Source organism: Pseudomonas sp. 10S5 (assembly GCF_035019745.1).
In the GTDB taxonomy this organism is placed as follows: domain Bacteria; phylum Pseudomonadota; class Gammaproteobacteria; order Pseudomonadales; family Pseudomonadaceae; genus Aquipseudomonas.
In genome coordinates, this window is record NZ_JASJVL010000010.1 from 1 (window position 1) to 57,046 (window position 57,046).

The 57,046-nt window shown below is 55.8% G+C and carries 54 protein-coding genes, 1 tRNA gene, 1 pseudogene and 1 riboswitch (1 of these 57 cut by a window edge); of the genes and pseudogenes, 18 read left to right on the plus strand and 38 right to left on the minus strand.

Annotated elements, in window-relative coordinates:
- Window positions 1–224: 224 nt before the first annotated feature.
- From mksF to mksB, 3 genes are read right to left on the minus strand one after another with little or no spacing between them, the layout of a single operon-like run.
- Window positions 225–3,053, minus strand: a complete 2,829-nt coding sequence (gene mksF, locus QN378_RS12485; protein ID WP_323550928.1) for an Mks condensin complex protein MksF — start codon at window positions 3,051–3,053, stop codon at window positions 225–227.
- On the minus strand, window positions 3,050–3,760 hold the full coding sequence (gene mksE, locus QN378_RS12490) for an Mks condensin complex protein MksE (RefSeq protein WP_322200967.1): 711 nt from the start codon (window positions 3,758–3,760) through the stop codon (window positions 3,050–3,052). The genes mksF and mksE overlap by 4 nt, the downstream gene beginning before the upstream one ends.
- Window positions 3,750–5,030 carry an Mks condensin complex protein MksB gene (gene mksB / locus QN378_RS12495; protein WP_322200969.1) on the minus strand — a complete coding sequence of 427 codons (1,281 nt, stop codon included), beginning with the start codon at window positions 5,028–5,030 and terminating at the stop codon, window positions 3,750–3,752. The genes mksE and mksB overlap by 11 nt, the downstream gene beginning before the upstream one ends.
- 144 nt (window positions 5,031–5,174) lie before the next feature.
- On the opposite strand from mksB, the gene QN378_RS12500 reads away from it, so the two are divergent.
- Both QN378_RS12500 and rimI read left to right on the plus strand, forming a co-directional pair.
- Entirely contained in the window at window positions 5,175–5,975 is an 801-nt protein-coding gene (locus QN378_RS12500) for an energy transducer TonB (protein WP_322200971.1), read from the plus strand.
- On the plus strand, window positions 5,972–6,454 hold the full coding sequence (rimI, locus tag QN378_RS12505; RefSeq protein ID WP_323550927.1) for a ribosomal protein S18-alanine N-acetyltransferase: 483 nt from the start codon (window positions 5,972–5,974) through the stop codon (window positions 6,452–6,454). The genes QN378_RS12500 and rimI overlap by 4 nt, the downstream gene beginning before the upstream one ends.
- Window positions 6,455–6,457: 3 nt before the next feature.
- On the opposite strand, the gene QN378_RS12510 is transcribed toward rimI, so the two are convergent.
- Window positions 6,458–6,880, minus strand: a complete 423-nt coding sequence (locus tag QN378_RS12510) for a serine kinase/phosphatase (RefSeq protein WP_322200975.1) — start codon at window positions 6,878–6,880, stop codon at window positions 6,458–6,460.
- Window positions 6,881–7,031: 151 nt separating this feature from the next.
- On the opposite strand from QN378_RS12510, the gene can reads away from it, so the two are divergent.
- Complete coding sequence (can, locus tag QN378_RS12515; RefSeq protein WP_322200977.1) at window positions 7,032–7,673, plus strand: carbonate dehydratase; 642 nt, start codon at window positions 7,032–7,034, stop codon at window positions 7,671–7,673.
- A 48-nt stretch (window positions 7,674–7,721) separates the two neighbouring features.
- Here can and QN378_RS12520 read toward each other — a convergent pair whose 3' ends face one another.
- Window positions 7,722–8,891 (minus strand): hypothetical protein, encoded by a 1,170-nt coding sequence (locus tag QN378_RS12520; protein ID WP_323550926.1) that lies wholly within the window; start codon window positions 8,889–8,891, stop codon window positions 7,722–7,724.
- A 309-nt stretch (window positions 8,892–9,200) separates the two neighbouring features.
- Complete coding sequence (locus tag QN378_RS12525) at window positions 9,201–10,076, minus strand: Kdo hydroxylase family protein (protein WP_322200981.1); 876 nt, start codon at window positions 10,074–10,076, stop codon at window positions 9,201–9,203.
- A gap of 408 nt (window positions 10,077–10,484) precedes the next feature.
- Here QN378_RS12525 and QN378_RS12530 point away from each other — a divergent pair, with 408 nt between their 5' ends.
- From QN378_RS12530 to QN378_RS12550, 5 genes are all read left to right on the plus strand, one after another.
- The gene (locus QN378_RS12530) at window positions 10,485–10,793 is read left to right on the plus strand and encodes a hypothetical protein (protein WP_323550925.1); all 309 of its coding nucleotides are present in this window, start codon (window positions 10,485–10,487) and stop codon (window positions 10,791–10,793) included.
- 83 nt (window positions 10,794–10,876) lie between these two features.
- Window positions 10,877–11,353: a WbuC family cupin fold metalloprotein gene (locus QN378_RS12535; protein WP_323550924.1), complete on the plus strand. Its 477-nt coding sequence runs from the start codon at window positions 10,877–10,879 to the stop codon at window positions 11,351–11,353.
- Window positions 11,354–11,530: 177 nt separating this feature from the next.
- Complete coding sequence (gene hflK, locus QN378_RS12540; RefSeq protein WP_322200987.1) at window positions 11,531–12,565, plus strand: FtsH protease activity modulator HflK; 1,035 nt, start codon at window positions 11,531–11,533, stop codon at window positions 12,563–12,565.
- On the plus strand, window positions 12,562–13,446 hold the full coding sequence (locus tag QN378_RS12545; RefSeq protein WP_322200989.1) for a protease modulator HflC: 885 nt from the start codon (window positions 12,562–12,564) through the stop codon (window positions 13,444–13,446). The genes hflK and QN378_RS12545 overlap by 4 nt, the downstream gene beginning before the upstream one ends.
- An 18-nt stretch (window positions 13,447–13,464) precedes the next feature.
- On the plus strand, window positions 13,465–14,739 hold the full coding sequence (locus QN378_RS12550; RefSeq protein ID WP_322200991.1) for a TerC family protein: 1,275 nt from the start codon (window positions 13,465–13,467) through the stop codon (window positions 14,737–14,739).
- A gap of 19 nt (window positions 14,740–14,758) precedes the next feature.
- On the opposite strand, the gene QN378_RS12555 is transcribed toward QN378_RS12550, so the two are convergent.
- Entirely contained in the window at window positions 14,759–16,426 is a 1,668-nt protein-coding gene (locus QN378_RS12555) for a SulP family inorganic anion transporter (protein ID WP_322200993.1), read from the minus strand.
- A gap of 247 nt (window positions 16,427–16,673) precedes the next feature.
- Between QN378_RS12555 and QN378_RS12560 the strand changes: the two genes are divergently transcribed.
- The 3 genes from QN378_RS12560 (at window position 16,674) to ampC (ending at window position 19,397) form a co-directional block, all read left to right on the plus strand.
- Window positions 16,674–16,982: a DUF1272 domain-containing protein gene (locus tag QN378_RS12560; RefSeq protein ID WP_322200995.1), complete on the plus strand. Its 309-nt coding sequence runs from the start codon at window positions 16,674–16,676 to the stop codon at window positions 16,980–16,982.
- A 122-nt stretch (window positions 16,983–17,104) separates the two neighbouring features.
- A complete protein-coding gene (locus tag QN378_RS12565; protein ID WP_323550923.1) occupies window positions 17,105–18,211 on the plus strand; it encodes a DUF2817 domain-containing protein in 1,107 nt (368 codons plus the stop codon).
- 22 nt (window positions 18,212–18,233) lie between these two features.
- Window positions 18,234–19,397, plus strand: a complete 1,164-nt coding sequence (gene ampC, locus QN378_RS12570) for a class C beta-lactamase (protein ID WP_323550922.1) — start codon at window positions 18,234–18,236, stop codon at window positions 19,395–19,397.
- 33 nt (window positions 19,398–19,430) lie between these two features.
- Here ampC and QN378_RS12575 read toward each other — a convergent pair.
- The 4 genes and pseudogenes from QN378_RS12575 to QN378_RS12590 form a co-directional block, all read right to left on the minus strand.
- Window positions 19,431–19,754 (minus strand): annotated as a pseudogene (locus QN378_RS12575) (DUF190 domain-containing protein).
- Window positions 19,755–19,765: 11 nt separating this feature from the next.
- The gene (gene crcB, locus QN378_RS12580; RefSeq protein ID WP_322201002.1) at window positions 19,766–20,149 is read right to left on the minus strand and encodes a fluoride efflux transporter CrcB; all 384 of its coding nucleotides are present in this window, start codon (window positions 20,147–20,149) and stop codon (window positions 19,766–19,768) included.
- Window positions 20,150–20,285: 136 nt separating this feature from the next.
- Window positions 20,286–20,346, minus strand: a riboswitch (Fluoride riboswitch).
- Between the two features lie 84 nt (window positions 20,347–20,430).
- A complete protein-coding gene (locus QN378_RS12585) occupies window positions 20,431–20,739 on the minus strand; it encodes a hypothetical protein (RefSeq protein ID WP_322201004.1) in 309 nt (102 codons plus the stop codon).
- 12 nt (window positions 20,740–20,751) lie between these two features.
- Entirely contained in the window at window positions 20,752–21,306 is a 555-nt protein-coding gene (locus tag QN378_RS12590; protein ID WP_323550921.1) for a sigma-70 family RNA polymerase sigma factor, read from the minus strand.
- Window positions 21,307–22,154: 848 nt separating this feature from the next.
- On the opposite strand from QN378_RS12590, the gene QN378_RS12595 reads away from it, so the two are divergent.
- On the plus strand, window positions 22,155–22,448 hold the full coding sequence (locus QN378_RS12595; RefSeq protein WP_323550920.1) for a DUF1652 domain-containing protein: 294 nt from the start codon (window positions 22,155–22,157) through the stop codon (window positions 22,446–22,448).
- Between the two features lie 92 nt (window positions 22,449–22,540).
- Here QN378_RS12595 and QN378_RS12600 read toward each other — a convergent pair whose 3' ends face one another.
- The gene (locus QN378_RS12600) at window positions 22,541–22,771 is read right to left on the minus strand and encodes a transcriptional regulator (RefSeq protein WP_323550919.1); all 231 of its coding nucleotides are present in this window, start codon (window positions 22,769–22,771) and stop codon (window positions 22,541–22,543) included.
- A gap of 240 nt (window positions 22,772–23,011) precedes the next feature.
- On the minus strand, window positions 23,012–23,257 hold the full coding sequence (locus QN378_RS12605) for a DNA-binding protein (RefSeq protein ID WP_323550918.1): 246 nt from the start codon (window positions 23,255–23,257) through the stop codon (window positions 23,012–23,014).
- 378 nt (window positions 23,258–23,635) lie between these two features.
- Between QN378_RS12605 and QN378_RS12610 the strand changes: the two genes are divergently transcribed.
- Window positions 23,636–23,833, plus strand: a complete 198-nt coding sequence (locus tag QN378_RS12610; RefSeq protein WP_323550917.1) for a hypothetical protein — start codon at window positions 23,636–23,638, stop codon at window positions 23,831–23,833.
- Window positions 23,834–24,364: 531 nt separating this feature from the next.
- Here the strand turns inward: QN378_RS12610 and QN378_RS12615 are convergent.
- Window positions 24,365–24,526 carry a hypothetical protein gene (locus QN378_RS12615; protein ID WP_323550916.1) on the minus strand — a complete coding sequence of 54 codons (162 nt, stop codon included), beginning with the start codon at window positions 24,524–24,526 and terminating at the stop codon, window positions 24,365–24,367.
- A gap of 1,305 nt (window positions 24,527–25,831) precedes the next feature.
- On the opposite strand from QN378_RS12615, the gene QN378_RS12620 reads away from it, so the two are divergent.
- Both QN378_RS12620 and QN378_RS12625 read left to right on the plus strand, forming a co-directional pair.
- A complete protein-coding gene (locus QN378_RS12620) occupies window positions 25,832–26,095 on the plus strand; it encodes a hypothetical protein (RefSeq protein ID WP_322184384.1) in 264 nt (87 codons plus the stop codon).
- Between the two features lie 1,706 nt (window positions 26,096–27,801).
- The gene (locus tag QN378_RS12625; RefSeq protein WP_323550915.1) at window positions 27,802–28,197 is read left to right on the plus strand and encodes a hypothetical protein; all 396 of its coding nucleotides are present in this window, start codon (window positions 27,802–27,804) and stop codon (window positions 28,195–28,197) included.
- Between the two features lie 3 nt (window positions 28,198–28,200).
- On the opposite strand, the gene QN378_RS12630 is transcribed toward QN378_RS12625, so the two are convergent.
- The 20 genes from QN378_RS12630 to QN378_RS12725 all read right to left on the minus strand — a co-directional run bounded on the left by QN378_RS12630 (window position 28,201) and on the right by QN378_RS12725 (window position 49,475).
- On the minus strand, window positions 28,201–28,428 hold the full coding sequence (locus tag QN378_RS12630) for a hypothetical protein (protein WP_323550914.1): 228 nt from the start codon (window positions 28,426–28,428) through the stop codon (window positions 28,201–28,203).
- Between the two features lie 57 nt (window positions 28,429–28,485).
- Window positions 28,486–31,803 (minus strand): hypothetical protein, encoded by a 3,318-nt coding sequence (locus QN378_RS12635; RefSeq protein WP_323550913.1) that lies wholly within the window; start codon window positions 31,801–31,803, stop codon window positions 28,486–28,488.
- Window positions 31,803–34,064: a hypothetical protein gene (locus tag QN378_RS12640; protein WP_323570704.1), complete on the minus strand. Its 2,262-nt coding sequence runs from the start codon at window positions 34,062–34,064 to the stop codon at window positions 31,803–31,805. The genes QN378_RS12635 and QN378_RS12640 overlap by 1 nt, the downstream gene beginning before the upstream one ends.
- Before the next feature lie 748 nt (window positions 34,065–34,812).
- Window positions 34,813–35,838 carry a hypothetical protein gene (locus QN378_RS12645; RefSeq protein ID WP_323550876.1) on the minus strand — a complete coding sequence of 342 codons (1,026 nt, stop codon included), beginning with the start codon at window positions 35,836–35,838 and terminating at the stop codon, window positions 34,813–34,815.
- A 216-nt stretch (window positions 35,839–36,054) separates the two neighbouring features.
- Window positions 36,055–36,660, minus strand: a complete 606-nt coding sequence (locus QN378_RS12650; RefSeq protein WP_323550875.1) for a hypothetical protein — start codon at window positions 36,658–36,660, stop codon at window positions 36,055–36,057.
- A gap of 127 nt (window positions 36,661–36,787) precedes the next feature.
- Window positions 36,788–37,093, minus strand: a complete 306-nt coding sequence (locus QN378_RS12655) for a hypothetical protein (protein ID WP_323550874.1) — start codon at window positions 37,091–37,093, stop codon at window positions 36,788–36,790.
- Between the two features lie 336 nt (window positions 37,094–37,429).
- On the minus strand, window positions 37,430–39,229 hold the full coding sequence (locus QN378_RS12660; RefSeq protein ID WP_323550873.1) for a DUF927 domain-containing protein: 1,800 nt from the start codon (window positions 39,227–39,229) through the stop codon (window positions 37,430–37,432).
- Complete coding sequence (locus tag QN378_RS12665) at window positions 39,216–40,097, minus strand: toprim domain-containing protein (RefSeq protein ID WP_323550872.1); 882 nt, start codon at window positions 40,095–40,097, stop codon at window positions 39,216–39,218. The genes QN378_RS12660 and QN378_RS12665 overlap by 14 nt, the downstream gene beginning before the upstream one ends.
- Window positions 40,090–40,371 carry a hypothetical protein gene (locus QN378_RS12670; protein WP_322167123.1) on the minus strand — a complete coding sequence of 94 codons (282 nt, stop codon included), beginning with the start codon at window positions 40,369–40,371 and terminating at the stop codon, window positions 40,090–40,092. The genes QN378_RS12665 and QN378_RS12670 overlap by 8 nt, the downstream gene beginning before the upstream one ends.
- 138 nt (window positions 40,372–40,509) lie before the next feature.
- Window positions 40,510–40,971: a hypothetical protein gene (locus QN378_RS12675; RefSeq protein ID WP_323550871.1), complete on the minus strand. Its 462-nt coding sequence runs from the start codon at window positions 40,969–40,971 to the stop codon at window positions 40,510–40,512.
- Window positions 40,968–41,417, minus strand: a complete 450-nt coding sequence (locus tag QN378_RS12680) for a hypothetical protein (protein ID WP_323550870.1) — start codon at window positions 41,415–41,417, stop codon at window positions 40,968–40,970. The genes QN378_RS12675 and QN378_RS12680 overlap by 4 nt, the downstream gene beginning before the upstream one ends.
- Window positions 41,414–41,713, minus strand: coding sequence for a hypothetical protein (locus QN378_RS12685; RefSeq protein WP_323550869.1), 300 nt, complete (start codon window positions 41,711–41,713; stop codon window positions 41,414–41,416). The genes QN378_RS12680 and QN378_RS12685 overlap by 4 nt, the downstream gene beginning before the upstream one ends.
- A gap of 454 nt (window positions 41,714–42,167) precedes the next feature.
- On the minus strand, window positions 42,168–42,830 hold the full coding sequence (locus QN378_RS12690) for a KilA-N domain-containing protein (protein WP_323550868.1): 663 nt from the start codon (window positions 42,828–42,830) through the stop codon (window positions 42,168–42,170).
- A complete protein-coding gene (locus tag QN378_RS12695) occupies window positions 42,827–43,129 on the minus strand; it encodes a helix-turn-helix domain-containing protein (protein WP_323550867.1) in 303 nt (100 codons plus the stop codon). The genes QN378_RS12690 and QN378_RS12695 overlap by 4 nt, the downstream gene beginning before the upstream one ends.
- A 1-nt stretch (window position 43,130) precedes the next feature.
- On the minus strand, window positions 43,131–43,388 hold the full coding sequence (locus QN378_RS12700) for a helix-turn-helix transcriptional regulator (protein WP_323550866.1): 258 nt from the start codon (window positions 43,386–43,388) through the stop codon (window positions 43,131–43,133).
- 98 nt (window positions 43,389–43,486) lie between these two features.
- Window positions 43,487–43,984, minus strand: coding sequence for a protein kinase (locus QN378_RS12705; RefSeq protein WP_323550865.1), 498 nt, complete (start codon window positions 43,982–43,984; stop codon window positions 43,487–43,489).
- Between the two features lie 433 nt (window positions 43,985–44,417).
- Window positions 44,418–45,656, minus strand: coding sequence for a tyrosine-type recombinase/integrase (locus QN378_RS12710; RefSeq protein ID WP_323550878.1), 1,239 nt, complete (start codon window positions 45,654–45,656; stop codon window positions 44,418–44,420).
- Between the two features lie 168 nt (window positions 45,657–45,824).
- Window positions 45,825–45,901: transfer RNA gene (locus QN378_RS12715), tRNA-Met, on the minus strand.
- 156 nt (window positions 45,902–46,057) lie between these two features.
- The gene (locus QN378_RS12720; RefSeq protein ID WP_322201056.1) at window positions 46,058–47,830 is read right to left on the minus strand and encodes an acyl-CoA dehydrogenase C-terminal domain-containing protein; all 1,773 of its coding nucleotides are present in this window, start codon (window positions 47,828–47,830) and stop codon (window positions 46,058–46,060) included.
- A gap of 22 nt (window positions 47,831–47,852) precedes the next feature.
- The gene (locus tag QN378_RS12725; RefSeq protein WP_322201058.1) at window positions 47,853–49,475 is read right to left on the minus strand and encodes an acyl-CoA synthetase; all 1,623 of its coding nucleotides are present in this window, start codon (window positions 49,473–49,475) and stop codon (window positions 47,853–47,855) included.
- 228 nt (window positions 49,476–49,703) lie between these two features.
- Between QN378_RS12725 and QN378_RS12730 the strand changes: the two genes are divergently transcribed.
- From QN378_RS12730 to QN378_RS12740, 3 genes are all read left to right on the plus strand, one after another.
- Window positions 49,704–51,182: a sensor histidine kinase gene (locus QN378_RS12730; RefSeq protein ID WP_322201060.1), complete on the plus strand. Its 1,479-nt coding sequence runs from the start codon at window positions 49,704–49,706 to the stop codon at window positions 51,180–51,182.
- Window positions 51,179–51,826, plus strand: a complete 648-nt coding sequence (locus QN378_RS12735) for a response regulator transcription factor (RefSeq protein WP_322201062.1) — start codon at window positions 51,179–51,181, stop codon at window positions 51,824–51,826. Before QN378_RS12730 ends, QN378_RS12735 begins: the two co-directional genes overlap by 4 nt.
- A gap of 131 nt (window positions 51,827–51,957) precedes the next feature.
- On the plus strand, window positions 51,958–54,015 hold the full coding sequence (locus QN378_RS12740) for a methyl-accepting chemotaxis protein (RefSeq protein ID WP_323550864.1): 2,058 nt from the start codon (window positions 51,958–51,960) through the stop codon (window positions 54,013–54,015).
- Between the two features lie 99 nt (window positions 54,016–54,114).
- Here the strand turns inward: QN378_RS12740 and nhaA are convergent, their stop codons facing one another.
- From nhaA to QN378_RS12760, 4 genes are all read right to left on the minus strand, one after another.
- Complete coding sequence (gene nhaA, locus QN378_RS12745) at window positions 54,115–55,350, minus strand: Na+/H+ antiporter NhaA (protein ID WP_323550863.1); 1,236 nt, start codon at window positions 55,348–55,350, stop codon at window positions 54,115–54,117.
- A 127-nt stretch (window positions 55,351–55,477) separates the two neighbouring features.
- Window positions 55,478–55,951 carry a DoxX family protein gene (locus QN378_RS12750; protein WP_322201068.1) on the minus strand — a complete coding sequence of 158 codons (474 nt, stop codon included), beginning with the start codon at window positions 55,949–55,951 and terminating at the stop codon, window positions 55,478–55,480.
- A 43-nt stretch (window positions 55,952–55,994) separates the two neighbouring features.
- On the minus strand, window positions 55,995–56,750 hold the full coding sequence (locus QN378_RS12755) for a DNA-binding domain-containing protein (RefSeq protein WP_322201070.1): 756 nt from the start codon (window positions 56,748–56,750) through the stop codon (window positions 55,995–55,997).
- Window positions 56,747–57,046, minus strand: the final stretch of a protein-coding gene (locus QN378_RS12760) for a DUF692 domain-containing protein (protein ID WP_323550877.1). It continues 537 nt past the right edge of the window; 300 of the gene's 837 nt are visible here — the last part of the coding sequence; its start codon lies beyond the right edge, outside the window; its stop codon occupies window positions 56,747–56,749. The genes QN378_RS12755 and QN378_RS12760 overlap by 4 nt, the downstream gene beginning before the upstream one ends.

Below are 57,046 nucleotides of genomic sequence, written 5' to 3' on the forward strand. Positions count from 1 at the left end.
TTTCCCCATGTGAGAGTAGGTCATCGTCAAGATTAAATTCCAGAACCCCTGATCGCTTACGCGTTCAGGGGTTTTGTCTGTGCGCAGGAAAAACCTGCCAAGCTAATTCGCAGGCATTGATCACATACCGTATATACGCTGTAGGAGCGAAGGTGTTCGCGAGGCGGCATACCTGACACCCCGCGCTTGGTTATTCGCCAACAAGTTGGCCATCTACAGAGAAATCAAGCCAGCTCCGGTTCTGAATCAACGACTGCGTTAACAACGTCATCATGCCGACGTATGTACTTCCAATCTGCTTCATCAATGTAGATCCCGTTAGGTCCGCTACCGCCTTCAAGGTCGATGGCGATATGCGCCGAGACCTGTGGTTTTACGCTGGCCAGGATCGGTACAAAGCCAAGTTGCAAACTGGTTTCCAGCAAGGCGGCCTGATTCTTCTCATCGATGTCTGCCGCTTCGTCCAGGTAGTACGGAAGACTAATGCGTCCGGCCTGATCGCGGTCCATCAAATGCAGCAACAGGTACATATTGGTCAGTGCCTTGATCGTCATCGTCGTGCCGTTAGACGCTGCTCCGTCGATGTCGGTATGGATCACCGGGGGGCCGTTGACCTTGGTGATCTCGAACGCCAGCTCGAACAAATCCTTCAAACCCAACTGGTTGTGGTTCGCTGCCACCAACCGCGCCAGATACTCCTTGGCTTCTTCATTCTTATTGTCCTGATCGGCACTTTGGCTCAGGTCGAACACTGACAACGTCTCGCCTTCTTCATATTGCCCAGCGCTGTGGATGATCTGATCTATGTGTTTCAGCGCCTCTTTGTTTGGTGCAAGAACGATACGGAAGCTCGCGAGGTTGGATACCTGCCGTTTGTTTATCTCGCGGTTAAACAGTGCCAACTGGTGTTCCAGGCTGTCGTAGTCGCTACGGATATTACGTAACGTCCGGGCGATGTCGGTCACGGCGGCTCGGCGGGCTTTGCCGAGGGTGAGCGCTTCGTCCTGGCGATGTGCATAGGCGTTAACAAGCAAGTGCAGCCGCCGCTCCATGTCGTCTTCACTGTCGAACTTAGCAACGCCCTTCAACCGAATCTGAGCGTACAGCGCTTCAATCTGATTATCGGTGCGCTGCAGACTTTGCCAGCTGTCCTGATAGTCGTTGAGCAGGGGCAGCAAGTTTTCCAGCGAGTCATCTACCGCTTCCATAAACGGCGTACCAAAAGGCATGTCCGCAGGCAGCAACTGACGGCGACGTAGCGCGTCGTCCAGGGTTCGCTGTTTGGTTTCCATGTCGCCGATCTGTCGACCCACCAATTGCAGCTTGGCGGACAGTTGCTGGACGCGTTCGGTGAAGGCGTCGCTTGAGCGTTTCAATTCATCCTGGGCAGCTTCCATTTGCGCCAGTTGCTCAAGCTTCTCCGATTCTTCGGCGCTCAGGGTTTGGCTGCGGCGGAAATCTTCCAGCGCTTTCTGTGCATCAAGTACCTGTTGATACAACGCCTCGGCCTGTGTCTTGCTCGCAGCACGGTCAGAAGCGACCGCCTGCTGAGCCTTCAGCTGCTTGAGTTCTTTTTCAAGACGCTGTTTTTGATCACGTAACGCCGCACGATCAGCCAGGGCCTGTAACGCAGGAGGCTCAATGTGTGACAGATTGATCGTAAGGCCCGGCACTTCGAAGCGCTCGCCTTTGAAGCTGTCGAGTATCCGTTCCAGTGACTTGACCCACACGTCGCCATCATCCAGCGCAATGCCTTGTTCGCCCAGCGGCAGGCTGAACAACGTACTGTTGAACAGGCGCATTAAGCGCTCGACGTCCGGTTGCGAGAACTCTTCGCGCAGGCGTGCATAGCTATTGTTATCCGCGTGATCGAGCTGTTGCTTCACCGCCTTCAGGCGTTTTTCCAGATCGCGTAAACGCTCTTCCAGATCCTCGGTGCTGAACTGTCGAGACTGGGCCAGCGCGCCAGCCAATTCATCGTGGGCGTCTTTAGCCGCCAGCAGTTGTTGTTCCAGTATCTTGACGTCGTTAACCAATGCAAAGCGGTTCTTGAGCACGGACAGCTCGCCCACCCAGCGTTGTATAGCGCTGATCTCACGTTCAAGGCGCATCAGCTCTTGGGTGCCGCCGCGCTGATCGTTCTGCAGTGAATCTTGCTCATTGCGGTAATGCTCGGCGTGAATTACGAGCTCGTCTTTGCGCGCGCTGGAATATTCTTGCCATGTGCCTAGCAGCGAGTCGAGAAGCGGCGAAATGCGGTGCAATTTTCCGCGCAACGCTTCCCTCTGTTTAACCCCCGCAGACAAGGTTTCAACCAACGATCCGGCAAGCACTAGCGCGTTGTAATCCTGTTCCATCCGGCGGACATCGCGAAAGGCTTCTTCGCATGCGGCAATGTAATCGACGCTGCCTGAGCGCAAGCTATGTTCGAAGGCGTCCAAAAACAGCTGCTTGAGTTTCGCTGCCGTAATTTCGCGCATGTGCAGCAGGTTGATAAACAGTGCCCGGAAAGTTTTCAAGCTCTGCTCGCTGGTGGAGCGTAAGGGGATCAGGGTCAAGTCCAGCGGGATCGAGGTATGGCCGCCCACCAGCAAACGGCGCAGCTCATCGGGCTTCAATTCGTAGGCTTTCAGGCCCAGGCTTTCCAGATTACTGAACAGCTCCTTGTGCCGCAGGCAGGTGTCATTCTTTTGGTAATGGGCCAGATCCAGCTTGCCGGCGTAAGCGAAGAACTGATGGCCGAAGCCTCCGCCCGGGCCGCGACCGACCACGCCAATCACGTGTGGGCCATGGGGAAGCGCGATTTCAGCCAGAATGTAACTGGTGTCGGTAGCGAAGTAAAAACGTCGAGATTGTTCGAGGCTGTACTTGCCGAAGCTCATGTCCGACATGCGTGCCAGAATCGGGAATTGCAGGGCGTTGATTGAGGCACTTTTCCCTAAATTATTCGCGCCATACACCGACAGAGGGTGTTCCAGCGGGAACAAGCCGAGGCTGTAACCGGCCGTGTTCAGCAGGGCAAAGCGGCGTATGCCGTAGCGTTCCTGGCTCATGCGTCCAACTCCTGCTGCTCGGCGGCAATGGCTCGCGCCAAGGCTTGAGATTCGGTTTCTTCCGGCTTGTCGAATTCGGTGAGGTCCAGCGGATCTTCTGGTTCGAGGAGGGCTTCGTCGCTTTCGTCGTCGATCAAGACTGGAGTCGGCAGTGGCAAGACGCTGTGCAGGCTGGCCGCCAGATCGCGGTCTTGTTGGACTGACAAACAGACATCAAGAAAGCGATGCATCGGCGGCAGGAAACGGTAGATGCCGTTTTCTTCACTCGCGAACCCGAGCTGGGTCATGCGGCGCATGATCTTTTCTTCCAACTCTTCTTGGGTCTGTACTTCGGCCTGGACAAACAGATCGCGGTACTTCTCTAGCAGCGAGGGCAACTCATCCCGGCCCAGGCTGCCACCGTCCAGCACGGCCACCGGGTCACGACCCTGATCAGCCAAGTGCTCGACGATGATGAACGTGAACAATGCCAAGCGCTGCGCCGTCTTGTTGACCTGCGCCGCTGCGAGGTCGGGAACGAAGTAATAAAAGCCGCGCGTGTCGCAGACAAGTTCGTAGCCCAGGGCTTTAAACAGCGTGCGGTATTGGTCCTGACTATTAGACAGTTGTGCATACAGTTCAGGGTCGCGACGACTGACGTGATAGCCCTTCAACAGCTCACGGAAGATCGGCGCCAACTGGGACATTTCAGACAGATCAAGATGCATGAGGGGGGCTCGCAGAATTCTCTAGGTGCTCATCTCGGCTAGAGAGCAGGGCGAAAGAGCGCAGGCTGACCTGGTGCTCCTGGGTGTGATAGTCGCGCCGCTCCAGGCGTTCGCGGCTGAAGCGTTTGTCCCGCGACAGGCGCGAGAACCAGTACAGCAATTCGTCAGTTGGGCCGTTCGGCTCCTGCTCCAGCAACCAGACCATCAGGTCTGGCATTGGCAAGGCGTCTTCACAGCGCTCCAGCATTTCTTTGACCGTGCGCGGCGCCCGTGGCGGCTCACCCTTGCGGCTGCTGACATTGGCCTTGGGAAACTTCGCGGGTTTGGGTTCAAAGCGGGCCAAGGCATAGACATAGGCTTCAACCTGGCTGGCACTGCCGAGAAATGTGCTCTGCGGCCGCGTGAACATCGGCATGACCGCGTGAGGCAATGCATCAATGCCGCGCTTACGGATCGCCGACAACGCCAGCGCCGCGCCACGGGTCACTGCGTTATGCCGACGGGCTTCTTCGCGCAGCGGCAGTAGCAGCTCTCGAGCATGGCGCAAGGTCAACTGAGCGCTGGTCTGCATTTCAAGAATGCGTGCATGAGTGCGCAGCAGCCTGTCGTCATCAACCAGATGGCCAAGCCGTTGCTGCTCAGTGAGCAAGCGCAGCAAGACATTTTCCACCTTGCGTACGCCTTGTTCGAACGCGCCATCGGCATTCACCAACTGGATCATGGGCTCGATGTATTCATCCCACGTCGCCAATACCTCGGCGTAGCGCTGACGCAAGGGAATCTGTCGGTCGCTTGTCTTGGCCCGCTCGGCCACCGCGATCAACGCCTGTTCATCATTCGCGAGCTTTTTCAAAACATCACGAACGCGCATGTCGAGTAGGCGAAGTTGGCGTGCGAGATCACTGGCGTCACGAATATCGAAAGCATCCTGGATATAACCCGCCAGGCGCTCCAGGTGGCGCAGATAGGCTTCGATTTCCAGGCACAGACCCAAGCGATGCTCGCGCCGCAGGTAAGACAGGAAGTCGTGAATTTGAGCATTGAGTTCAAAACGATTCGGACTTTTGGCCACCGGAACCAAAATGTCCAGACGTATCCACACGTCCAGGAGGTAGGTGATGTCCTGCGGTGTGCTGTCCAGTTGCTGAGTCGCCAATTGCAGGCGCAGCTCGCTCAGACTCAATGTGCCCTGGTCGAAGTGTTCGCACAGTGGCTCTAATAAAGCCCAGTGCTCGGCAAGGGCGCGCAAGACGCGCTTAGGTTCGATCATTGGAAGGCCGACTGTTGGCAAATAAAAGCAGCAATTGTACTGCATCGACCGGGCAACATTTCACCCCCCAAGCGATCAACTGCGGCGGGAATTGGCGAAGAGCGGTAGAATCCTGGTCTTTACTTATCCATAGATGGCCGACCTTTGCTTAATGAGTCCCGTCGCCGCGCTTATCTGACTGCAATGCAGGTGGTCAATTGGCTGCCGCGCACAGCGCTTCCGTTTGCTGCACCTTCGCGCCCGGAGTTACTGGCGCCTTTGCCGCTGCCTGTCGAACCGAGCATCAATGTCCCGGCGCCCACTGCAGCCGTAATAGTTACTCCTGAAGCCGTTGTGCCGACAGTCCAAGCAGTCATCGAACGGCCAAGGCGAGACATATCACGCCCATCCTTGGCCAGCACGCGAAGTCATGCCGTGGTCGACGTTGCAGATCAAGCGTCCGCGCCGACCAAGGCAGCGGTTGTTGCACCGCCACGTTTTGCTTTGCAGTTACTCCGCGCTGGACGCTGCTTGCTACTGGTCGAACTACCCACAGGCGATCCGTTTCAAAGTCGCGACCCGGCGTACCTGTTGCTCAAGGACATGCTGCGTGCGGCGGGTCTACCGGATAGCCCACAGATCATTGGCGAACCGGTGCGTTGGCCGCTGTTGGTACGGGGCCATTTGGACCAAGGGCCTGAGTCAGCGCGTGATTTTGTCCAAGGCTTCGTTAGCGCTCGTTTGGAAGATGAGCCCTGCGCTTGCCTATGGCTCATTGGTTTGCCGTCGATCAGGTTTGCCGGCGAAGCCAACGCCGAATCTTACAACCGTGAACTGCAGGTCGAAGGGCTTGGCAGCGCCTGGGCCCTGCCAGGCCTGGAACTATTAATGGACGAGCCGCACCGCAAAGCTGATGTCTGGCTAACCATGCGTCGGCTGATGACACGCTGGAACACGACTGAATGACAGACGTTTCGAAAAAAACCGTCACAACCGCCGATTCGGTTACGTTTCGGCGAATGACTGAGGCTGATCTGGATGCAGTATTAAAAATCGAATACGCAGCGTTCACTCACCCGTGGACTCGGGGTATTTTCCTCGACGCGCTCAAGTCTTATGAAATATGGCTGATGTTCGAAGGTGCTCAGCAAGTCGGCCATGGCGTGATTAACGTCATCATCGACGAAGCACACCTGCTGAACATCACTGTCAAGCCCGAAAGCCAAGGCCGGGGTCTGGGACTGCGCTTGCTGGAGAGATTGATGTCCCGCGCCTACGAACTTAATGGGCGCGAATGCTTCCTTGAACTTAGAGCCAGCAACCTGTCGGCCTATCGTTTGTATGAGAGTTTCGGTTTCAATGAAATAGGCCGTCGCCGCGACTACTACCCGGCAGCGGGTGGCCACGAAGATGCGTTGGTGATGGCCTGTACCTTATTCGAGTAACCGTTACTCAGGCTTACGATGTTCTGGTTTCCCGTCCAGCGGATCGAGATCCGCCAGCTCGGCCTCGTCCAAACCATCGCCGCCGCCAATGTCATTTGCGCCGACGATACTCAGCTCCCAATCCGCCGGAGTGTCCTCGCCTAGCTCGTACGGCGAGCGCGCTCCATCCTCGTCGATCAGGGTTTCTGGACTCATGTCGTCATCGGTTGAATGGTGATCCGAAGTCGAGGCACCCGTCATTCCCGCTTCGCGGACACGTTCGTCGGAAATCTCGTGGGCTAATTCTTCTTCCGGTATCAGATCGCCGATGCGGGCGGCGGGCTTGTCTTCGTCGAAGTGTAGCTCGTCCATGGAACCCATCCTGTCTTCGTTATCGTCAATCGGTTCCGGCTGTGGTGAGCCATAGGGGCGACGTGATTCAGTCATGGCATTTCCTCATGTTTTGGGGCCTTATTAACGTTGACCGATCACAACCATGAAGATTCCTTTTGTTCTTTGAACCAGCTTTGGCACATCAGCGTGACCTGAGCCGCCGGGCGCCAGTCAAAGCTGGGCATCATCTTCGAGGCATAAACTGATGAAAGAACTACAAGACCTGATTGACAACAATGAACGCTGGGCCGATGCAATCAAGGATAAAGACCCGGAGTTTTTCGCCAAACTGGCTCGCCAGCAAACGCCGGAATACCTGTGGATTGGTTGCTCGGATGCACGCGTGCCAGCCAACGAAATTGTCGGCATGTTGCCGGGCGATCTGTTCGTACACCGCAACGTCGCTAACGTCGTGCTGCACACTGACCTCAATTGCCTGTCGGTGATTCAATACGCAGTGGACGTGCTCAAGGTTAAACACATCCTGGTGACCGGCCACTATGGTTGCGGCGGCGTGCGCGCGTCGATGCAAGACCGCCAGCTGGGCCTGATTGATGGTTGGCTGCGCTCGATTCGCGACCTGTATTACGAAAATCGTGCACCCTTGGCCGCGCTGCCGACCGAAGAAGAGCGTGTCGACCGGCTGTGTGAGTTGAACGTGATTCAGCAGGTGACCAACGTTGGTCACACCAGCATTGTGCAAAACGCTTGGCACCGTGGGCAGAAGTTGTCTATCCATGGCTGTATCTACGGGATCAAGGACGGGCGCTTCAAAAGCTTGAACGCTACGATCACTGGTTTTGAGCAGTTGCCGGCGCAGTACCGATTGCGTCCGTTAGGCGAGTAGTGGCCAAGGCGACTCGGTCCGCGAGTCGCCTCGGTTAACCCTTGGGATTTATAAATACGGCGGAGCAAACTGCGGGCTAATTGGCTGCTGCAACTGCTCAAGCGCGGTTGATACGTCGCTGGCAGTGCATTTAGTCTTGGCCTGATCGGCTGTCAGGAGGCGGATTGAGGTGTAGAAAAGTTCGCAGGTCTGCGCTCTGTTGGTGACCTGCCATTGCTGAGTGCATTGACCGAGCATCGCTTGAGCGTCAGTGCCAGGTGTTTTGCCCATTCCGGCTTGCCAGCACGCCGCGCTGAGGTCTTGGCCCATGACCTTCAGGCCTGCCACATCGGCTCTGTGTTGATCGCCGCCGTTACTCGCCAACCCAGCGGCGTACCAGATATAACTAGGGTGGTTGGAACCCAGCACGGCGACGCTCTTTCCCGTACCCATATCGAGACTGGCCAGGCCCAACACCGGCACCGTAACGCCGTATTGTTGCTGGAGCCAGTTTCGAACCGGAGTGCCGAATGCGACCATCGGCAGCGATTTGCCATCGGGAGCTAGGGTGAGTTGTTTGATCATCGTGGTTTGATAATCGGTGAAATAGCTGTAGGTTCCCACCAGATCGTTGCCAGCAGACGCGGGCGCGGCAATCGGTGCAATGTCGATGATGGTCTGATAACTGGGTGTCTGATCGGGTGCAATGCCGTTATCAATCAACAGATCAGACCAGCGATTGGTGGTGGCGGAGTTTAAGTAGTCCTGATATTGCGTCAACGCGGTATCCGGTGGGAAATGCAGCAGCTCTACACTCTTGCGGTTTTCCAGCGCCATCCCCAGCGGAAGGAACAAGTACCAGTTGAATTTCCATTGGCCATCGGCGTTAAGTTTTTTAGCGTCTTTGTAGGCCAAGTCACCGGCATTCAACAGCGCGCTCAGCGACTCACCGTAGCCGTCAGGCACACCGCTAATTGTCGCGACAATTTCATGATGTTTTTGGTTAACCTCTACTTTGGCCGCACTGTAACCATCGCGAACCACGCTTTGCGCCACGTAATTTTCGACCGTTTCCTCCAGCGTCCATTTTTTGAAACAGATGACGCCGCAGTTATTGGGGTAAGCGAAGAGATGCGTGACGCGTTCCTTGCTGCCGAGCCTGACCTGAACATCCGCGTAAGCAGTGAAGCTAAGCGTCAGTGCGGCAAGCGCGGTGGCGATAGTTACTCGTTTTAACATTGTCGTTCCTTGTCTGCGTTGTTAGCCCGACGGGCTTGCGGTAGCACAGACACTGAAACAGGACTCGGAGGATTAAGAAAGTTAAAACTAAGGCTTTTTGATATCGCCGTATTCAAAGCCTCACCAAGGGAGATTCGCTGTCGCGCGGGGGTGTGGCAGGGTGTGGCAAGCCCCGATAAGCGTCCTTGTTATGCGGCGCATATTTTCTTCGGTGGAGTGAAGCTAATTCGGTGGAGTGAAGCTGATAAGCGCATCACGAGAACACCCGCACCGTAATCGGTTGCGGGTACTGACGATGGTGCCAAAGGATTAAGACAGCCCGCGGCCCGTCAAACGTTCAAGCACACGAAGCGGCGCTTGGGCGGGATGCTGCATGTACTCAACCGGCAGTAAAAATGTTTGCTCTAGAACAAATTGACCGCTCATTGCTGCATGGGGCACCTGATCCGTGAAGACCATCCAAGTCGTGCCTGCGGCAAACCGATGTTCTTGATGCGACGGTCGGTTTTGGTATTCCTGATCGGCTTTCATATGGTCATGCAGACGCAGCATGTAGTGGTCGTAGGCACTGCGCGGGGTTTTAGTGATACCCAGCGCGTTCATTACTGTGCTGGCGCCCCATAGCGGTTTTGGCAGCGACGCCAAATAATGCTGTGCAACCGCCTCGAACTGATTGCCCAGCCGCCATACTCGAGGTTGATTCTGCGGATTGATGTTGCTAAAGACGCGCAAAATGCGTTTGCCAGATGTAGGTGACGACGGGAAATTATCGACGTGCAACCGGGTATCGTCTTTACGCCAAGAGCTAGGGCGCCCGGAGATTTCAACTGGTCGAAAGCTGGCGCGCGCTTGTTGTAAGCCGTCTTGGTAATGACTAAGCAGGTTGTTGGCTAAGGTTTTGGTCGAGCTCGCGAAGCGCGTCATCATCGCTTGTAGCTGGCGCTGTTCGGCTTCTGTGCCCTTGCTACCTTTAAACATACCGTTGGCGGGTGTAAGGCTTACGTTCTTAATGCCGCGAATCACAGTGGATTCGAGCAGCGGACGTTCATCTTCCCGAACAATAAATGGCAACTGAGGCAAAAGAACGACATTGCCTGACTCCAGCGCCTCGAGGGCCACTGTCTGGTCGACACCGCTGATGACTTGGTCCCACGACGTGATTGGTAGACTGACAATTGCAGTCATATTACTTGCCTCCGGAGTGACGCTTGTGATCGCGCAGTCCAGGGAAAGGCTTTCGCGGGAGTGCGTCAAAAAGTTGCCATGGCCGCTTGGCGGGAATGTAACAAGCCGTGTATCAATGGGTATAGCCTACAAATTAGTAATGAAAAGGGCAATTGATTTGGCGCAAACCTTCGTACGACTCCTCAAAGGTCTTAGGCGAACAGGCCATGCAGGCGTGGCATTCGTTCGCCAAAATAGCGATTGGTAGCTCCCTCTAAAACCCGAAAAAAATGTGCTAAAGACGCTCTAAGTAAGGCGTATTACGCCAGAAGTTCTATCCTGTATCCTGTACGGTAATGTAAGTAGTGTCTGATAGTTGTATCAGACGGATTACTGGCAATTAGAGTGATTAGTCGGGGAGTGTGGTGAATGATTGGAAGTGGACTGATCAGAGACCTGCTTCATCTAAGCTTGTATTTGATAACCATCGTTATCTGGATGCACCTTTGGCTTATTTGCGTGTTCAACGCCAAAGGTCCGTTAAAACGTTTTTTTGGTGCCCATGCGTTGATAATCTGCGCTTTGGGCGTTCCCGCACTGGCCGCGCTGCTATTCGGTTGCGCATACAGCCTCTTTGGTCGTGAGGGCATGATTGCTAGCTTGATCATTGGTGGCTTGGGTTTCCCGGCAGCTACCCTCATATTATTGCGCAGACAGGCTCAACGCGGCCGTTCGTGAATGCATGTTTATGGTGTGCAGTTCTTTGTATGCGCAGGCGGGCTGAGCCATAATTGCGCCTTTCATCCGTATCGGTAGTCCTAATGAAGCAGATCACCCCCGCCGACCTAAAGGCGCTTGCCGCTCAGGCCCAGCAATCAACTCGCCTGCGAGCTAACCGCAACCTTCACGTTGAGCTGACCGATCCAATCCAGCGTTTGGCAATTGCCATGGAACCTGGCACGTATGTGCGTGCGCAACGCCACCCACATACGTGGGAATTGCTCTACCCACTCAGCGGTCGTTTTGTTGTCTTGAATTTCGACGAGGCTGGTACTGTGATCCAGCGCACCGTGCTGGGCGAAGACTGCGCAGTCCTTGAGATTGCAGCTGGTTGTTGGCACGCCGTACTTTCGTTGGATGTCGGTGGGGTGATTTTCGAAGTAAAACACGGCCCTTATATGCCTGTTGCCGAGGAAGACTTTGCTGCTTGGTCCGGTGCTGAAGGTAGCCCCTTGGCAAGTACGCTTCTGGACTGGTACACGACGGCGCAGATCGGCCAGTCTTTTCCGAGCGTTTAGCCCTCGGAGTCACTGATGCATAGAATCGACTCTGCTATTTTTCACTCGTATAGAGTCCAGTTTTTAACATGATCCATATCAGTGACGACCGTCAGCGGTTGAGTTATTCTGCGCGGCTTCGGCGACCCCACCACTTGCGGTAAGGGTCCCACGTCCTTAATGGACAGGAGCAACTGCATGACCCGTAGCCCAGCGCCCGTTCCGGTCCAAGCCACCCATTCGGCGGCGAGCCTGCGCGAGCGAATCAATTACAGCATCGCGGTTCTGGACCTTAAAGGCCGCGGCTTGTTGTTGATCGGGGGGCTCATCCTGTTGGCGTGGATTGCTTCAGGTATCTACAAAGTCCAGCCTGACGAGCAAGGCGTTGTCCTGCGCTTTGGGCGGTGGGCGGACACCACCGACTCTGGCCTGCATTACCACCTCCCTTTTCCCGTAGAAACGGTGCTCTTGCCAAAGGTGACTCAGGTCAACCAATTGCAACTGGGCACTGTCAGTACTGCGTTGACCACAGGCAACAGCGGTTCGCGAGACAAGCAGATGCTTACGGGTGATGAAAACATCGTCGAAGCCGATTGCACGGTGTTCTGGCGGATAAAAGACGCTGGGCTGTATCTTTTTAAAATCAGCGAACCTGAACGCTCGGTAAAAGTTGCTGCCGAAAGCGCCCTGCGTGAAGTCATCGGTCGTACCCCGATTCAAGCCGCTATGTCTGACAAGCGTGCGCAAATCGCCGATGAAACCCGGAATTTGCTGCAACAGTTGCTGGATAGCGAGCAGGCCGGGATTTTGATCACTCAGGTTCAGTTACAACGGGTTGACCCGCCACCGCAGGTTATCGATGCTTTCAACGATGTGCAGCGTGCACGTGCCGACCAAGAGCGCGCACGTAACGAAGCAGAAGCCTACGCCAACGATGTCATTCCCCGGGCGCGTGGCGACGCGGCGCGAATTACCCAAGACGCCGAAGCCTACAAATCACAAGTTGGCAATCTGGCTGAAGGCGAGGCGAAGCGCTTCCTGTCGGTCTACTACAGCTATGTGCAATCGAAGGACGTCACGGCCTGGCGTTTGTACATGGAAAGCATGGACGAAGTGCTGAAGAAAGCCTCCAAAGTCATTATCGATTCCTCAGGCAAAGGGATGTCTGGCGTAGTGCCGTACATGCCGCTTTCTGACCCAGGCAAGACCGTGCAAAAGGACGCCAAATCGTGAATTCGACGCTGAAGTGGCTTCTAGCGGGCTTGGGAATCGTCTTCGTTTGGACGTTAGGTTCGTCGGTGTACGTGGTCGATGAAACCCAGCAAGCACTGGTCATTCGATTTGGCGCACCCATGGGCGTGGCCGGCGCGCCAGGGCTGAAGTTCAAGATTCCTTTCAGCGACTCATTGGTGTTCTACGACAGCCGTTTGCAAATGCTCACCTCGCCTGCCGAACAGGTCATTCTTGGTGACCAAAAACGTGTTGAAGTGGTCACCTACACGCGCTTTCGGATCAGCGACCCGCTGCGTTTCTACCAAGCGGTGGGCACGTTGGACCAGGCTAATGCCCAACTGACGCAAATGGTCAGCTCATCGTTGCGCCGGGAACTGGGTCAGGTGTCGCTGCGGTCATTGCTATCGGACGAACGTCGGCCGGAAGTAGCAATTATTCAGAAGGACGTAGCCGAAAAGGCGCGCGGGCTCGGCGTCGACGTCACTGAAGTGCGATTGCACCGTGCCGATCTACCCTTCGAGGCCAGCCAGGCGATCTACGACCGGATGAAGTCCGAACGTAACCGTGAAGCGAAAGAGCTGCGAGCCCAAGGCTTCGAGTGGGCGCAGCAGATTCAGGGCAAGGCCGACCGGGACCGGACTGTGTTGTTGTCAGAGGTGCAGCGTAAATCGGCAATCACCCACGGCGAAGCCGACGCCGAAGCTAACCAGGTGTTGTCGGCGGCGTTCAGCAAAGACCCCGATTTCTACAAGTTGTACCGCTCGTTGCAGACGTACCGGCAAGCGTTGGCTGATAGCCAACCCATGTTGGTGTTAACCCCGGACGCCGAGTTCCTCAAGCAGTTCCGTTCCGGACCTGCAACGACGCCCCACAAGCAATGACGCGAGTGATCAAGCTCCATGATGTTTGAAGGTTTACTGCACGCGCTTGGCATGATCTTCCAGATTGGTTTGTTGGACCTGATTTTATCTGGAGACAACGCGCTGGTGATTGCGCTGGCTTGCCGTGGGCTACCGGCCGAACAGGTCAAAAAAGCAGTAGTAATCGGCACCAGTGGTGCGATTGTGCTGCGCGTCTTACTGACCACCCTGGCCGGGTGGTTGCTGTTGGTTCCCTATTTGAAAATAGTCGGCGCTGGGTTGCTGATTTTCATCGCTATCAAGCTGTTGATTGAAGAGCGCATGGACAACGAAGGCGGCCCCGTTGAAACCGTGACGACCACCTTATCCGGTGCTGTCGCGACCGTGCTGATCGCCGACTTGGTCATGAGCATGGACAACGTTGTAGGCCTTGCCGCTGTCGCGCAAGGCAGCGTCTTTTATCTGGTGTTGGGGCTGATTTTAAGTGTGCCGCTGCTTATGTTTGGCAGTATTCAAATTGTTCGAGTGCTTCAGCTCAACCCAATGTTGGTTTTGGTTGGCGGCGCGTTGCTGGGGTATATCGCGGGGGATATTGCCGTCTCCGATCCGGCAATAGTGGGCTGGGTCAACAGCCAGTCTCCAGCATTGAACGTCATTGTGCCGCTGCTGTGCGCGGTATTTGTAGTCCTGCAAGCGCGCATTATCCGCGTACGGCGCACTCAGATTCCGAGGCCAGCGCCACGGCTCCGAGCCATGACACTGGTACTTGAGCCAGCGGCGCCAAGGGTGATATCTGAATCGCCAGTCGACACCGTAATGACTGTCGCTGTGGTGTCTGCAGTCGAAGTCGAAGCCATTGAACCGCTGCAGATCGAGGCGCCCGAGGAGCCGATCATCCTATTGGCGGATGCTTCAACTCTGGCAACCGAATCTCCACGTCGAACCCTCAGCGGCCCGGTCCGCATTCTATTGAGCCTCTGCGCAATCTTTATGGTGAGCTGGTTGGTGTACAGCTTTATCGGCAGTGTCGCAAACGGCTTACTGCCCAAGCCCATGGTGGATAGCGCCTACATCTGCCCCGGTTCGATTGCCACTATTTACTACCGCCCGGGTGGCAGCTCAATTCGCATCGTGACTGGCAATGGCGAAGCGTCCGGCTACGTAAGCCTGCAAAAAATACTGTGGGAAAATCCAACGGCGGCGGTCAGGGATCTTCATCTCTCACCGCCCACCGAGTTAGAGAAAACCAATAACAACGTGGTGACGGTCAGCGGCGGAAGCTTCTCGCAGATCCAGTGTATTCGCGCTCACTAACCGCAAAGCGGCAGCCGGGTCAGGGATAAAGGCGTTGCGCGACGTTAACGGCGTCATCGACGCTCAGGGCGCATAACGTCTCTACCGGCAATCCAGGAATGGCTGCTCGAAGTAGCACTTGTTGTACGGGTGGTTTCAAACGTGCAAACAGCAAGTGCTTATCCTCACTGATGAGCGCTGTGCAGAACTCCGTTAACGCTTCCACGCTGGAGCTGTCCAGGTCCGGCGACTCCTCCAGGCTGATAATCAACGTATGCACCGTGTCCCCGGCGGCGGCGACGTAGTTGCGTATCTGGGCTAAAACGCGTTCGGCATTGGCAAAAAACAGTGCCGTGTCGGGGCGTAAAATTAAAATGTGATTGACCGCCTGCGCGTCCGGATGCAGGGCCCGGCTGACGAAGTCATGACCATGATTGAGCTGGCCCAGGATCGTGACCGATGATTCCGACATCCTCCGCAACATCATCACTAAACTGACCGCAATGGCCGCAAGCAAGCCGTCCATGACCCCCAAGATCAATACCGCTAGCACCGCAGCGATGACCACCAGTCGATCACGGTGCAGGATAAAGTTGGGTCGGAACACCGCAGGCCGCAGCGTGTGGCTGACGGCTTGCACGACAATCGCTGCCAATACCGGCTCCGGCAGCAGCGCGATACGTGGCAACAACGTCAATACCACAATCAGCAAAATTAACGCGGCACACCAGCCTGCTAGGCGAGACGACGCGCCCGCTGCCTCGTTCGCCGATGTTGCCGAATAGCCCGCGCCAACCGGCATGCCATGGAACAGACCTGACAGCAGATTGGCGGCGCCCAATGCCAGCAAATCACGGTTGGGCGAAACATTGTCGCCATGCTTCATTGCAAAGCTACGGATTGAGCCATAAGACTCCGCGTACAGAATCAGTACCATGGCGACGCTCAGCTCACCGATGCGCAGCCATTGCGCGTATGACAGTGACGGCAGCGTCGGCGCGGTCAGTTGTAAGTCGATAGTGCCCACCAAGCCGACACCATATTGCGCCAGATTCAACCATTGACCGGCGGCAATGCCGATGACGATCACCAACAGGCCGCCGGGTAAACGCGGTATCCGAGCGAACAGCAACAGAAGCCCCCACGCCATCAGCGCCACCGCCCCAGCAGCCCAATTCCAATGGGCTATTTCGCTAAATAATTCCGTCAGGAAACGCACCAGGTCACTGTGTTGCGGGTGAACACCCACCACGCTGGCTACTTGTTTGAAAATGATCACAATGGCCAGGCCGAAGGCAAAACCGCGCAGCACCGGCTTAGCGATAAACGCCGACATGCTGCCTGCTCGTGCAAGGCCGGCAAAGGTAAAAAACAATCCCGTCACAAGAACCAGCGCAACCGCTATCACCAGCCTCAGGCCGTTGTCCGGACCAGCCATTGTCGCTGAAGCGGCCGCCAGCACCGCTGCTGAAGACGAGGTGGCCGACACGATAGCAAAGCGACTAGTGCCCATTAAGCCGTAGCACACTAAACCGGCGAACAGCGCAATGACCCCGGCCTGCGGCGACAAGTTGGCGATACTTGAATACGCCACCGCTTCTGGCAGTAACAAGCCCGCCAGCGACAGCCCTGCAATGATATCGGGCCATGACACACGGTCGAACAGGCTGGTTTTACCGGGATTTGAAAGGGGGGCGGGTGTTGACATCAGTGTCGCCTCGATCGCGCCATGCCGGTCGGCAAAATAGGGTGCTCATTATGAGCCACGCTGGGCCAGCATGAACGGCTAAGTTACGCAATAAGTGGCCTGTTTTGAAGCCTATGCGGGGATGCCCCTAAAGTCTCCGAAAACCCAGTCGGTTTCGGCTCGAACATACCTGTAAGGTAGCGACAATCGACGCCATTGCCGAGCCAGCCCGAAGGTGGCAGTTACTTTCTAACGTTTGGAGAGCGTCATGCTTGAACTAAGACCGAGCTGCGAACACTGCAATATTGCGTTACCGGCCGACAGTATTCACGCGATGATTTGCTCGTATGAGTGCACTTTTTGCGCAGACTGCGTAGATAAGGTGTTGGGCAATGTGTGCCCCAATTGTGGTGGCGGCTTCGCTCCGCGCCCGGTTCGTCCGTCCCATGTCGATGTCGGCGGCAGTACGCTGGCCCAGAACCCCATGAGTGCCGTGGTTCGGCATCGTCCGGTCGATTCGCCCAGGCAAGCCCAGTTGATCGCAACCATTGGCGCCATCGCTGCAGAACATCGATGACTCAGAACGGCCAGCCGCTTATCGACGTGTTATTCGTCCTACATACCTTTGTTGGGTGTTCTGGACATGTAGTATCCGACGACCGATCAAATAGACCCGCTCGCAGACCATAAGGGGCCGACATGCGCACCGACTTTCCGACACGCGTCAGTTACCGCGCTCAACGTGAGCAATTTTTAGTTGCGGCGACGGCTGCGGGCGCAAGTCTTACCCAATATTCGCACCCGCTTCCAGGCCCCTTCGGCGAGCCTTTAAGCACTGACGTAGCCGTACTCGGCGACCCTAGTGCTTCTCGCTTGTTAGTCGCAATCAGTGGGACGCACGGTGTCGAAGGTTTCTACGGGTCCAATTGCCAGGCTCAATGGCTGCAACTGCTGAGCGGGCGCCTGCTGCCCGCTGACACCGCCATCGTGATGATCCACTTGATCAATCCATGGGGCACCGCTTGGTTGCGCCGCGTCAACGAAGACAATATCGACCTGAACCGAAACCACCTCGACTTCAATCGTCCACTACCAGACAACCAGGCGTACGCCGCACTTCATTACATCTACGCGTGCACTGAATTGCGCGGGCCGCTGCGAGAGCGCGCGGATGCGCTGCTCGATGAACAAGTCCAGAACCACGGCTGGCCGAGGGTGATGTCGATTGTCGAGGGCGGCCAGCACAGTCATCCAGATGGACTGTTTTACGGCGGCCTGTCGCCCAGTTGGTCCAATACAACCCTGCACGCCATTATCCAAAATCATCTTTCAAACGCTAAAACAGTCATGTGTTTTGACCTGCATACCGGCGCGGGTGCTTACGGTCATCCGATGTTATTAACCATCGCCGAGCGGGCCTACTCCGCATTAGCCGACGCCCAGGCGGCCTACGATCCTTGGCTCTACACCCTGCTCACCGGTGCCGAACACTTGAGTGAAACCGGAATCGCCGCCACGGCAACCGGTTACACCTCGCAAGCCTTGATCGATGCGTTACCACAGGTTCGTTTGATGCCCTTCGTCATCGAATGTGGCACCTATCCGGGCAACGCTGTTCATCGCCATCTGCGCGACGATCAATGGTTGCATCTGCACGGCAATCCGCTTGATAGCGTGGGGCGGGAAATCAAGCTCGGTCTGTTGGAACAGTTTTACCCGTCGGATAAGGACTGGCATGAACTTGTTTGGGTCAGGACTCGGCAGATATGGGAGCGTGGGTTGCTGAAATTGAGCGTGATTAAATAACCACGAAGCAAGGATCATTGGAATGCGCTTTATTGGAAAGCTTCTTACTCTTTGTCTGTTATCAAGCAGCTGCCTCTTTTTCGGTAACGTTGCTGTGGCGAATGCCGAACCGCGCAACATCGATGCCGTTGTGCAAGATGCCGCTCACTCCGTCATGAGTCATTACAACGTCGCGGGCTTAGCCATCGCGATCACCGTGGATGGCAAGCCGCGTTTCTACAGCTACGGAGTGGCCTCCAGAGAAACGCAGCAGCCGGTCAACAACGGCACGCTGTTCGAGATAGGCTCGGTCAGCAAGACCTTCACGGCGACCCTGGCGACCTACGCCCAAGCCAGCGGCAAGCTACTGCTCACTGATCGCCCAAGCGCCTATGTGCCTGAACTCAAGGGCAGCCCGTTCGACAACGTGACACTGATCAATCTGGCGACCCACACGGCTGGCGGCTTCCCATTGCAGTTTCCTGATGACATACGGAACGCCACGCAGATGATGGCGTACTTCAAGGCATGGCAACCGACGTTTGCCCCCGGCACCTACAGAACCTATGCCAACCCAAGCGTCGGAATGCTCGGAATGACTGCCGCCAAGAGCATGGGAATGCCTTTCGACCAAGCCTTGGAGCATCGGCTGTTTCCCGAACTCGGCATGCCCAACAGCTTCATCACCCTTCCGGCGAACAAGTTGGCCGCCTACGCTCAAGGCTACGACAAGAACGACAAGCCCGTCAGACTCAGTCTTGGCGTGCTCGGCGCCGAAGCCTACGGGGTGAAAACGACTTCCAAAGACTTGATTCGGTTCGTCGAAGCCAACATGGGCCTCACAGACACGAGTCCATTGCTCAAGCGCGCGATGGCCGACACCCACACCGGTTACTTTCAGTTGAGGGCCATGACGCAGGACCTGATCTGGGAGCAATACCGCTATCCAGTCTCACTGGACGCATTATTGGAAGGCAACTCGAACAAGATGGCGTACGAGAGCAACGCCGTCACAGCCTTAAATCCGCCTCTGCCACCGCAGCAATCTGTCTGGATAAACAAGACCGGATCAACCAACGGATTTGGTGCGTATGTGGCGTTTGTGCCAGCGAAAAAGCTCGGCATCGTGATGCTCGCGAACAAGAACTTTCCCAATGAAGCCCGGGTTCGTCTGGCTTACCGCATCCTGACTGAACTTCAACCCTGACGGTAATTAGATGGACTCGCCCACGCCGAGGCGTCAATGCGCCACGGCTTTACCGATAAAGCCCAGTTCAATGGGCATCTTGATATAAACAAGGCGACGTCTTCGATGGCCAAACGCTCAAATAGCCGCTGGTCTTCCTCGTCAGTCATTGCCAGCCGTATTTCCATCGGTTGATCGGCCAGCCCGAAAAAGTGAGCTGAATGGCTCTTGCCTGTGTGCCCAAATCCCTCGATGCCAGACACCCTTGTTGCGCCGCACAGACCCAGTTCTTTTGTCAGGTTGACAATCCATTCCCTGAGCATTTCCCCTCATGGCGATGGTTTGCGGGGTGTAGAAAATCACTTGAAAGCCATTCATGAGGCCTTCCTTCAGCGTCCGCTGATGAATTGAAAGGTCAGCAATCCTAGTGCGGTCATCGCAAGGGAGCCGAGTACATGCACTGCGATCGAACTGAGCGCCCAGAGCAGGCGCCCTTGTTGAATCAAAATCATGGTCTCGGCCGAAAAAGTAGAAAACGTGGTCAGACCACCGCAGAAACCGGTGATGACCAGCAGTCTCCACTCGGCGCTAAGGGTCGGTGTTGCCGCAAAGAATGCCACCGCCAGACCGATGATGTAGCCACCGACCATGTTGGCGACCACCGTACCGGGGGGAAGCGTCGGAAACACCGAGTTGAGCTTCATGCCTAATTGCCAGCGCATCAACGCGCCTACGGACGCTCCGAAAGCGATGGCGAAAATTGACTTCAGCATAGGCGTAACGCTCCCGACCATCGGAGAGCAGGCTGATGCCAAGGGGGCGAGGTTTTATCGAAGGGGTGCTGATAGGTCGTATTCAAGGGCCTGTTCTCATAAGGAACAAGGCGCACACCTACGCGCCTTGTTCAGGATTCACGTAGGCATCATCAGCACAAGGCGGTTAGAGGAGGAATGCCATCTCCTGCGTGCATCCTATAGCACGGCGGGGAAATGTATCAAGGTATTAGCCGGAAGCCCTCCCGGCTTTGTTGCTGGCACTCGATGATCCGTCGCGATTAACCCTCGGAACGCTTGTGTCGCCCGGAGAACATGGTCTGTTTGAACTGCTCGCGTTCTTCGGCCGTCATCGCTTCCCATTTGCGCCAGTCCCGACGACCGTGCCAGCCACCGCGCCCACGGAATCCGCCAAACAGGATCCGGCTAAGCAACAGCAACCCTAACGCATGCCCATAGTCGATCACTCGCCCGCCTGTGAATAACTCTGGAATCACCCAGTTCCACAGCGCCATGACCACCCAGCCCAGCACGGCCACCGCCACGATCCCCAACAGCACCCGTGCCGCAATTCTCAGTCGATATTTCATGTGTGCTCTCCGTTACGTATCAAGTTCGTCATAAACCGTTTGTAGCCGACTGCGCAAATGCAAGACTGCATAGCGCTTTCGTGCCAATAAAGTGTTCACCGCAACGCCGCTTTGCGCCGCTATTTCCTTGAAGCTGTTACCCGCGATTTCATGGGCAATAAACACCTCGCGCTGATTCTCCGGCAGTTCGTCCAACGCATCCTGCAGCGCGTTAAGTACGGCTGAGCGGGCGAAAATAGCGTCCGGCCCGGCGTCCATCGACGGCAGCGCGAGGTCTAGCCGATACACCTCATCGTCATCGTCGGTGCTTTCGTTCATCCCGCTGATGGGTTGTTCTTTCTTCTTGCGAAACCGGTCAATGATCCGATTTCGCGCTACCCGGAAAAGCCATGCACTGGCCTGCTCAATCGTTGCCGGAAGGCGATAGGCTTGAACGAATTCATAAAACACGTCCTGCAAAATGTCTTCGGCCTCAGTCGAGTCACGTACCCTGCGCCGAATGAAATTCCCCAGCTTGGTGCGTTCGCGCAAGACAGTCGCGGTGATGTCGCTGTTTCGGTCTGTCATCAAGTTCCGGCTGTGCGAGGGGTCCATGGAGATGAAGACGTTTTAACGGCAGAAATATTGTGTGGGGTGATGTTTTTATTTTGTGTGGATGCTGGCCATTAGGTGGCTCACGAAGCTTAGCGCCCGCGTCGGTATGCCAGCCTCAAAAGGACGCGTCGCGGCTGGCTGCGCACGTTATCAACGTGAATCCGATGTGCGACGACTTGATGGAATGAGGCAAGTCGCTATGCTTTATCAGGTTCGCATCCCTAAGATTTTCCGTCCCCTCTCCCATGCGGGTGGGGATGCTGGGGGCTATAAGGCTATAAAAGGAGAGATGCCCAGACACAAGAAAGCCCGCACTAGGCGGGCTTCTTGAGGTGGTTTATAGACTGCTGTAGACATCTGTAAACCGGTACTTGGTGGTACACAGTCATTTGAGCTGGGTCGTTAAGTTACTGTATTTAAAGAGTTTTGTTCTGTGTGTGTTTTATAGGGATACACCAGGGGATACACGGCGCTCGCTGCTGGTGGCTGTTTCGTCATCACAATGCTCTCAACGCCGTCCTGGTAATCCCCACCACCTTCCAGATGAGCGGTACTCCGCTGGCGTCTCGATTGTGGCGGTTTCACCACAATAGCTCGCTGGTACCGATGACTTCCTCTGAATAGTGGAAGGCGTAGTGGACGAACTCATATGGATTGCGACCTAAATTAATCCAATGCTTTTGGATGATTAGCCTACACTGGCTTGTGAGCGCCGGGCCAGATTTACCTCAGGCAAGCTCATCAAGTCGTAAATAATTACGGCTTCCTTATCACCTGAGGCGAGAGTCATTTGGGCTGACTTTTGTTAGGGTTATTTTAAAATGATTTCGACACTGGAACTACGACATATTGTGGAGCAAAGCTTCCTGCCAAACCGCTGTGAATGCACTCTCTCGGCCGATTCGTCTTTGACCGTGCGCGTTTTTCAAGAAGGTGGGGACAGGGAGAGTCTGGTTGTCACCGGAATCACCACTGCGTCGCTCAATACCAGTCGTACTATTTCAAGTTTCATTGCGGAACTTCAGCAAGACCTTGAGAACGCTAGCTCCTCTCATAACCATCTTGAGCCAATAGGCACAGACTATTCGGTTGCAGCACCCTACCTGGTGAAGTGACAATCCTTCGACGGATACTCCCTGTCATCCCTCTCACTGCCATGCCTTATCTATATCAACCTCACTGACGAAGGAATAAGTGAGGTTGCGGCCTATTCCTGTGTATCTTGTTCGAAAAGGGTCGAAATCAATTTTTTGATGTCGTCTTGTACGTCCTTCGGCAGGCCGTCCAGTTCATGCAATACCTTAGTGTCCATAATGGTCATGCTATCCGTTGGCCGTACTTTCTTGACTCCCGTCACCACAAATAAAATATCCACACCTGCTTTTGCAACTGAAGACAGATAGGTGGCATTCGGAAACCGCGCACCTCGCTCGTACATGCCCTAAGCGTTTGGTTCTATTTCACCGATAGTCGCCAATGCTTGCTGCGAAAGGCCGAGGCGTTTTCGCTCTTCCTTCAATCTTGCACTCATACCATGCATGGGAATTCCTTCTAGCTCGTCTAGGTATTTCTATGAGTGTACGAGCGATTGGCTAGTGTGTGAACCGCGCACATCGTTATCACAAACTCACATCTATCCACTTTGTATATAACTCTCTGGTCTATCGGTAGGAGTGCGCTAAACATGATCCGAGAGATCCCTGCTTACCAATGCTTCATCAGGTCGTGACTCAGGCTCTACGCAAAGCTTCATCCCGAGTGCAACCGCAGACCTATGAGACATACCCCGAAACCCTTTCTTGATTCCGTACAGCACCTGATAAGTCGTAGAAAGATCAAGGCCATGGGTTCGAGCAAAGTCCGAAACGCTAATTCCCTGCGCTCGAAGCCAACTCCTTGCCTCTTCAGACGTCCGAATAGTCATATGTTTCAGATTCCAATCTGCATGATTTGTGTCCAGCCTAGTCAAAAAGATTTTTCATACTCGCGAATTGGTTGACCGGTGGACATCAGAGGAATTCAAAGCGTTTTGGATGAAGGTGACATTTTATTTGACGTCTATGATGAGGATGACATCGACTTTTGGTCCGCCCGAAATAATAGGGAGGTTTTCCGATGTCAGACGCAGAACATGCTTACTGGTTATCTTCAGCTATGAGCGACAGCACCGACCTTGGCGAGCGGCTGATTGCCTGTAATACGGCTTTTACAACTTCTGACAAATGGTTCAATACAGTTCAACTTCGTTAGCTAAAATTGAGTGAATAGTAGAAGGTGCGGAAGACACATGCTGGGTGCAAAGATGAATATCACTATGCTTAGGCGGGCAGTGCGCTTGCGGATAGATGCGATTCTTGAGCAAGTGAACGAGGATGACCGTCTGTACGAGAAGGGTGTCGCGGATGGCTACATTGCCGCACTGGTGGATTTTAAAGGGTTAAGCGCAATTGAAGGGGTTTCAATGACGGAGGATGCCAAGCAGGCATATTTGAAACAGTAGGTTAGGAGGCCATTATGACGAAATCGCGGCCTATGCGTCCTCATACGAAAGTGTGCGATGCGTGGCCATTACGATGCTTTTGAATATTCTATTGAGCGTTCTCCCGCCCACACTTAATGAACTGGGTGGCCCAACGCAGCCGCGTTGTAAGCTGCTGGCTCTCGGTTTCCGCGTTACCATTAGCGTAACCATTGCTGTAACCAAGCGATATCCGACCCCAGCTCATCCGTGGACACCACGCTTTGGATGCAGGTAAAACGCTACGCGGGAAAGTTTCCAGCGGTGTGTGCTGCATCGTCAACAGCGATGCTGCCTTACCTGCCTTGAAGCGCTCAACCGGACATGAAAGTGTTCCGCCTCATGGCTGATTTCAGCGCCGCGCTTCAGGGGCGCTAAAACCTGCTGTTGGGTACTTGACGCTGATCATCCATGGGGTTGTGTTTCCACAAATGGGTTTGATGGTTTTGTGGTCAGCGAAAGATGGTCACTGATGGTGGTCACCGGTGCTGGTATCCGGCTAGAAACGCCGATTTAGATGGATACCAAGCGGGATACCGGGATGTCTGGCTGGTCGATTGCCTGACTCTCAAACACCTCAGTCACAGCGGCCGTCTTCCTCACGATCAGCAATGCCAGCTCGGGTGGAAACACCACCTTGTCGGTGGGCAGGTAGTCGCAGTCGAGAACGAACACGGTTTGGCCCTCGGTGCGGGCATACTCAACATGCGCTGAGCGGGTGTCCGATTATCTGATAACTGCCGTCATCCCGGTAGTTTGCTGGCGCATCGACTCGCCAGTTTTGGCTTGTCCTATTGCCTGTTCCGGCTTGCGTTGCAGGGTGGGCGTTCCCCCCACCCCTACGGAGGAACGATTCATTCCCCCCTATGGCATAGCGATTTGCTACTCCGTTGAAATGACGGGTCAGGTTTGGCGAGTCGCCAGACTTTCGGATTTCAAATCCAGAAGGGTCAGATTTAAAATCGAACCCTTGCCCAGATCTCCAATCCAGCCAAGTCAGATTTGAAATCTGACTAGGCTCTGGAGCCTAGTCTATGGTTACCGCTCACCACTTGAGGGCTGCAAACAATGTTCAGACTGAACAAAGGTCCGCACACCACCCCTGGCGGGCGACTGCTTTACTGGGCCAACATCTGGACGCTACGCGGGGACTTTTTGGTCTGTAATGAATGCCAGACCACTCAGACAATTCGACAGGCCGAAACGCCTTTTACGCATTGCTCAGGATGTTCTAGCGCCAAAAATAGCGCTAATCCATGGGAAGAGTTGAGGGACATATTGGACAGCTTGCCGCTCACGCCCCGTTAGAGCGCCTGCTTGATATGCCAGTATGGATAACACCGTGTTGATTCCTACACAGTGTGTCGATTTCAACACGCCGGAACCTGACAAAACCTGACATTGGAACGGCTGGCGCGCCTCATTCATGGGGTGTTTTCGCAGAACGATCATTCAGCGTCGTTCGAACGTCATTTCGCCTCATTCATGGGGTAGTTTTCGCAAGTCGACGTTCGACCAGTGAAAAGCACTGCGATACCGTGGCAACCTGCGTGGAAACCTCCGATTGGAAACCTGCCGGTTACCAGTGTTTCCGTGTTAACCAGCGTGGTAACCAGTTGCTTGGTAACCACCGCAAGAAGCCAGCGTGACACCAGCTCCCGCGTAGGGGTGTTAACTCGCGTGCAACGCTGTTAACTGATTCTCTGCGTACCGTCTTGCGTACCAGTTCGTGCGTACCGGCAATGAGAGATGTTTCACGCAAGGCTGGCTGCGTGAGATCTGTGCGTGAGCTGCTTCGTGAATTTGGCTTGCCTGCCTTCGCGCACAGCCCGCTGCGTCCCAGAGGTGCGCGAAGTTGTGCGCTAAACTATGGTGGACGGTGTTAATTAGGAGCACGCCGGTACGAGTGGGAATAGCTGTTAAATTGCGTCTACATTTAACCGGGAGCGGCTTCCGCACAAACTACCAAGGAGGTTTCCGATGTCAGATGCAGAACGCGCTTACTGGTTAGCTTCGGCTATGAGCGACAGTACCGACCTAGGCGAGCGGCTGATCGGTTGGAATGGGAGGTGGTTGATGATGGGCAACCTTGTCGTCTGTTATACGTGCCTGGCTTCGCAACCCGCTTCCCTTGCAGGATTGTCTTTTACGCACCTTCCTGGATGCATAGCGAGCGGCGACAAACTGTATCCGTGGCGCGAGTTGGCCGAAATCCTCTCTGAGTTGCCGCCGACGCTTAACTGATTTCTGCAAACGCGCACGCTCGGGATCACCTCGACTCAATCTCCAGGGATGCTCAGGATTAACGGCAATAGATCATTACTCACTTCCGTCAAGCTGGCCCCTTTGGCTGTTCCTAAGAAGGTCGTACGGCGCAGAGTCATAAACAGCGTTGATTGGCACCACCTTGGGCCATAGGTCATTTATCCAGGAGAATTCCTCCGGCGGTGAGGTTGTAATGACGTAAACCCGTCGCTCCTCTACCTCGCCAATTACAAAGCATTCGATTGCATAGCCCGGAATGACGTCGAACCAGTGCGAGTTGAGGTCGCAGTCTTTTTGCATGTGCCCCCGGACCAGAGCAAGCGCTCGCTGGGGAAAATGGCGCTCCCATCCGCCTAGTTCGAATGTGTCAAGTTTTGCCCATCCCCCATATGGATAGGAGCCAGGCTCACTTTTTCTACGGCCCCAACGCACCCATCCCAACTCTGTCCCATCTGCCAATATTAAGGGTATGGCTGCCTTTGGATTCGGGAAGTACACCCTGCGGAATCCGTCTTGGTCATGCGCTTCGATCCCGCCGCACATAGGACATCTCCTTTCGTTTATGGTGACGCCGGAAGAGTACGTTTTACTGATCTATCAAGCCTCAAGCCTCATGACGTTTAGCCCAGAATCCTTACTTGGCGTAGCTGTAACCCTACGAGATGGCAGCGACGCGAATTGCCTGTTTCAAGCTATGTCTCAATGAAATCAGCACCGTTTCGAATGACTATAAATTTAAACTCGTTCGGATAGATTTTCTATAAAAATAATTTCGCATGAATAGATTTCAATATCTCGACATCTTGGGAAGTTGAAGCAGTACTCTTACTTTCTAAACTTTTGTCACTTTATTCATTGAGTTATAGCGATCACTTAGGTTCTTACCGTTTATCGGTTTCGCGGAGAACATATCCGGATTAAGCGCTACGCACACTTAGATAAATAACCTCATCCCCTAGGCGATAGAGTGTGATTTAGACACCGCGTCTCATCTCTTCGAAATGGTTCAAATACATTAAAATACGTTCAATTTCGCTCACTAAATGAGCAGGGCAGTCGAACCAGAGACAGGGACATGCCGGGTTATTTTGCCCGCTGGTAACACGCATCTCCGCTTAACCATGCCCGTAACCAAGCGGTATCCGACACAGGCTTATCCGTGGATACCGGTGTGAATACCGCTGCTTGGATACCGCGTGTAAATGCTACGGAAATAGCAGTTATCGAATAGAGCGATGCTGTCTATCGAGCTTGAAGCGCCCACCCGGACATGAACGTGCTCCGCCTCAAAGCTGGCTCTAGCGCAGCGCTCCAACTGAAGCCACGCAGTCGGCGCATCTTTACGGTCGACCACTTGAGGCCGAGGCGAGACGCCCACTCAGCAGCCGGGAGCGTCATCCCCTCGATAGTGATAGGCGTAGCTCCAGCGCAAACGGTACTGCGAACGGGTGGGCGGGGAATGAAAACGGTGCCGATTTCGTAGGGAGCGTTTCGCATGGCGCTGTCTCGCAGTATCTAGATGCGAGAAACGCTATGTGGCTGGAAAGGTTGGCGGGGATAAAACATCTTCGAGCGGCGACTGCTGCTACGAGAGCGTCGCCAGGCTGACGCTGTGATTCTAGGGCTGCCAGCCCGCTGTGACTCAGGCAAGATGTGCGACTTGCACCATCTATCAAGGGAATGACATGAAGCTGAAGTGTGCAGTGATTTTGCTGGCGGGGATGATTTCGGGGCAGGCTATGGCAGACCTTCAACAGGTATGTCAGATCGTGAAGAACGCTACGATCGTATCTCAAGATTCTGCAAACACATTTCTCGGGAAAATATCCAGCAGCTACGACACGAACTCTGTGTTTAATGAGTACGGCACTTACGGCAACCAATACAGTGGCGTCTCGATGTGGAACAACTATTCAAAATTCGGCAATAGCTTTGATCCGTTCTCAGCGTTCAATACCTCGTCTGGTCGGCCACCAATGATCATCAGGGATGGGCAGGTACTTGGTTACCTGACGCTGAATACAGTCATCGGAAACTCACTTTCGCCAAATGCATTGAGAGGCTGCAAAAAAAAACTTTGAAGGCTAGCGATCAGCCTTGGCGAAGCCTTCGACAATCCAGACGAAGGCGGCGCCCAGGCAATAAAGGGCTAGCGGCGGGATAAGCCCATAGCTTGCTGTGAGCTGATAATCGATGTCATTCCTTCCCTGTATGCCGATCACATAAACAATCAAAAGCCAGATAACAGACAAAACGAGCCAGAGTCGACGGAAGCCCTGCTTATAAGCGAATTTAATCTTTACGTTTTGCATGGCAGCCTCTTCCCTTGAGGCGCCATCGTAGAGCCATCCTTGGCTTAACGGCAACGGTTATTGGCTAGGCTCTGTCAGGTAAACCAGCGGGCCAACGGTTGCTATACGGGCTCGCGCCGAATCGTTGAGGCTCCGCTCCCACTTCCGATACGCCATCGTACGAACAAGCCGCTTCTGCTGGGCTAGCACGATGGGACGAAGCGCCCCATCTGAATTGGTGATCGCCCTCACCGCGTCTCCTAATTGGCGACCGGCGAATAGTTGCATTGCGGCCTCTAATGTTGGCGTCTTTGGCGTACGCAACACCGAGTAAAGCGCCGCGGCACTTCCTAGGCCGGTGATGCCAGTCAAATGCCCAGCAGCCTCTCCTAGCGCAATTGGCTTGACCAGTCCGAGCACGCGGCGAATTACAGTTTTCTGTCCTGCCGCATCCTGATCCTTGAACGGGTCTTTCGAAATGCCTGTGCCTATGACCTTTGCGTCTGCGGCAGCCATCGCCCTGGAAGATGTAACGACATCCTCAAGGCGTTTTTGGGCGCCTTCCGGCATGTACTTATAGAGAAGGTCTAGCCCGGCTTTGTTCTTGAGCAGGCCGTCATACCAATCAGTCAGCCCCTTTGGCGTGATGTCTTGCGAGGTGCGCGAGCCTTTGGTGAAGCCGCTACTCAGTGCTGTCATGACCACCGACTGCTGCTGTTCTTTCGGAACCTTGCGCATCATGGTTTCGAATTTCTCGGTGTTGCCGGTGCGCAGTTGCTCAATCGCCGGCCCCATCTTCGCGGCTATGGAGCTTTCAAGGTTACGACCGAGCAAGTCAGTCAGGTTGTCCTGGGCATTTTTCCCCTTGTGCTCAAGGTAGCGGGCCGAGGCGAACGGAACGCCAACTCCGTGAGCGTCCGCGACCTTCTGTTGATCGCCCAGCAGCGCGCCGTGGAATTTTTGAAGCTCATTATCTTCGGCATCCGCAAAGTGCCCGTTATGCGCTTTCGACTCAATGGCGCGGCGCAGATTATCTACCGTCTTGAACGTAGGCACTCTGACTGAGCTGTCCTTTACCGATCCGTCGGCAAGGCCCCGTAGATTTGCGGCGCCCGTGTTCAGGTCGCGCAACTGCTGGGCAGCCTCGGGCGTCAGATGCGATTCCAAGCGCGCCAAGGCAGCAGGATTGCTTTGAAGGCTGCGATACCAGTCAGTCATCGCCGGAATATTCAGGCCTTTGCCCTTGCCGCCGGAAAAGGCATCACCAATGCCTGTCAGCACCGACTGCGACTTGAGGCTATCCGGGATGTTAGATAGGGTACGGTCAAACGACTGGAAGTCACCGGTTGCCAGCTTCTTGACTGCGCCCGACACGACGTTGCCGACCGATCCTGACAAGTCTTTGCCGAGCGTTGCCTTGAGGGAGTCTTCAAGCTGCTTGCGCTGGGCAACCAGCCCTTTTGCTTGCGAGAACATCTCTCCATATTCCGGACCTGCCGCCTCAACTGCTCGCTGCTGATCCTGGCTTAGGGTTGCATATAGTCGGTCAAGATCGTGACTGTCGCTGTCGGCGAATGGGCCGCGCCCTTTGTAGCCGGCCGCAACCTGGCGCCGCACGGTATCTAGCGCCGAGTAGGTAGGTTCGACGGCTGATCCGCCTACCAGTTTAGGAGATAGCGCGTTGAGCGTCAGTCGTTCGGCGGGCGACAAAAGCTCATCTCGACCACCGAGCTCTACGAGCTTGCCGGCCAAATAGCCAACGGTAGACTTGGCAGGGGCAAAGGTTGTTTTTGGAATGGCCGTATTAAGCTGCTGATAAAGGCTGTTCGACTGAGTTTCCAACGCATCGCGAGTGTCCACCCCCTGCTGTTTGAAATCGTCGGAAAATCGAGCCTTGTCCAGTGAGCCGCCATTGGCGGTAACCAGATCATCGGCGGCGGCGCTGAGCGCCTTGGCGGTGGCGACGTGCCTGTCGGGGAGGTTTAGCCCAGCAACCGATTGAAGCGGCTTGCCCACGTCAGGGTCGGCAGTCAGCACCCTGTATGCTTTCTGCTGGTAATCCGGAAGCAAGCTAACGTCGCCACCCACGTTATCCAGATTCGCCTGTATATGCGCCAGTGCGCCCTCGGCGGGCGCAGGGGTCGATTCCGGAAGAGCGGTGCCAACATGGTCGTAAAGGTCAGATGCTTCCTTGCGCAGACCATTTATGGTGTCGAGGCTCTTGTCCTTAAAATCCATAGAGAATGCGGCCTTGTCGGTCGACCCTCCATACTCGCTGATCAGATCGTCAGCGGCGCTCGCCAACTTATTGCGGTTCTCAGTGAGCCGGGCTGTCAGTGGGTTACTAGACTGGGCCGCGAAAGCACCTTGAAGGCCGCGAACCTCAGGATTTCCGGTGATCTCGCCGGGGGTAGGGTTGTGAATACCGAGGCGCGCCATCGCGTCGACTACGTTTTTTTGAGGGGCAATGTAGTCAGCCAGATCGGCAATCGCCAAGTCCTGCTTTTTGGCGGGGGCGTTCACAGTGTCGTAGACGTGCTGGTTAGCACTCTTGCTTGAATCGAGTGCGCCACCAATAGGGCCAGATGGCTGTGCGTCGACTCCTGGAGTTGGAGTGCCAGCTTGACTCGCTGCCTGAGCATCGCCCTCGGCGCCCTGCGCTACTGAAGCGCCAGCACTCTGGCCGGGAAGGAATCGCTGCGGTATGACCTTGCGCGCCACTGCGCCAACACCCGAAATTACCGCTGGAGCAGCTGCGCCGACAGTCCCGCCGATCAGTGCGCCCACACCAGCACCGGGCAATCGATCCACCACGTCACCTTCCGCAGAGCCGAACCCATAAGCCGCACCTTGGGCCGCGCCGATTCCTGCGCTTTTTATCGTCGCCCGGCCGAGTGTGGATTTTCCTACGGCGAGTGCGGCCGACTCTGGCAGTGAGGCTCCGAGGGTTGCTACGGCAGGTATAATCGCGCCAACTACGCCGCCAACGGCCGAGGCGATAGGGTGCTGCTCTTGACCGGTCTTTAGTTGCTCACGCTGGTTGGCGACGTTTTCGTTGTAGCGCTGGCGCCAAGTATCAGCAGAAGAGCCGTTTTCGGGTATTGGTATCACGGGCTGAACAGCGGCATCCAGCCCCGCTAGAATCTCGTCCTGATGCCCATACGTCAGCATATCGCCAATGCTACGGATCGTCGCAGTACCAGCGCCAACGTTGTCTTTGCTGTCGCTGAAAACTCCACCATCCGCTGGCTGGTTCGGCGTGGCGCTTTGTCCGGCTGCTGGCTGATTGATCAGGGGGGCTGACTCCCACGCAGAGCGGGCGGTAGGCACCGACTCGGCGTCAGGCAAAACGTTGCGCGGGGCATTGATCAGAGGTGCGTTTTCCCAAGCGGCCATTATGGTTTCCTCCGATGATTACCGTTGGGATCGATGAATTGCGCCCCGGACGGCAGCTTGTGGAAGTCATCGTCATTCTGAATCTGAGGAATTGCCGAAGTCTGCGCGACGGAGCCTTGAGGCGCTTGCGGCACTGGTGTGCTCGTCTGCTGGGGCTGTGCAGACTGAGAAGCCTGTTGCGGCGCGCCGAGTATGTCGTCGATATTTAGCGGGCCCACCCCCTGATTTTTGCGACGGCTGTTGATCATTCCAAGTCGAACTTGAGCGGCTTTGTTGTTCATCGCCTGAATCTCTCCAAGGCGCTGCTTCACGACTTTAGGGTCGTTAACATTGGTAAGGAGTTCGTTCCATGCCCGATTCGCATCACCCTCGGTCTGCGGCCCCTTGTTCAGACGAAGGCTGTCATTGCGGATCTTTTCCAGGGATGACATGAAGGATGCGTAGTTCGCGCTCTGCGGGGTGCTTATCCCTGAGCTGTTTCTCGCGGCGTTCTTCCTATTTTCAAGCGGGCCAAGCACGAGGCTGCCGTCATCAATTTGGCCGAGGATATTGCCCATTTGAGTGTTGATGCTCTGAACGTTGCTCACCGCATCAATGTCACCGTCTTCAAGTTTCTGAAGACCTACCGGCAAATTTCCAGCCTTGTTGGTATTCCGAAGCTTGGCAGCGGTGGAAGCATTTTTCTCGTCGATACTCGCCACTTTCAGCTGCCGGTCAAGGCCCGCCGTGCCGGTAGGGTCTACCAATGTCCGCAAGCGCTGTTGCTGGTCCGGCGTCGCGTTCGGAGCAGCTGCAGCGTTAAGCGCGTCCTCAAGCCGGCCCGACTGTCGTAACTGCTGCTCGCCGGCGCGATCTTTAATGCCTGAGTCGACTAAGCCTTGAGCGGCGACAACTCTGTTCGCGGCGCGCTCTCTGGTCTGATCTAGCCCGGCGTCGCTTTGCTTCTGCCCGGTGGTGAGCGGCTTGCTGCTGTCGTGGACGATATTGGTGTGATCTGCGCTCCATTGCGCACCAAGCGCCTGATCGCGTCGGTCTTCGTTTTTGTAACTCTCTCGGAGGTCGTGCGCTTTCTGGAAGCGACCCATGGCCAGAGCGGCATCACCTGGCTGCGCCTGACTGAAAGTTCCGATACCGTCGCCGAGATTAGCCGCTGAGCCCAAAGACGCGAGACTTGCATTAGGGTTGGCAGCTGGCGGTGCTGGGTTACTGATAACGTCTCCAAGACTTTGTGCGGAAGCTTGATCTCTCGGGGCATTAGAAAATCTTGCCTCTCCGTTAGGGCCGGTTGCTGCGACGATCTGTCTGCCTGCGCGGGCGCCGCCGGCCGCGTCTGTCCCTGCGCCAGTTGAGCGATAGATATCTAACGAGGCTGGCTCAGGCGCAGTAGTTGGAGCGCTCGATGCCTGGCTAGCTGGCTGCGCCTGTGCAACAGGATTTGGATCTGTCGGTGGAGCAACGGCCATTGAGGCGGCTGGCTTGGCAGCAAATTGAGCGTTCCATGCCGCTACCTGCTGCTGTTTGGTAAATGGGTCTGCGCTGAATATCCCTGACGCTGGTAGCGGGACAGGGCTCGGATTGGTGTGAGGAAGATTCGTTGACATGGGCAGCACACCCACAGGCGCCGCATCTGCGAGCGATTGAGGTTTGGCTGCCGGGCTTGCCACACCTAAAGCATTCGCACCAATAGTCGAGCCGATCTGCGCAAGGTTAGTCATCGGTGGAGGCAGAGGTCCGGCAGGGATCGGAGTCACCATGCTTATGTTGGCCAGATTATTCGGCTGATTTGGTGGTGGTGTTGCAGGTGAGGGAGTTACGGCTGCTGGCTTGGGGTCAGCAGGTTGCGGTGCCAGCGCAGACGGAAAAGCATCAGCCAAGTTAGATGGGCCTGACTGGGCAGCTGCTACCGGATCGAGAGGCGTAAGGTCGATGTTCCCGAGGTTATTAGGCTGCGCTGGCGGTTTGGCTGCCTGCGCCGCTGAAAAGCCAGGAAAAGCATCAGCCAAGTTAGATGGGCCTGACTGGGCAGCTGCTACCGGATCGAGAGGCGTAAGGTCGATGTTCCCGAGGTTATTAGGCTGCGCTGGCAATTGCTGCTGAGCGCGGCCAATCGGCCCGGCAGGTGGGGTAAGTTGTTCTAGCGACTGCTGCCCGGGAGGCGGCGCCAAATACTTCGCAGGCGTGTTGGTCGCGTCAAAGCTGGTTTGCTTCGCGCGAGCAGCGTAGGTGTCGGCGGTATCGCCGTCGATGTCGCCAATTGCCATTTCTTGATACTCCGGAGTGTTGATTTGATTGCTTAGCCACAAACAGAGAATTTGTGGCTAAAACTTTTATGCAACCAAAGAATCACTTTCCGGCTCACATATTTTCCCGCACGTACCACAACGGTAATTGGGTTTTCTGCCTCGCTGCTGGGGCTCAAACGCTTTGTCCCAGCTCAGGCCTCGATACCTGCGCATCTTCACGGTCGTCCATTTAATGCCGTGAATTGCTGCCCACTCATGCGCCGGCCTAGCCTGGCCATCAAGTGAAACCAGCATCGATGCCGCGCACACGCTATCCAGTCTGTTATTGCTGCTCATGATCCTGCCCCATCATTGATTTGATGTTGCTGGTATATGTGACTGGCTTGAGAAGGGAAGTTTTTGCTTCGGGTTCTAGCGGGGAGGTGGTGCGTGGTACGAATGACCGGGAGTTCGTACCGTTCGTACCGTCATGCTGGGCCGCGGCGCTTGCGTCACATACATAACGGTCCGTTCGGATGCAACATCAGTAACAAAAAAGGCCCCAGAAGGGGCCCTCAAGAAATTGGTTTATTAACGCAACTCAACGGTCCCGTTGCGGAAGGTCGCAACCAAGGTATCGCCTATGCGAGTAGCCAGGCCGCTTGGCTTCCTGTCTTGGGACGAAGGGATAGACCCACTTCGATCGGAGCACGCGAACGACCGAGCGAGCCATTGCTCGCGATCAGGCTTAGGCGGACTGCCGATTTGTCCTGAGGTCTCGCGATATTCATAAGTCATGAGAGTAACCCGTATGGTTGTGATGCAATTTTGGCTCATTGAGCATTACAAACTTTTCACCACGCTTCAGCACGCCTACGTGGGTACGTCCACCAACTGTAGCAACACCATTTGCAAAGCGCTGCATTCCAGACTGAATATTTACAAGAAGCTCGACCAAATCGACTGCGTATTGTGTAGGCAAATTAGCAAAATCAATATTCGCAACGTGGTCGTTCCACGGCAGGTCTATAAACTCTTGAGGGATGTCAAACTGGAAACCCTCGGGAATTTCGACGCCGGCCGCTCGTAATTGTTCCGCGAAGATCGAAGCTAAACGCGCGTCACGCGGTGCGGCTTCGGTCATCAGCTTGAACATCACTCCATTGACGATCCGCTGGTCGACACCTACAAGTAAACGCTCAACAAAGTCAGCCTGTCCACCAAAACAAGTTCCGGAACGTGTTTGCCAGACGAACTGTTCCTCTGACCGGAGATTACAAACAGAAATCTTGAAGACCTTACTGGTCTCGTCGTCCTTCCCGTATCCCCCTGCGATGAACTGAACGTCAGGGAAATAGGGGCGCTGCTCTTCTGGAGCGTTCGCGTAGTCCAGTTGGCGCTCCCACTCTGTACGAGCATGACCAAGAAACGCTTCCGCTACAGCATGTACAGACGTGAACGTGATCTGCTCTGCTAAGTTTTTCTTACGAAATCTGGCTGCAACGCTGGCAATTGTGACTCCGGACAATGTAGCCATCCCTGCCGTAACAGCAGCGACGGAAGTATCGTCATCCTCATATAGAAGGAACATCTTCTGTGCGCCGCCAAAAACATTGGTAACGAACGGCTGGATCTGGGCGACAGATACTACTTTGTTTCCGAATGCGTCTACCAACTCATTGCCTTGGGCGTCACGAGCGAAACCGTCTTGACCACATCGGAACGGCAATACTGCCTGTTCCACGATGCTGGACAGACTATCGCAGCCCAAAACGATCGCGTCATATGTCGCGATGGCAATATTGATAGTCAAGGGCGGTCTTCCATGATTGTGATCGGCGGCGAGTATCGATCAACTTATCGCCGCCTGCAAATTCGAATTAGCTATAACTAGCAGTCAAAAAGCCACTATTTTGGAATTGTTGCGTTACAAATTGGATGGGTGCCGTTGCATTTACACTCAGACTTTTTTCCGCAACGCGACCAAGCAACTTGCTACACCGTTCGCGAATTGGCAAAACGGGCAGCGTTAATTGCCAACGATGCTTAGGGTTGGCGGCAATTTCGGGCCGAGTACCGCACCAGGTGCGAACGGATCTGGCAGCAGATGCGAGGGCATTTCTTTGATGAACCTCATCATTGCAAGTTGGCAGGCGCGATGCAACGGGCCGCCATCGCCCCATACTTCGCTCTGCCGGTCGGCGCTATCTTCTAATTGAGACAGAAACGCGACGCCCCTTATGCTGGTGTCGCCATCCAAATGGGCTTGATGGCGGTGTGCCGGGTTGACGCTCAGTATGTCGCAAACTCGGTCGAAGCCGAGCGCATGGCTCAGCCCTTCAGTATCCAGCATTAGCGAACGACCAAACGCGGTCATCACTGTGCGCAGATCGTCCCACTCTTTGCGGCGGTGGTCCTCGGCTCGCTGCTGGAGTTCATAAATAGAGTTGGCTGTGAACGGAAGGTAATGACGCAACTTGCCCGCCTGTCGACGCAGCGCCCGGCGTTCGCACTGGATCACGTCGATGTGTCCCGCAAAGATGCGGCATATACGGCGAATCGTAATCAGGTTGGTGCTGGGCGTTAAGCCAGGTTTTTGCGCAATTCGTATAAGTGCCATAGCGGTGGTGGTCATTGTGCGCACTCCATAGCGGTTGCGTTGCGGGTGGCGCACAAACGCTCACCCGGATGTCTGCGATCTGAAACAGCGTGATTTGCTGTTACATCGGCTGTTACAGACCGAATTGTTTCTGGAGGCTGGGTCATCGAGGCGCCTCCATGGGCGTGCCGTCATACAGAGCACGCAGGTCGGTTCCAGGCTGGCAGTGGCGGCTTGTGGGGGCGTAACAGGACCGGCACACCAATATGTGAGCTAGATATCGGTCACGGGCATCACGCCACTCAGGAGTGGCATGGGCAGCGGTGTTGTAAGTGCGCGGCGGTAAGTTGGCGGAGCGCTCGACCGGCACCAGGCGTGGACGATCCGTGACGCGACTCGCCATTTTCGATTTGTCAGTCCCGGCGATGGTCGGTGGCATGTGATCGAGCAGACCGGAAAGGAGGCTCATTGCGTCACATCGACTGGATTGCCATAGATGCAAAATGTGACTGTGAAAAAAAATCGGGGGAACGGGGGAACAGTGGGAACAGCCAATGTTTCCGGGCGGTTGGATGGGGGTTTCTGTTCCCCACCTTTTTTTCGGGGGAACAGTGATAGCCAAATACTCGGAAAAGCCGACGCGCTTATATTGAAAAACATGTTTGTGTTCCCCCTGTTCCCCATACATCTAATAAGGGGGAACAGCTACAGGCCACGGCTTTAAAGGCCGTTCCCCCGTTCCCCCTGTTCCCCACAAAACTAGGTTCCTGTGAAGTCGGGTATTGATGGTTTGGCGTACTGGAGGTCATACGCTGCCCCCTTCGCCGTCCATGACCTCGGGATCGATCACGTACAGCCGGGGTGAACCGCCACCGGGAATGCGGTACTTTTTGGTTTTGCGGCTGTCCCGGTCGGTGTCCCGCTTTGCCAAGGCTCCAGCGCTTTCTAGCGCCTTGACTACACGACTCAGGCCGTACCCTGACGCAGCCTCGGTCAGTGACGACTTATTGAATAGATACAGCCGCTTGGTGCCGACCAGTTCCCAGTACCCAGCGCGGTTGAATACCTTGGCGTCAACAGTCTGGTCATCCACATCGGAGAACCGGCTACTGCCGTGCTTGTCGATGAAATCCATAATGCCGGCCAGTATCTGGCGGTCCTCGGCATTCCCGCTGCCTACCCGGTCCAACCACTCGCTATACAACAACTGGCAGTCGGCGAGGGCGCTGCCTTGCGTCCAAGGCAACAGTCCGTAGGTGATAGCCATTTCGGCAGCCAAAGCAATGATGGCGAATCGATCCGCTACACGCCCGGCTTGGGCGTTGTCCTCAGTGAACTTGGCGCGAACATTGGCGAAGTCTTTCAGCAGGCCGGGGCGATCATCGCTGGCGAGCAGCTTTTCCACGAACGCTGGCCCGATATGCCCATGATGTGCGCCGACAGCCACGGTAAGCAGGCGGTGGAAGTCAGCACCCGCCAGGCCGTGCAATTCATCAAACGCCCGATAGGTGCGAGTTCCAGCGTTTACGTCCACCATGCGCAGCTCAGCGCCAGCATGGGCCGCGTTACCGCCGATAGCCGCGTGTTCTGACAACGAACGTTCACCACTCGAAAGCGCCAGCAAGCGCCACGTCAATTTGGCCCGCCCCTCACGCTCTCGGGTCATGGTCCCTTTGCCCTGGCCGTTGGCAAGCGAGTAGGCCATTTCCTGTACGCGCTTGGGGTCAGCGCGCTTGATTTCGTCCAAGGGCAACATGGTGTCGTTGCGTCCCGATGCTTCAATCTCCAACCCGCCTTTGGTCATGTCCCAAGACGCTGCAAAGATGCCTGGATCACCCCACACTGACGATCCGATCAATTGCGCGAGAGACTTGCCGCTCGAGCTGTCGCCCACAAGGTGAACACCGCCGCCCAATACGCCAACCAGACTCAGCAGCGGACCAGCCAGCGCGCAGCCAATCGCCAGCGTCAGTACCGGATTGCCCTCGCACTTGGCGGCAACTTCGATCTTCCAGCCCTCAAGATCGCCGCGCAAGCTGAACAGGTTTTGTCCTTTGCCGCTGGCCTGATAACGCACCTTGTCGCTACCGATGGTGCGGCCCGGCAGTACAAAAGCGCCAGACTCATGCCAGCCCGGGCGGCAAGTGGTGGCAAACACTTGGTCGGGGCGCTGGTCGAGTAGGTACTCCATGAACTGGCCGCGCTTCTTGAGAGCGATGATTACGCCCATGCCGAACAACTGGCGCCTGGCGTCTTCACCGCTACCACCGAACACTTCCATGGGAATAATCCATTCCTTGGTACCGCTCTCGGTTGCCAAGCGAAGGAATCGGCCCTCGCTACCATCTTCGCTGTTGGTGGTGCGTGCCGCGACGGTCACGGGGGTGGCAATCCATTCATCAATGATCGGGCGGTCTGTCTTGTCGTCGTCCGTCTCATCATCGGCGCCGCTACGTTTGAAGCCGTGCCAGTACACACCGGGCCGCAGCCTGCGGGATTTTTCGTTCGTCACCCAGTTCTCATACACGCCCCAGCAAGGGCGATCCGGTACGACCATGGGTGCGTCTGGGCGAAGGCTCACTACTTTGTTTTCAGGCGATGCCATGGGCTTTGCTCCATATGGCCAAATCATTGAAGTCGCTGAGGGTGTCCGGCACGTCGGCGGGCCACTCCGGGAAGGTGACCAGGCAGCCAGCAAGTGCGGCAGCAGCATTGGCGGCAGTGCGTCCAGGATTGCCCTCGGTTGTTCGGTCATCGTCGCCAGCGATGATGATTTCCTGATTCGGGTACCGGGCACGAAGCGCCAGCGCCACCGGCTTGAGGTTGCCCGCATTCATTGCTGCGGCGACGGTATAGCCGCCGTCTTGATGAAGCGTGGCGCCGGTCGCCCAGCCTTCGCATACGCAAAGCGGACGGTCTGGCGTGATGGTGCCGAACGTGGAATAGCTGGCGCTGACCTTGCCGCCAGCGAGGAAGCGCTTACCGCCGTCCGGGCCGATACGTTGCAGGTTGATCAGTTGGCCGTTGGCGTACAGCGGCACCAGCAGTTCGGAGCCGCGCTGGCGCAGGCCGTGGCCACGCACTTGCTTGGCAACCAAATAAGCATGATCAGGATATGCGCGGCGTGCGTGACTCCACCAACGGCCGGCCCATTCAGCTGCGATCTTCTGGCGCCGTTGGCGCTCGACTTCGCGCTGGCGCCGGGCCTGCTCAATGCGCTCTCGAACCTGCTCGGCCTCACGGGCGTCGACCGGCTCACGGCTACACCAGGTCATAGTGCCACCGGTTTTCCAACTGCCGAATGCGCCTGAAGCGATGCCGTCCAGGTAAAGGACGTACCAACCGTTTACGCTACCGGACTTATCTCCGGGTACATGGAACCGGTGAATATCGCCGTCTGGTTCGGGCATCCAGTCGAGCGGCCCGTGTACGGATTGAAGGGCTTCACGAAAGAGAATCGCGTTGTCACTCATGTTGGCCACCAGATGTGCCAGCAAATGCCCGGCAAATAGCGCCGTTATTCACGCCGTGCCAGTGGGTCATTTCGTCTATGGAGTCGACCAGCGAAGACGTCACCAGAGCATCAGCGCTGCGCATTACGATACGGCCACACTCTGCATCCGCTGCGTTTAGAAAAGGCCCCATCAGTGCTTTGGGCGCTTTCGGATGAGTCAGGTAAAACAACTCGGTGGCTTTCTTAGGGCAAGCCGATCCCGCTGGCGCTGATGCGCCATTTTGAATTTTCATGGTTAGCCTCTTAAGGTCAGTACGTCGTGGCGATGCGCGACGGCGCTGCCTTTTTCGGTTTTAAACGATGGCTTGATCATGGATACAAGCGCCAAGGTGAGCTCGGAAGCGGACGTTTTGACTTTGAGATCAAAGCTTTCATCGCGCGCCCTCCTGCCAAAGAACATCTAGTTCATGCCTCATGCATTCAGCCCACTGGAGGGTCTTAGTTGACCAGTCGTTCACTTCCGCAATGCCTAACTGTGCAAATGCGTGCGCCGTGTGATTTTCCGGGAAGTGCTCGAGCATTACGGTGAAGATTGCGTGTACGTTGGTAAATACATCCTGTACGGCAAACAGGTCATCCATGCCCGATACCGCCACATCCATAGTTGTGCGGCTCATTGCACCCCCCCCATTCGACTCAATCACGCCTTCGAGCAGCTCTGCCCAAGCCATTGCGGTGTGCTGAGCGACAATCGCCAAAACCTTCGTTACAAACGGCTGCGTGGTTGGCGCCGCAATGACTGCAAGAGCCATGGCCAGCAGAACAAGAATCTCTTGCGCGCCGCGCAGGTCGTCGAGGGAGCTATCGGTAGGTGTTGCGATAGATCGGCTCATGGGTACGCCCTCCCGATTGCCGACTCATGTATTGGGACGTAGGCGTACTGTTCGTGATCAGGCTCGTACTTCGCGTGTTCCAAAATAGAACTGAGAACGCTCAGCGGCATGGAATTTTTGTATTGATGGACAAACGCAACGAGGAAGGCGCGACTCGGTGACAATTCACCGGCACTGCGAGACCACAGCGCTTGCATAACCTGGGTTTGGGCGCGGTGTCGTTCGATATCGTTTCCGGCTTCAGGAGGCATCGCGGCCAGCGAAATGAGTTCAATTTTCCGCCCCAGCAAGTCGCTTCCGAACGCATGGAGCATGTCATTGGCTAAAACTTGGTCAATGAGGCCAAACCCAAAACCGTAGAAGCCCCGACCGTCATAGACTTGGATGACGAAAAAGGTGTGGATCGGAGCGTTTTTAGGAGTTTGGGTAATAGTGATCAGACTCATACCGACATCGCCGCATTTGCCGACACGATTTCGGATTCCGCATTTTGTGTCGCGGGTTTGGCATCGCTTTGAACGCGCTCAAGGTAATGCTCTGCATCTTGCTGAAGTCGAACGCCAACTAATCGCAGGCCATGTCCGACGCCAGCGATCACAGACGGACTGAGAACTCCCTCCTCATCGCCAGAGTCGAGCAAGCGCTGAAACAGGCTACCCACAGCCCAAATAAACTGGCCGGTCGCTTCCATAATCGAGGCAGCATTGCCCAGGCAGGCGCTAGTAGTGGTTGCGCGAGTCATTCGGCACCGCCGACTGTTTCCAGCGAACGTGCTTGTTCCATGTGAGCGTTGTAGCGTTTGAGTCGAACAGAAATGGCAGAGTTTGCGCGGAGGGCGTTTAGTGCCATACGGCGGTGGGCAAAAGCGCGGATTCTGGATGGAATGAGGGCGTGCATAGGTGGAGCTCCCGTATCAGATTGAGAGCTGCCACATTTGCGACCAAGCAAGAGGGTGGCAGCCGTGTGCGGATTGGTCGACCGGAGATACAGGAATCCGGCAGGGCCTAAGCCCTTCCACACACAGCCACCATAAAACGAAATTGGGGACGAAAAAATAGCGCCAGCAATCGTAATGGAGGCGCCTATGCGCCCGTATCTGATCGGGCGACCAAGCCCGGTCGCTGATTTTGCAGCGAAGGGCGCATCATACCGCCGATGTGCGAACTTGGCAACACTCGGGAATGATTGAGTGGGCGTCATGCGGCAATCCTCCGCTGGTGTTTGCTCTGCAACTCACGCACATAGCGCAGCAGGTTCACTTTGCGTTCGGCGTAGACCATGCCCGTGCCGATCAGCGCTGTGTCGCGCAGCTCGGCCAAGGTGACAAGCTCAAGCTCGGCGGCGTTCAACTGGTTGCGGTCGCGGCCTGCAAAGTAGCCGGTAATCACCTGATTGATGAGCCGGGCTTCGTTGATGAAGTGGTGTGGCTTCGCTGTCTTACCTTGGGCCTCGCAGTTGAGCGCTATGGCATCACAGACGGCCTTGTGACCGATGGCAGCCTCACGGCGGGCGCTGGCCCATGGCTTCGACTCGCCGCGTAGGAGGGCGTCTACCTGCTCGTCGCACCAGACGGCGAAGTCCACGGAAAGCCACCGGGCAAAAGCCACGGCCAACTTTGGATGAAGCCATGTGCCTTGGTTTTTACCGCCGCGCTTGGTCATAGACCAGGCGTTACCAGATAATCCGGTAACGGTGCGGCGGTTCAGGGCCTCCAGGTATTCGATGGTCGAGGGGAGACTAAGCCAGTCGTTTGGACGCTTGTCGAAACGCTCGGCTATCTCGGTCGCATGAAGCCAGCCCTCAGCATTGAAGCGCACGGCCTGGCCTTCATAGTTGATTGGAACAATGCGGGCACTCATGCGGCCGCCCTTACGCCAGGCTTGGCGATCAAGGTGTACACGGCAACGCCACGATGGGTGCGCCCCCATTCATCGGTCAGCACTATGCGATTGGTGATGATCTCGTAACCGGCGTTTCGCAGGTCGCAGATACGCGCACCAGGTCGGCAGATGTTGAGTTCACGCATTATGGCGAACGTATCAATGGAGCCTTGCTCCATACGACCGGCAAGCCGTGCGTTCTGGGCATTTTGACTGTTATCATTGATGCGAGAATTTTCGTGGCTGGCCTGTTGGTCGGCCATTTTTTTTGTCTTCATTTTAGGCCACCGAACGCAGAGCGATGCGTTGGCGTACCCAGAAATGAACCTCGGCCAGCACAAAGCCCACCGGTGAACCACGGGACTTGCTGTTGCTCAGCGATACCGGGCGGGGAAAGGTTGGATCATCTTTTAGGCGTTTGTAGACAGTTGCACGGGCCAAGCCAGTGATGGCTTCCACTTCGGGGAAGCGAATGATGGTGTTAGCAGGATCGAACTGTGAGGCGGCGCTGGCTTCGATGTGGCGGATGTTGCTCATGTCTGTATCCCGTTATTGATGGCGACGGGACAATTCAAAGCTAAAAGCAAATACGGGGCACCCCTACAGGGGTAGAGACCACCCCTGTAGGGGTATGTTCAGGAACCTTTCAGGCTGCGCTTTGCTTCTGCGAACTTGGTTTCAAGGGTCGTGGCGGATATACCAGGCTTACCCTCGTGATATGCCAACAAGGCAGAAATTATTGACGCCTGGCTTGAAAATGCTGATTGCGGCTTTCCTGCTGGTGTTTGACTAAGCATCAGACCAAGCAGTCCGCCAATGATATTTTGATAGGTGGTTTCGGACTTTTGTCCTGGCTCACCCATTTTGGCAACAATATTTTTTAACGAGTCTCTTTCGCCAGAAATATCGTCTCTCTCCTGCCTTAGATCTTTGAATGCAGTTACAGCTTTTTCCAGGCGTAACTTATTTGCTCTATGTTCGACCTGTAAGGCTCGGAAGGAATTGGCATCGATGGAGCTGTGGGTGCTGCGCTCAATTTCGTCAAAGAGGAATGCTGGTTTTTGGTCGGGGTATCTTCGCGCCATCCACTCTTTCAGGTCAGCATGGCGGATCGTCAGCCGGTGTTTAGCCACCTGATCTCCAGGTCCAACTGTGCGGCCGTCGCGCCCATGAGGTAGGTCTTCATTCAGAATCGCATCGAGTATTTTTTCTGCATTGGCTCTAAGGCAAGGCCACTGGGGGAACTTTCCGGGGCCTGGCACTGGGTCGTCTTGGACAGCATTTAGAATCGTAGTTTCATGAGCAATTAGTCCGCACCACCTTAGAGCGGCCTCTGTCGGTCTATAAAATGGTTTCTCAAGAGAGCTGCAACTTTTCGCGTCGTACATTAAATACGCCTCCCAGGCGTCCCAATTTAGATAAATCAGCCAGCCAAGCGGATGGGAAGTCCGCTTTTCGCTCCGTCGAGCTAGGCCAGCCAAAACTGTTACCTGTACGAATACTGTCTATCCGAACAGTGATGGCGTTTAGTCTATATCTATCTATGCCGACAAAGGAAGGGCCGCATCAGGCCCGCTTGATCGACACGACATTGCCCTTTGCCAAGGTGTCTTGATGGTCGGCGTACCATTGCATCATGGTCGCGCGCTGGGTCAGGTACTGGGCTTTGTTGTAAACACCAGCTACGCCTTCCTTGACGTGTGATAGCTGCGCCTCGATGTGGTTTTCGTCGAATCCGTGTTCGTTGAGGATTGTTGAGGCAATGTGGCGGAAGCCGTGTCCGGTCTGGCGACCTTCGTAGCCAAGACGGCGCAGGGCCATCAGAAACACGGTGTTGCTGCGGGGCTTGGTGGTGTCACTGCGTCCAGGGAACAGCAGCGGATAACCTCCAGTGAGATTGCGCAGATCGCATAACAACTCCACGGCTTGGCGGGGCAGGGGCACCAGGTGTTCGCGGCGGCGCTTCATTCGTTCGGCGGGGATTGTCCATAGCGATTTGTCTAGATCGAACTCAGACCACCGGGCCTCGCGTAACTCAGACGGGCGACAGGCGAGAATGGAAAGCAGGTGTAGGCCGATCCGAACATCTATGGCGCTGGGGTATGCCCGGATGGCGCGTAGCAGTGGCGGCAACTCATCTACCGGGACGTGGGCGTAGTTCTCTGATGGCTTGGTCTGGAGAAACTTGTGAAGCCCTTCTAGCGGGTTATGGGTGGCGCGGCCAGTGACGCGGGCGAGGTCGTAAATCTCCTGGCACCGGGCGCGTACTCGGCTGGTCTGCTCGATGATGCCCTTTTGTTCCATGCTGCGTAGAAACTCCATCCACTCCATGGGCAGGATCTCGGTGTATATCCGCTTACCAAATACCGGGAACACATGAAGCTCCAGCGCGCCGATGGTTCGGATTGCCGTTCCGTCCGTCCAGCTTTTGCGCTTGGCGGCGTACCACTCCCGCGCCAAGTGTTCGAAGGTGTTGTTTGTCGCTTCGATCTCTGCGGCCTTTCTGGCTCGTTTGGTGGCGAGCGGGTTTCCGCCTTTTGCTGCGTCCTCTCTAAGCACGGCTGCTTTCTGTCTGGCCTGCGAGCCGGATAACTGATGGTCGCCAGTGCCGTAGCCGCCAAGGCCAAGCCATGACCACTTGCCGTCTGGCTTCTTGTAGCGCAGTTGCCACGACTTACTGCCGTCCGGGCGCACGCGCAGATACAGGGCGTTGCCGTCCAGTTCCCGGTACTCCTTGGCTTCTGGTTCCAGGGTGATTAGCACGGTGTCGGCTAAAGGGCGGCGTTTGATCTCGCTGCGCTTCATTTTCCTTGTACCCCTCAGTTTCAATTATTTTCCAAGGTACATGAGGGGATACACGAAGGGAAGATATAGGGGTAGACAAGGAGATACAGCCAGAAACAAGAAAGCCCGCACTAGGCGGGCTTCTTGAGGTTGTTTATAGACTGCTGTGGACGTCTGTAAACAGGTACTTGGTGGCTACACAGGGACTTGAACCCCGGACCCCAGCATTATGAATGCTATGCTCTAACCAACTGAGCTATGTAGCCAAGTGGCGCGCATTATTCGCGGATACGGGAAATGTGTCAAGCGTTGTTCTTGAGAATTTATCCGTGCGATCAAGCGGTTAGCCCTCGATACGGTCAGACCCGACATTTCCCCAAGCGCTCAGCGAGCAATCCCGTAACCTCTATCCATTCAATGCTTTAAAACTGCTCAGCGGTTAACCCGTATAACGACTCGCTTCCGGCACGGATGCTGTGTTCCAGGCTGATTATTCGTGGGAGCATCCGGCTAAAGTAAAAATGGGCGGTGGCGATTTTTGCGCCGTAGAAGGCCACATCTTCAGCTCTTTTGCCCTCGGCGACGTGAGACATGCGTGCCCACAGGTAGGCGTAGGCGACGTAGCCGAACAGGTGCAGATACTCGACCGAGGCGGCGCCGATTTCGTTGCGGTTGCTGTCGGCCTGTTCTTGTACCCAGTCGCTCAGGTTTTCCAAGCGCTGCACCGCGTCGAGCAATGGCGCCGAGTAGGTCACTCCCGGCTGGTCCGCGAAGGTTCGAATTTCGGCGGTGAACTGACGCAGCGCGACGCCCTTGTCCATCACCACTTTGCGTCCGATCAGGTCCAGTGCCTGGATGCCGTTGGTGCCTTCGTAGATCTGCGCAATGCGTACGTCGCGTACCAGTTGTTCCTGGCCCCATTCGCGAATGTAGCCGTGGCCGCCCAGCACTTGCTGGCCGTTGATGCAGCTCTCCAACCCAGTATCGGTGAAAAATGCTTTGGCGACCGGGGTTAGCAGGGCGACCAACGATTGAGCGTCTTGCCGCTCTTGAGCATCGTCAGAGAACTTCGCAAGGTCCAGTTGTTGCCCAACGTAGCTGGCAAATGCGCGGCCGCCTTCGGTCATGGACTTCATGCTGAGCAGCATGCGACGCACGTCGGGGTGGACGATGATCGGGTCGGCGATTTTGTCCTTGGCCACGGCGCCGGTTGGCGCGCGACTTTGGATGCGTTCGCGGGCGTAGGCGACGGCGCTTTGGTAGGAGGCTTGGGCGCAACCGATGCCCTGAATCCCGATGGACAAGCGTTCGTAATTCATCATGGTGAACATCGCCGCCAGGCCTTTATGCGCCTCCCCGATCAACCAGCCGCTGGCGCCGTCAAAGTTCATCACACAAGTGGCCGAGGCCTTGATGCCCATCTTGTGTTCAATCGAACCACAGGTCACCGCGTTGGGCTCCGCCAGTGAGCCGTCAGCGTTGACCCGTATTTTTGGCACCAGAAACAGTGAAATTCCTTTAGGGCCAGCCGGCGCGTCGGGCAATTTGGCCAACACCAAATGGATGATGTTCTCCGTAAGATCCTGCTCGCCACCAGTAATGAATATCTTGCTGCCGCTGATACTGAAACTGCCATCGGACTGGGGTTCTGCGCGGCTACGGATGATGCCCAGGTCGGTGCCAGCATGGGCTTCGGTCAAGCACATGGACCCAGCCCAGCGGCCTTGGTACATCGGTGGCAAGTACAGGCTTTTCAGAGCTTCGCTGGCGTGGGCGTCAATGGCCAGGCACGCGCCGGAACTGAGAGCCGAGTACAGCGCGAAACTGGAGTTCGCGCCGTAGAGCATTTCTTCAAATTGCACGGCGAGCATTTTCGGCATGCCCATGCCGCCGAACTGATCGTTGCCGGACAGGCCGACCCAGCCACCTTCTATATAGGTGGCGTAGGCCTGCTTAAAGCCTGTGGGCGTGCTGACTTGGCCTGTGTGCCATTGCGCACCTTCTTCGTCACCGCTGCGGTTCAGTGGGGCGATCAGCTGTCCAGTGACTTTGGCCGCTTCTTCAAGAATGGCGTCTGCGGTGGCGGCGTCGACGATTTCGGCCAAGGCGGGCAAGCGTGCCCACAGCGCCGGGGCGTCAAATACTTCGTGCAGAACAAAGCGCATGTCCCGCACGGGAGCGTTGAATTCAGGCATCAGGTGAACCTCGTTTAAACAGTTAAAGGTTCTTGGCTGTTTCGCGCAGCACGAACTTTTGAATTTTGCCGGTGGAGGTTTTCGGCAACAGGCTGAACACCACCGTGCGCGGTACCTTGAAGCCCGCCAAGTGTTCGCGGCAGAAGCTGATGATATCGGCTTCGCGAACGTGCCCGTGATCCGCTTTGAGGGTAACAAACGCGCAGGGCGTTTCGCCCCATTTCTCGTCGGGGCGGGCAACCACAGCGGCTTCGAGTACTGCTGGGTGGCGATACAGCACGCCTTCGAGTTCGATGGTGGAGATGTTTTCGCCGCCGGAAATGATGATGTCTTTGAGCCGGTCCTTGATCTCGACATAACCGTCGGGGTGACACACAGCCAGGTCGCCGGTGTGAAACCAGTCGCCTTCGAACGCTTCGGCGGTGGCGCTCGGGTTCTTCAAGTAGCCCTTCATGATCGTATTGCCACGCATGAATATTTCGCCGATGGTCTCGCCGTCGCGCGGGGTGGGCTCCAGGGTTTTCGGATCGGCGACCATCAGCCCTTCCAGGGTCGAGTAGCGCACGCCCTGGCGAGATTTGACTTGAGCGCGCTCATCCAGCGACAACTCATCCCATTCGCTGTGCCAAGCACAAATCGTGACCGGGCCGTAGCTCTCGGTGAGGCCATACACGTGGGTAACTTTGATGCCCATTTCTTCTACTGCGCCAATCACTTTGGCGGGCGGCGCTGCGCCCGCGACCATGGCGTTCACCGGGTGATCGATGGCTGCTTTGGCTGAATCCGGCATGTTGATCAACGCGTTCAGTACGATAGGCGCGCCACAGAAGTGGGTGATCTGGTGTTCGTGAATCAGGGTAAGGATTTTCTGTGGATCTACGCGGCGCAAAAACACATGCACGCCAGCCATGGCGGTAATCGTCCACGGGTAGCACCAGCCGTTGCAGTGAAACATCGGCAACGTCCAGAGGAAAATCGGGTGATTGCCCATGCTCCAGGTCATTTGGTTGCCCAACGAACTCAAGTAAGCGCCGCGATGGTGGTAAACCACGCCCTTAGGGTTGCCGGTAGTGCCAGAGGTGTAGCTCAACGAAATCGCTTGCCACTCATCCGCAGGCCACTGCCAATCAAAGTGTGGATCGCCTTCCGCCAGTAACGCCTCGTAATCCAGCGTGCTGACGGCTTGACCTTCGCCGTACTCGGGGTCATCCACGTCAATTACCAGTGGCGGATGTTCCAGCATGCTGAGCGCAGTGCGGACGACGTCATAAAATTCGCGGTCAGTGATCAACACTTTGGCTTCGCCATGCCCCAGCATAAAGGCAATTGCCTCGGCATCCAGGCGCACGTTGAGCGGATTTAATACGGCACCGATCATTGGTACTGCAAAGTGTGCTTCGAGCATCGCCGGGATATTGGGCAACATTAGCGCTACGGTATCGTTCTTACCGATGCCTCGACCTTGCAGGGCTGAGGCCAGGCGTCGGCAGCGGGCATAGGTTTGCGCCCAGGTGCGACGGATCGAACCATGGATAACGGCAGGGTAGTTAGGGTAAACGTAGGCAGTGCGCTCAATGAAGCTGAGCGGAGACAACGCGATATGATTGACCGCCGCAGGGGCAAGCCCTTGCTCGAAGATCGACATGTAGAGGTACTCGGTTGGCTGATTGTTAGCTCTATCGCTGACCCTACAGGCATTGCCATATGGGGTAGCTTTAAGTCCGGCGTGTTTTATATATCAATCACGGGCAAGTATGGAAGTAATACCTTAATCATATAGTAGATATACTATATATATCGTTCGCTACCGTTTGGCTGACTTCGCATCGAATGAGGTAGCCCCCCGCGTACTCATTTCACGACAGGGCATCTGATGACTTCCCCCCGGATTTTCCCCTCGCACGTCTCGGTGCTGTTGAGTCACGACCCGCAACCTAGCCTGTTGCTCGATGATCAGGCGCGTGCGATTGAACTCAACCTGGCGCTGCTGAACGTACTCGCGCAGTGGCCCTCTACCGACGTAACAGCGCTGTTACCGGTGAATCAATCTGCGCTGGTTCGCGCTTGCCTAGAACAGCAACGGCCGATCGAAGAGGTTGAAGCCTGCTGGGAACAACGGATTTTTTTGTGGACTTTCATCCCTGTTCCCCAGGAAAACCAGGTACTGGCACGCTGTCGAGAGGCCACCGAGCAGATTGTGGCCGAGAGAGAAGCGGCCAAAGCAAGGCGGCTGTACCGATTGATCACCGAAAACACCACGGATCTGATTTCCCGTCACACGCCTGAAGGTCACTTTATTGATGCGTCACCCGCTGCCTGGACGTTGCTGGGTTATTGGCCCGGGGAGTTGCAAGGTTTATTGGCGCAAGGTTTGTTTCATGGTCAGGGCTTGGCGGGACTGATCAACCGTGCCCGCGATGCGCTTACCCAAGAGGGTTATCACACGATGACTTACCGAATCCGCCACCGTGATGGGCACTATCTGTGGTTCGAAACAGCCAGCCGGGCAATTCGCGAAACCTACACCGGCGCCGTGGTCGAAGTTATCAGCGTGTCTCGGGACGTGACCGCCCGGGTCCAGGCGGACGAGCGTCACCGGCGTCTTGAAGATGAGTTGGCGCACACGGCGCGGCTTGTAACCTTGGGTGAGATGGCGTCGGGCATTGCCCACGAAATCAATCAACCGCTGGCTGCGATCGTCAACTATGCCAGCGCCAGCCAGCGTTACTTGCAGGCGTTGGGCACTCACCCTCAGGCGGCCGAGCGTGTGGCGCAGGGCCTTGAGCACATCACCGACCATGCCAATCGCGCGTCTGAAGTGATTAAGCGGCTACGCGCTTTTCTGCGTAAAGGGCGACGGCAGATGCAGGCTTTGGACACCAGCGAAGTGGCCCGCGGAGTGGTTGGTCTGTGTGCGTGGGAAGCTAACGATTGCCAAGTGACGATAAAAGAGCGGTTACCGGATAATCTTCCGCCGATCTACGCCGATAGAGTGTTACTGGAACAGGTACTGCTCAACGTGTTACGCAATGCCATCGACGCCAACCGCGAGGCGCATCCTGGTCGTTCATCGACGATTGTGTTGGCGGCTGAGCTTGCCGTTGATGGGCGCATCGAGCTGAGTGTCCAGGACCAAGGGCCGGGAGTGAGCGAGTCGGAACTTGAAAAAATCTTCACACCTTTTTACACCAGTAAAGTCGAGGGTTTGGGCCTGGGCTTGTCCATGAGTCGAAATATCATCGAAGGGCTGGGTGGCGAGCTAAAAGCCCGACGCCTGCCGGTTGGCTTAATGCTGTTGTGTTATTTGCCACGCGTGGGTCCGTCTAAAACCGCATCAGGAGTGAACGAATGACCCGCGTTGCGGAGCAAGTGGTGTATGTGGTCGATGATGACCAGGGCATGCTCGATTCGACCGTCTGGTTGCTGGAGTCGGTGGGCCTCAAAGCGCTGCCGTTTACCAGTGGGCGCTCTTTTCTTGAGGCGTGCGATGCCCAGCTCAATGCATGCGTGTTACTAGACGTGCGGATGCCCGGCATGGGTGGCCTGAATGTGCAGGAAGAGATGCGTGCCCGGGATCTTCATTTGCCAGTGATTTTCGTTAGCGGCCATGCTGACGTGCCCATTGTAGTGCGGGCTTTCAAGGCGGGGGCCCACGACTTCATTGAAAAGCCTTACAACCAACAGTTGTTGTTGGACAGCGTGCAGCAAGCGCTGCAAAGCGTTGGTGCAAACCCGTCGGATGACCACGGTCACGCGGCATTGCAAGCGCGCCTACTCACCTTGACCCCCCGCGAGCGCGACGTATTGCTGCCGCTGGTGCAGGGCTATACGACCCGCGAAATTGCTGCGCAACTGGAAATTAGTGCAAAAACCGTTGATCTCTATCGGTCGCGGGTGATGAAGCGCATGCAGGCTGAGCATTTGCCAGCTTTGGTAGGTATGGCAATAGCGGTGGGGATGGTCAACCCGCTGGCGCTGCGCTCAGGTGGTAATTAAGGGCTAACCGTTATGTATTAACGGTCTGGTTCTTGCTTCCAATCGAATACAACGGCGATCTGCCGGGTCTTTGCAACTAGCGCCCTCCATGGCCACAAGCGAAGGAAGGGCGTAAAGATGAGAGGTTTCAAATGCTGACACTTTTGTCCCCGGGGATTCGCCTGTTAGGGCGTTTCGGATTTGCTCGAAAGTTTCAGCTGCTTTTCCTGTTGTTCATGCTGCCGTTAGTGGGCAGCTTATGGATGATCGGGCAGGATTATCGCGACAAGTTGGCTCTGATATCTGGCGAGCGCGCGGGGGTGCGCCAGTTGTCGGCACTGGATTCGCTGGATAATCTGTTGGCGGCACAACGCGATCGGGCGGCGCGCTGGAAAGCGGCCGATATTCTTCACGAACCGACACCGGCGGCACGTGAAGCGATGGTTGGCCTGGATGCAGCAACCCCTGTCGTCGTTCAGGAGCTCGCGAAATTGGGCACTGAGTTGCACAGCAACGGTGCGCAAGCCGACACACTGAATCGTTACCAGACGCTACAACGTGCCACCACGGGTTTGGATTCTGCGGCCCTGCGCACGGTAGGGTGGTGGCCAGACGGCTACGAGCGTTTCACCGCAGCACTGACCGCGCTGCAAAATCTGCGCGAACAAATCGCGTTGGACAGCGGCCTGAATATCGACCCTTGGCGTGAAACCTATGTGTTGATGCAAATATCCACCCAGCAAGCACCGGACCTCATCGAACGGGTAGGTCGATTGGCCAGCGTCGGACAAACGTCGATCTCGTCCGGTCAATTCACCATGCAAAGCCGTTTGCAGATGCGCGACCTGCGTGGACGTCTGGGCGACGCGCGTGATCAACTGAGCAAAACCGGTGCTTCGCTGGAAGCCAAGTTGCCGCGAGAAATGCAGCCTTGGGCTGATCAGTACCGTAAAAGCCAGCAACGGTTGGACAGCGAATTAAAAGTGTTGGATGAAGGCGTATTTGGCGGGAGCATCAGCCTCAAAACTGATGGTTTTGAGCGTAGCATTGATGTGTTGCTGAGCGATCTGGCCGCGTTGCGTCACCAATCGCTGGTGTCATTGGACGATCGTCTGGGCTATTACCATGATCAATCCATTAGGCAGTTAATTCCGGTCGCCGCTGTGTTTGGTTTGTTGCTACTGGCAGCGCTGTATCTATTTGTGTGTTTGCAGGCGTCGATCCGGCGCAGCGCCAGTGGCATCACCACCCTGGCGCAGTCGCTGCGTGACGGTAATCTCTGCGTTCAAGTACCAGTGGAAGGGCGCGACGAGCTGGCAGCAATCAGTACCGCACTCAACGTCGCGGTAGTGCAGTTGCGTACCAGCTTGCTAGGTGTTGATCACGAAACGCTGCAATTGAGTGGCGCAGTGCAAACGCTCAATAGCCAGTCCAGCCGCACCCTGAATGAGGTTGAGGACCAACAGCTGCAGATCAGCCAGATCGCAACCGCTGCCACCCAACTGGCGGCGACCTCCCAAGGTGTAGCGAAAAGTTGTGAGCAGGCGTCCGCCAGTGCACAGCACACCCGACATGTCGCAGAAGAGAGTAGCCGCGACAGCCTTCGAACTACCGAAAGTATTCAGCAACTTAACCAACGCCTGACTGACACCGCCGCAGCGCTGGGGCGAGTCAGTGAGCAAGGGCAGCAGATTCAATCTGTGGTGGATGCGATTCGTGGCATCGCCGAGCAGACCAACCTGTTGGCACTCAATGCGGCTATCGAAGCGGCGCGCGCGGGCGAGCAGGGCAGGGGTTTCGCAGTGGTCGCCGATGAAGTGCGCAGTCTTTCACAACGCACGCAGGCGTCGACCGCGCAAATTGCCGGGACGGTCGACAGTCTGCGCACCACCGTGAGTCAAGCGGTCGGTCTGATGGATGCAGCGTGTGGTCAGGCCGTCAATGACGCTGCTGCGGTGACGGGGTTGGGCCAGCGTTTGGGAGAAATCGCCACAGCGGTGCAGGGTGTAACCGACACCTTGGCGCAGATCTCCACGGCGGTCGAAGAGCAAGCGAGCACGGCTGATGAAGTCAGTAGCAACATTCAACAGGTTGATCAGGCTGCTGGTCGATTACTGGAGGGTGCACGGGCCGTCAATCAAGCGGCAGACATGCTCAGCAAAGGTAGTCGGGCACTGAGTGACAATACTGCACGCTTCCAATTGAACTGATCGCTCAAGCGTCGGGATTGAACAGAGCGCCCTCATTGATCAAAGACCTAGCGGTCGTCGGGCGCATTGACGCGCCACGACGAGCCACTAGATACACTGTCATTCAGCTTTCCGCTGAGAGGTGGGTTGGCAACCTGGCGTGTATCTTCCAGCCCGCAACAGGACGATCACCCCAAAAATAGCGGAAAGGATGGAGCCCAAGAGTACTCCCACCTTCACCTCGTCTACGAGATGCGGAGTACTTGAGAATGCCAGCGCCCCTATGAAAAGGCTCATCGTGAATCCGATACCACACAAAAGGGCGATCCCATACAGCTGTAACCAGCCACAGTTTTCGGGAAGTTTTGCCAACCCTAAGCGAATGGCCAACGCCGCCAAACCGAAGACCCCAAGCTGCTTTCCTACCAACAGCCCTAATGTCACCCCCAGTGGTACCGGGTCAATTAAGTTATTTGGCGAAATACCAACAAGGGATACACCGGCGTTGGCGAAGCCAAAGATAGGGACCACGGCGAAAGCGACCCATGGATGCACTTTCTCTTCGAGGTAAAGAAGGGGTGACTTACGCTCGCTATTTGGATCGCCCAGCGGAATGCAAAGTGCAAGAATCACCCCGGCCAAGGTTGCATGGATGCCCGATTGAAGCATGAAAAACCATAGCAGGGCGCCGGCTACCAAATAGGGAAGCAGTCTTTTCACGCCGCAGCGGTTGAGTATCACTAGAAAAACGATAACCGCCAGTGACGCCAGCAGCATGCTAATGGACAGGCCGCTGGTGTAGAACACGGCAATGATCAGCACGGCGCCGAGGTCATCAAGTATCGCGAGTGCGGACAAAAATATTTTCAGAGAAATGGGAACGCGCTTGCCCAGCAGTGACAGTACACCTAATGCAAACGCGATGTCGGTAGCCGCAGGAATGGCCCAGCCGCCCATGGTTTGCGTGTTGCCCCAGTTGACGGCGAGGTAGATCAACGCAGGAAACAGCATGCCGCCAAGTGCAGCGAAACCTGGAAGAGCGCGCTGGCTCCAACTCGATAGCTGGCCGGCCAGCATTTCACGCTTGATCTCAAGACCCACCAACATGAAAAAGACGGCCATTAGGCCATCGTTTACCCAGTGCTCAATCGACAGCCCCACTATTTTGATTTGCAGAGTCGAAAAGTAGACGGCAGACCAGGGAGAGTTCGCCACGATGAGCGCCGCCAGAGCAGCGGCCATCAGGATCAAGCCACCGGCTGATTCTGCAGCGAAAAATCGAGAGATAAATGCCAGAGCGGAAGGCGATTGACGAGGCTCTCGGGTGTTACGAACACGCGAAGGATCAGGACTCATAGGCACGGCAACTCCGCGTGGCGGCCCGACCTACGCAAAATTAAACCTGCCTACCGCGATTTTGCGGCGACACCCGGGCAGCATTCTACACGAGAGTCCTCCTGTCGGGTTTCTCCGTAACGACGGACTATCGGATGCCCAGTCGTCTATCCAGTGATAATGACCCTGCTCCACGCGCGACTATGAGAAGCAGCAGACCCGCCCAGGAAAGATGCGTCGGCCAGGCGTCAGGGTACACAAACACCTCAATGACAAGCGTCATGCCCAATAGCGCCAATGCTGACAGTCGGGAAAACAATCCCAGCACCAGAAGCACCGGAAACAAGTGCTCGCTGTAGGCAGAAAGGTGAGCCGCCAGTTCTGGAGAGATCAAAGGCAAGGCGTATTCCGTGCGGAACAGTTCGTAGGTACTCGGTGTGATCGTCAGAAAGCCACTGACCTTGGTTCGCCCGGACATAAAGAAAATTGCGGCGATTGAGAGACGAGCCACCAGCGCTAGCAGAGAATCGCCAATCAGTGTTTCCAGTCGGCATGCAACGCGGTTCCAGTGTTTACGCAGAGATCTATCGTTGCCGGATGAGTGAGTTTGAATAACGTCCATCAAGTGCTCCATCAGTTAGGTGGGCATTACGTTTTTAGAATAATTAACCTTGGCTCGCCGCCACGAATGCCTCAGCGGTCACCAAACGGATAATGAGGTTTTCCAAGTCCACGGCAGGCTCGACTGCGATAGCTCGGTCTGCGGCTTGGTCCAGAGGCAGACCGGCCGCACAAGCGGCGAGAAAGGCACAGTCAGCAGCACTGGCAGCCTGCCAGTGCACTTTTTCCGCCTTTCGCGTTAGAAGCGCGCCTTCGCCCTGCCAATCGAGGTCGTCGGGCATTTCTAGCTGTTCGCGATTGACACGCCAGATCGTGTAGGCCGGAGAGTCAGGCAACCAAGCCCAGCGGCAAGCAGCCCGAGGTGTAAGCTGGCTCTTGGCCAAGTCCGTCGGTGAAAGCCGCGCTAAGGTGCTTATCTCAAAGACAGGTTCATCTTCGGCGCAATGCACCTGTGTCCAGAGCAGGTCCAAAAGGGCGACGTCGCCCAGATAGGGCATTTCTTGTGCGTGCTCAAAGCCGTCGAGAAAACGCGGAAATTCGGCCCCGTAGTGCAGCAACCGGGCGTCCGTGGGCGGCGACATTCGGGCATGGAGTGTGGCCGCGCTTCGGAGCCAGTCGGTGCCCACGAGTCGCTCTATGGTTGGGAAGTTGGCGAGCAACGCGTCGGTTGCACCTTTGAGCACCGTATTGCGATAAACCGCAAAGCCGGGCTGCTGGGTCAGCGACTTCATCTCGGAGGATTCGGCATCGTAGAGTGCTTCTATGAACGAATCTTGAAACTGCTCAAGGGATGGCTTCATATCGCCAACCCATGTTGCGAACTCTGCCCAAAATTCAGCCGTGATTGCGCTCTGTCACGTTCAGCGAGCAGGGCCTCGAAAGCGGGGATGTGGTCGTCACGTTCGATCAATGTCGGACGCATACCGATTCGTCCAATCAAGCGCTCATACAAAGACCAGACGTCTTCAGCGATAGGTGCGTCGTGAGTATCAATGAGTAATGTCGAATTTCCCGGATCCTCCGCGTGGCCAGCTAGATGTATCTCCATGATCGCCAGGGCCGGAAAGGCATCCAGATAGGTTGCCGCATCGAAGCC

Coding starts and splice junctions, on each gene's coding strand:
- crcB (WP_322201002.1), bottom strand. CDS start 20,149: ATGCTGAAGTCAATTTTCGCCATCGCTTTCGGAGCGTCCGTAGGCGCG.
- QN378_RS12670 (WP_322167123.1), bottom strand. CDS start 40,371: ATGAAAATTCAAAATGGCGCATCAGCGCCAGCGGGATCGGCTTGCCCT.
- QN378_RS12640 (WP_323570704.1), bottom strand. CDS start 34,064: ATGGCAATTGGCGACATCGACGGCGATACCGCCGACACCTACGCTGCT.
- QN378_RS12550 (WP_322200991.1), top strand. CDS start 13,465: ATGATGTTTGAAGGTTTACTGCACGCGCTTGGCATGATCTTCCAGATT.
- QN378_RS12685 (WP_323550869.1), bottom strand. CDS start 41,713: ATGACTCGCGCAACCACTACTAGCGCCTGCCTGGGCAATGCTGCCTCG.
- QN378_RS12610 (WP_323550917.1), top strand. CDS start 23,636: ATGAATATCACTATGCTTAGGCGGGCAGTGCGCTTGCGGATAGATGCG.
- QN378_RS12655 (WP_323550874.1), bottom strand. CDS start 37,093: ATGAGCCTCCTTTCCGGTCTGCTCGATCACATGCCACCGACCATCGCC.
- QN378_RS12630 (WP_323550914.1), bottom strand. CDS start 28,428: ATGCAAAACGTAAAGATTAAATTCGCTTATAAGCAGGGCTTCCGTCGA.
- QN378_RS12535 (WP_323550924.1), top strand. CDS start 10,877: ATGAAGCAGATCACCCCCGCCGACCTAAAGGCGCTTGCCGCTCAGGCC.
- mksB (WP_322200969.1), bottom strand. CDS start 5,030: ATGATCGAACCTAAGCGCGTCTTGCGCGCCCTTGCCGAGCACTGGGCT.
- QN378_RS12565 (WP_323550923.1), top strand. CDS start 17,105: ATGCGCACCGACTTTCCGACACGCGTCAGTTACCGCGCTCAACGTGAG.
- QN378_RS12665 (WP_323550872.1), bottom strand. CDS start 40,097: ATGAGTGACAACGCGATTCTCTTTCGTGAAGCCCTTCAATCCGTACAC.
- QN378_RS12525 (WP_322200981.1), bottom strand. CDS start 10,076: ATGACTGCAATTGTCAGTCTACCAATCACGTCGTGGGACCAAGTCATC.
- QN378_RS12650 (WP_323550875.1), bottom strand. CDS start 36,660: ATGACCACCACCGCTATGGCACTTATACGAATTGCGCAAAAACCTGGC.
- QN378_RS12700 (WP_323550866.1), bottom strand. CDS start 43,388: ATGAGCAACATCCGCCACATCGAAGCCAGCGCCGCCTCACAGTTCGAT.
- QN378_RS12710 (WP_323550878.1), bottom strand. CDS start 45,656: ATGAAGCGCAGCGAGATCAAACGCCGCCCTTTAGCCGACACCGTGCTA.
- QN378_RS12740 (WP_323550864.1), top strand. CDS start 51,958: ATGCTGACACTTTTGTCCCCGGGGATTCGCCTGTTAGGGCGTTTCGGA.
- QN378_RS12755 (WP_322201070.1), bottom strand. CDS start 56,750: ATGAAGCCATCCCTTGAGCAGTTTCAAGATTCGTTCATAGAAGCACTC.
- QN378_RS12635 (WP_323550913.1), bottom strand. CDS start 31,803: ATGGCCGCTTGGGAAAACGCACCTCTGATCAATGCCCCGCGCAACGTT.
- QN378_RS12510 (WP_322200975.1), bottom strand. CDS start 6,880: ATGACTGAATCACGTCGCCCCTATGGCTCACCACAGCCGGAACCGATT.
- QN378_RS12600 (WP_323550919.1), bottom strand. CDS start 22,771: ATGTACGAGCGAGGTGCGCGGTTTCCGAATGCCACCTATCTGTCTTCA.
- QN378_RS12660 (WP_323550873.1), bottom strand. CDS start 39,229: ATGGCATCGCCTGAAAACAAAGTAGTGAGCCTTCGCCCAGACGCACCC.
- hflK (WP_322200987.1), top strand. CDS start 11,531: ATGACCCGTAGCCCAGCGCCCGTTCCGGTCCAAGCCACCCATTCGGCG.
- QN378_RS12750 (WP_322201068.1), bottom strand. CDS start 55,951: ATGGACGTTATTCAAACTCACTCATCCGGCAACGATAGATCTCTGCGT.
- QN378_RS12520 (WP_323550926.1), bottom strand. CDS start 8,891: ATGTTAAAACGAGTAACTATCGCCACCGCGCTTGCCGCACTGACGCTT.
- QN378_RS12620 (WP_322184384.1), top strand. CDS start 25,832: ATGTCAGATGCAGAACGCGCTTACTGGTTAGCTTCGGCTATGAGCGAC.
- mksE (WP_322200967.1), bottom strand. CDS start 3,760: ATGCATCTTGATCTGTCTGAAATGTCCCAGTTGGCGCCGATCTTCCGT.
- QN378_RS12530 (WP_323550925.1), top strand. CDS start 10,485: ATGATTGGAAGTGGACTGATCAGAGACCTGCTTCATCTAAGCTTGTAT.
- QN378_RS12585 (WP_322201004.1), bottom strand. CDS start 20,739: ATGAAATATCGACTGAGAATTGCGGCACGGGTGCTGTTGGGGATCGTG.
- QN378_RS12720 (WP_322201056.1), bottom strand. CDS start 47,830: ATGCCTGAATTCAACGCTCCCGTGCGGGACATGCGCTTTGTTCTGCAC.
- QN378_RS12730 (WP_322201060.1), top strand. CDS start 49,704: ATGACTTCCCCCCGGATTTTCCCCTCGCACGTCTCGGTGCTGTTGAGT.
- QN378_RS12725 (WP_322201058.1), bottom strand. CDS start 49,475: ATGTCGATCTTCGAGCAAGGGCTTGCCCCTGCGGCGGTCAATCATATC.
- QN378_RS12625 (WP_323550915.1), top strand. CDS start 27,802: ATGAAGCTGAAGTGTGCAGTGATTTTGCTGGCGGGGATGATTTCGGGG.
- QN378_RS12680 (WP_323550870.1), bottom strand. CDS start 41,417: ATGAGTCTGATCACTATTACCCAAACTCCTAAAAACGCTCCGATCCAC.
- ampC (WP_323550922.1), top strand. CDS start 18,234: ATGCGCTTTATTGGAAAGCTTCTTACTCTTTGTCTGTTATCAAGCAGC.
- QN378_RS12695 (WP_323550867.1), bottom strand. CDS start 43,129: ATGAAGACAAAAAAAATGGCCGACCAACAGGCCAGCCACGAAAATTCT.
- QN378_RS12735 (WP_322201062.1), top strand. CDS start 51,179: ATGACCCGCGTTGCGGAGCAAGTGGTGTATGTGGTCGATGATGACCAG.
- rimI (WP_323550927.1), top strand. CDS start 5,972: ATGACAGACGTTTCGAAAAAAACCGTCACAACCGCCGATTCGGTTACG.
- QN378_RS12605 (WP_323550918.1), bottom strand. CDS start 23,257: ATGACTATTCGGACGTCTGAAGAGGCAAGGAGTTGGCTTCGAGCGCAG.
- QN378_RS12675 (WP_323550871.1), bottom strand. CDS start 40,971: ATGAGCCGATCTATCGCAACACCTACCGATAGCTCCCTCGACGACCTG.
- QN378_RS12555 (WP_322200993.1), bottom strand. CDS start 16,426: ATGTCAACACCCGCCCCCCTTTCAAATCCCGGTAAAACCAGCCTGTTC.
- mksF (WP_323550928.1), bottom strand. CDS start 3,053: ATGAGCCAGGAACGCTACGGCATACGCCGCTTTGCCCTGCTGAACACG.
- QN378_RS12590 (WP_323550921.1), bottom strand. CDS start 21,306: ATGACAGACCGAAACAGCGACATCACCGCGACTGTCTTGCGCGAACGC.
- nhaA (WP_323550863.1), bottom strand. CDS start 55,350: ATGAGTCCTGATCCTTCGCGTGTTCGTAACACCCGAGAGCCTCGTCAA.
- can (WP_322200977.1), top strand. CDS start 7,032: ATGAAAGAACTACAAGACCTGATTGACAACAATGAACGCTGGGCCGAT.
- QN378_RS12595 (WP_323550920.1), top strand. CDS start 22,155: ATGATTTCGACACTGGAACTACGACATATTGTGGAGCAAAGCTTCCTG.
- QN378_RS12560 (WP_322200995.1), top strand. CDS start 16,674: ATGCTTGAACTAAGACCGAGCTGCGAACACTGCAATATTGCGTTACCG.
- QN378_RS12690 (WP_323550868.1), bottom strand. CDS start 42,830: ATGAGTGCCCGCATTGTTCCAATCAACTATGAAGGCCAGGCCGTGCGC.